The organism is Streptococcus sp. HMSC073A12, from assembly GCF_001812815.1.
Lineage (GTDB): Bacteria > Bacillota > Bacilli > Lactobacillales > Streptococcaceae > Streptococcus > Streptococcus vaginalis.
This window is the reverse complement of the sequence record NZ_KV810569.1, coordinates 1-57,671: the sequence shown is the minus strand read 5'-3', so window position 1 is coordinate 57,671 and position 57,671 is coordinate 1. Positions and strand designations below refer to the sequence as shown.

Annotated in this window: 59 protein-coding genes and 9 pseudogenes (1 of these 68 running past the window's edge); all 68 read right to left on the bottom strand. The window is 33.7% G+C overall.

Features of this window, described 5'->3' with window-relative positions; all coding sequences use genetic code 11:
* On the bottom strand, positions 1 to 261 hold the beginning of the coding sequence (locus HMPREF2876_RS09480; protein WP_070584775.1) for an Eco57I restriction-modification methylase domain-containing protein. 7,041 nt of this gene lie to the left of the window's left edge; only the first 261 of its 7,302 coding nucleotides appear in the window; its start codon is at positions 259 to 261; its stop codon lies off the left edge, out of view.
* An 82-nt stretch (positions 262 to 343) separates the two neighbouring features.
* Positions 344 to 1,375: a PDDEXK nuclease domain-containing protein gene (locus HMPREF2876_RS09475; RefSeq protein ID WP_001030694.1), complete on the bottom strand. Its 1,032-nt coding sequence runs from the start codon at positions 1,373 to 1,375 to the stop codon at positions 344 to 346.
* 28 nt (positions 1,376 to 1,403) lie between these two features.
* Complete coding sequence (locus HMPREF2876_RS09470; protein WP_000389423.1) at positions 1,404 to 1,583, bottom strand: AbrB/MazE/SpoVT family DNA-binding domain-containing protein; 180 nt, start codon at positions 1,581 to 1,583, stop codon at positions 1,404 to 1,406.
* Between the two features lie 80 nt (positions 1,584 to 1,663).
* A complete protein-coding gene (locus HMPREF2876_RS09465; protein ID WP_070584911.1) occupies positions 1,664 to 3,376 on the bottom strand; it encodes a DNA topoisomerase 3 in 1,713 nt (570 codons plus the stop codon).
* A 94-nt stretch (positions 3,377 to 3,470) separates the two neighbouring features.
* The gene (locus HMPREF2876_RS09460; RefSeq protein WP_070584773.1) at positions 3,471 to 5,015 is read right to left on the bottom strand and encodes a CD1107 family mobile element protein; all 1,545 of its coding nucleotides are present in this window, start codon (positions 5,013 to 5,015) and stop codon (positions 3,471 to 3,473) included.
* Positions 4,990 to 5,229, bottom strand: a complete 240-nt coding sequence (locus tag HMPREF2876_RS09455) for a conjugal transfer protein (protein WP_070584771.1) — start codon at positions 5,227 to 5,229, stop codon at positions 4,990 to 4,992. The genes HMPREF2876_RS09460 and HMPREF2876_RS09455 overlap by 26 nt, the downstream gene beginning before the upstream one ends.
* A gap of 11 nt (positions 5,230 to 5,240) precedes the next feature.
* A complete protein-coding gene (locus HMPREF2876_RS09450) occupies positions 5,241 to 7,373 on the bottom strand; it encodes a CHAP domain-containing protein (RefSeq protein ID WP_070584769.1) in 2,133 nt (710 codons plus the stop codon).
* 3 nt (positions 7,374 to 7,376) lie between these two features.
* Positions 7,377 to 9,806, bottom strand: a complete 2,430-nt coding sequence (locus HMPREF2876_RS09445; RefSeq protein WP_148131439.1) for a VirB4-like conjugal transfer ATPase, CD1110 family — start codon at positions 9,804 to 9,806, stop codon at positions 7,377 to 7,379.
* The gene (locus tag HMPREF2876_RS09440) at positions 9,718 to 10,107 is read right to left on the bottom strand and encodes a PrgI family protein (protein WP_000332205.1); all 390 of its coding nucleotides are present in this window, start codon (positions 10,105 to 10,107) and stop codon (positions 9,718 to 9,720) included. The genes HMPREF2876_RS09445 and HMPREF2876_RS09440 overlap by 89 nt, the downstream gene beginning before the upstream one ends.
* Before the next feature lie 3 nt (positions 10,108 to 10,110).
* Positions 10,111 to 10,374, bottom strand: coding sequence for a hypothetical protein (locus HMPREF2876_RS09435; protein ID WP_000595839.1), 264 nt, complete (start codon positions 10,372 to 10,374; stop codon positions 10,111 to 10,113).
* 17 nt (positions 10,375 to 10,391) lie between these two features.
* On the bottom strand, positions 10,392 to 11,255 hold the full coding sequence (locus HMPREF2876_RS09430) for a VirB6/TrbL-like conjugal transfer protein, CD1112 family (RefSeq protein WP_070584767.1): 864 nt from the start codon (positions 11,253 to 11,255) through the stop codon (positions 10,392 to 10,394).
* A gap of 19 nt (positions 11,256 to 11,274) precedes the next feature.
* Positions 11,275 to 11,358 (bottom strand): annotated as a pseudogene (locus tag HMPREF2876_RS10375) (Maff2 family mobile element protein); the annotation flags it as partial.
* A gap of 3 nt (positions 11,359 to 11,361) precedes the next feature.
* Complete coding sequence (locus tag HMPREF2876_RS09425; RefSeq protein WP_070584764.1) at positions 11,362 to 13,008, bottom strand: recombinase family protein; 1,647 nt, start codon at positions 13,006 to 13,008, stop codon at positions 11,362 to 11,364.
* A 3-nt stretch (positions 13,009 to 13,011) separates the two neighbouring features.
* Positions 13,012 to 13,236 (bottom strand): hypothetical protein, encoded by a 225-nt coding sequence (locus HMPREF2876_RS09420; protein ID WP_036757784.1) that lies wholly within the window; start codon positions 13,234 to 13,236, stop codon positions 13,012 to 13,014.
* A 154-nt stretch (positions 13,237 to 13,390) separates the two neighbouring features.
* Positions 13,391 to 14,134 (bottom strand): phage replisome organizer N-terminal domain-containing protein, encoded by a 744-nt coding sequence (locus HMPREF2876_RS09415; RefSeq protein WP_070584762.1) that lies wholly within the window; start codon positions 14,132 to 14,134, stop codon positions 13,391 to 13,393.
* A 65-nt stretch (positions 14,135 to 14,199) separates the two neighbouring features.
* Entirely contained in the window at positions 14,200 to 15,231 is a 1,032-nt protein-coding gene (locus tag HMPREF2876_RS09410) for a PDDEXK nuclease domain-containing protein (RefSeq protein WP_036753996.1), read from the bottom strand.
* 179 nt (positions 15,232 to 15,410) lie between these two features.
* Positions 15,411 to 15,938, bottom strand: a complete 528-nt coding sequence (locus HMPREF2876_RS09405; protein ID WP_070584760.1) for a PcfB family protein — start codon at positions 15,936 to 15,938, stop codon at positions 15,411 to 15,413.
* Positions 15,939 to 16,188: 250 nt separating this feature from the next.
* Positions 16,189 to 16,560, bottom strand: a complete 372-nt coding sequence (locus HMPREF2876_RS09400) for a hypothetical protein (protein WP_052063280.1) — start codon at positions 16,558 to 16,560, stop codon at positions 16,189 to 16,191.
* 76 nt (positions 16,561 to 16,636) lie between these two features.
* Complete coding sequence (locus HMPREF2876_RS09395; RefSeq protein WP_241686049.1) at positions 16,637 to 18,115, bottom strand: WD40/YVTN/BNR-like repeat-containing protein; 1,479 nt, start codon at positions 18,113 to 18,115, stop codon at positions 16,637 to 16,639.
* A gap of 100 nt (positions 18,116 to 18,215) precedes the next feature.
* Positions 18,216 to 19,856 carry a MobQ family relaxase gene (gene mobQ, locus HMPREF2876_RS09390; protein WP_070584758.1) on the bottom strand — a complete coding sequence of 547 codons (1,641 nt, stop codon included), beginning with the start codon at positions 19,854 to 19,856 and terminating at the stop codon, positions 18,216 to 18,218.
* 312 nt (positions 19,857 to 20,168) lie between these two features.
* Complete coding sequence (locus HMPREF2876_RS09385; protein ID WP_004825302.1) at positions 20,169 to 20,483, bottom strand: DUF3847 domain-containing protein; 315 nt, start codon at positions 20,481 to 20,483, stop codon at positions 20,169 to 20,171.
* A 60-nt stretch (positions 20,484 to 20,543) separates the two neighbouring features.
* A pseudogene (locus HMPREF2876_RS10750) lies at positions 20,544 to 21,017 on the bottom strand (restriction endonuclease subunit S); the annotation flags it as partial.
* A gap of 41 nt (positions 21,018 to 21,058) precedes the next feature.
* Positions 21,059 to 21,574 (bottom strand): restriction endonuclease subunit S, encoded by a 516-nt coding sequence (locus tag HMPREF2876_RS10745; RefSeq protein WP_070584756.1) that lies wholly within the window; start codon positions 21,572 to 21,574, stop codon positions 21,059 to 21,061.
* Positions 21,555 to 22,460, bottom strand: a complete 906-nt coding sequence (locus tag HMPREF2876_RS09370) for an HsdM family class I SAM-dependent methyltransferase (protein WP_207778512.1) — start codon at positions 22,458 to 22,460, stop codon at positions 21,555 to 21,557. Before HMPREF2876_RS09370 ends, HMPREF2876_RS10745 begins: the two co-directional genes overlap by 20 nt.
* A 201-nt stretch (positions 22,461 to 22,661) precedes the next feature.
* Positions 22,662 to 23,051 (bottom strand): hypothetical protein, encoded by a 390-nt coding sequence (locus HMPREF2876_RS09365; protein ID WP_001041172.1) that lies wholly within the window; start codon positions 23,049 to 23,051, stop codon positions 22,662 to 22,664.
* A 45-nt stretch (positions 23,052 to 23,096) separates the two neighbouring features.
* On the bottom strand, positions 23,097 to 23,621 hold the full coding sequence (locus HMPREF2876_RS09360; RefSeq protein ID WP_001176020.1) for a phosphotransferase: 525 nt from the start codon (positions 23,619 to 23,621) through the stop codon (positions 23,097 to 23,099).
* Positions 23,622 to 23,837: 216 nt separating this feature from the next.
* Positions 23,838 to 24,569: a 23S rRNA (adenine(2058)-N(6))-methyltransferase Erm(A) gene (erm(A), locus tag HMPREF2876_RS09355; RefSeq protein WP_000810833.1), complete on the bottom strand. Its 732-nt coding sequence runs from the start codon at positions 24,567 to 24,569 to the stop codon at positions 23,838 to 23,840.
* Positions 24,570 to 24,626: 57 nt separating this feature from the next.
* Positions 24,627 to 24,680: an erythromycin resistance leader peptide gene (locus tag HMPREF2876_RS11155; RefSeq protein ID WP_350225099.1), complete on the bottom strand. Its 54-nt coding sequence runs from the start codon at positions 24,678 to 24,680 to the stop codon at positions 24,627 to 24,629.
* Positions 24,681 to 25,155: 475 nt separating this feature from the next.
* Positions 25,156 to 25,635 carry a Csac_0668 family 2Fe-2S cluster-binding (seleno)protein gene (locus HMPREF2876_RS09350; RefSeq protein ID WP_000700631.1) on the bottom strand — a complete coding sequence of 160 codons (480 nt, stop codon included), beginning with the start codon at positions 25,633 to 25,635 and terminating at the stop codon, positions 25,156 to 25,158.
* A gap of 398 nt (positions 25,636 to 26,033) precedes the next feature.
* Positions 26,034 to 26,983, bottom strand: a pseudogene (locus tag HMPREF2876_RS11020) (IS3 family transposase); the annotation flags it as partial.
* Between the two features lie 12 nt (positions 26,984 to 26,995).
* Complete coding sequence (locus HMPREF2876_RS11095) at positions 26,996 to 27,247, bottom strand: N-6 DNA methylase (RefSeq protein ID WP_204964914.1); 252 nt, start codon at positions 27,245 to 27,247, stop codon at positions 26,996 to 26,998.
* Positions 27,248 to 28,027: 780 nt separating this feature from the next.
* Positions 28,028 to 28,246 (bottom strand): helix-turn-helix domain-containing protein, encoded by a 219-nt coding sequence (locus tag HMPREF2876_RS09335; RefSeq protein ID WP_004825248.1) that lies wholly within the window; start codon positions 28,244 to 28,246, stop codon positions 28,028 to 28,030.
* A gap of 123 nt (positions 28,247 to 28,369) precedes the next feature.
* A pseudogene (locus HMPREF2876_RS09330) lies at positions 28,370 to 28,522 on the bottom strand (Maff2 family mobile element protein); the annotation flags it as partial.
* A 3-nt stretch (positions 28,523 to 28,525) separates the two neighbouring features.
* A complete protein-coding gene (locus HMPREF2876_RS09325; RefSeq protein WP_070584754.1) occupies positions 28,526 to 28,837 on the bottom strand; it encodes a single-stranded DNA-binding protein in 312 nt (103 codons plus the stop codon).
* Positions 28,838 to 29,003: 166 nt separating this feature from the next.
* Positions 29,004 to 29,816, bottom strand: a pseudogene (locus HMPREF2876_RS09315) (VirD4-like conjugal transfer protein, CD1115 family); the annotation flags it as partial.
* Positions 29,817 to 29,827: 11 nt separating this feature from the next.
* Positions 29,828 to 30,013 (bottom strand): transposon-encoded TnpW family protein, encoded by a 186-nt coding sequence (locus tag HMPREF2876_RS09310; protein ID WP_070584746.1) that lies wholly within the window; start codon positions 30,011 to 30,013, stop codon positions 29,828 to 29,830.
* A gap of 101 nt (positions 30,014 to 30,114) precedes the next feature.
* The gene (locus HMPREF2876_RS09305; protein WP_070584744.1) at positions 30,115 to 31,104 is read right to left on the bottom strand and encodes an ORF6N domain-containing protein; all 990 of its coding nucleotides are present in this window, start codon (positions 31,102 to 31,104) and stop codon (positions 30,115 to 30,117) included.
* Between the two features lie 73 nt (positions 31,105 to 31,177).
* Entirely contained in the window at positions 31,178 to 31,501 is a 324-nt protein-coding gene (locus HMPREF2876_RS09300) for a hypothetical protein (protein ID WP_028078916.1), read from the bottom strand.
* Positions 31,502 to 31,682: 181 nt separating this feature from the next.
* Positions 31,683 to 32,429 carry a phage replisome organizer N-terminal domain-containing protein gene (locus HMPREF2876_RS09295; RefSeq protein WP_002838507.1) on the bottom strand — a complete coding sequence of 249 codons (747 nt, stop codon included), beginning with the start codon at positions 32,427 to 32,429 and terminating at the stop codon, positions 31,683 to 31,685.
* Positions 32,430 to 32,510: 81 nt separating this feature from the next.
* The gene (gene mobQ, locus HMPREF2876_RS09290) at positions 32,511 to 34,151 is read right to left on the bottom strand and encodes a MobQ family relaxase (RefSeq protein ID WP_070584742.1); all 1,641 of its coding nucleotides are present in this window, start codon (positions 34,149 to 34,151) and stop codon (positions 32,511 to 32,513) included.
* A 315-nt stretch (positions 34,152 to 34,466) separates the two neighbouring features.
* Entirely contained in the window at positions 34,467 to 34,841 is a 375-nt protein-coding gene (locus HMPREF2876_RS09285; RefSeq protein ID WP_002838497.1) for a hypothetical protein, read from the bottom strand.
* Positions 34,842 to 34,927: 86 nt separating this feature from the next.
* Complete coding sequence (locus tag HMPREF2876_RS09280) at positions 34,928 to 35,344, bottom strand: sigma factor-like helix-turn-helix DNA-binding protein (RefSeq protein ID WP_002838528.1); 417 nt, start codon at positions 35,342 to 35,344, stop codon at positions 34,928 to 34,930.
* Between the two features lie 293 nt (positions 35,345 to 35,637).
* The gene (locus HMPREF2876_RS09275; RefSeq protein ID WP_070584740.1) at positions 35,638 to 35,991 is read right to left on the bottom strand and encodes a GntR family transcriptional regulator; all 354 of its coding nucleotides are present in this window, start codon (positions 35,989 to 35,991) and stop codon (positions 35,638 to 35,640) included.
* The gene (locus tag HMPREF2876_RS09270; protein ID WP_070584738.1) at positions 35,988 to 36,206 is read right to left on the bottom strand and encodes a DUF1648 domain-containing protein; all 219 of its coding nucleotides are present in this window, start codon (positions 36,204 to 36,206) and stop codon (positions 35,988 to 35,990) included. Before HMPREF2876_RS09270 ends, HMPREF2876_RS09275 begins: the two co-directional genes overlap by 4 nt.
* 40 nt (positions 36,207 to 36,246) lie before the next feature.
* Entirely contained in the window at positions 36,247 to 36,504 is a 258-nt protein-coding gene (locus HMPREF2876_RS09265; protein WP_036764702.1) for a metalloregulator ArsR/SmtB family transcription factor, read from the bottom strand.
* Between the two features lie 95 nt (positions 36,505 to 36,599).
* Entirely contained in the window at positions 36,600 to 38,156 is a 1,557-nt protein-coding gene (locus HMPREF2876_RS09260) for a hypothetical protein (RefSeq protein WP_070584736.1), read from the bottom strand.
* Positions 38,131 to 38,859, bottom strand: coding sequence for an ABC transporter ATP-binding protein (locus HMPREF2876_RS09255; protein WP_000889773.1), 729 nt, complete (start codon positions 38,857 to 38,859; stop codon positions 38,131 to 38,133). The genes HMPREF2876_RS09260 and HMPREF2876_RS09255 overlap by 26 nt, the downstream gene beginning before the upstream one ends.
* A 110-nt stretch (positions 38,860 to 38,969) precedes the next feature.
* Positions 38,970 to 39,587 carry a TetR/AcrR family transcriptional regulator gene (locus HMPREF2876_RS09250; RefSeq protein WP_002838505.1) on the bottom strand — a complete coding sequence of 206 codons (618 nt, stop codon included), beginning with the start codon at positions 39,585 to 39,587 and terminating at the stop codon, positions 38,970 to 38,972.
* An 80-nt stretch (positions 39,588 to 39,667) separates the two neighbouring features.
* Positions 39,668 to 41,471: pseudogene (locus tag HMPREF2876_RS09245) on the bottom strand (DUF4368 domain-containing protein).
* A gap of 96 nt (positions 41,472 to 41,567) precedes the next feature.
* A pseudogene (locus tag HMPREF2876_RS09240) lies at positions 41,568 to 42,236 on the bottom strand (VirD4-like conjugal transfer protein, CD1115 family); the annotation flags it as partial.
* Between the two features lie 158 nt (positions 42,237 to 42,394).
* Positions 42,395 to 43,447: a DMT family transporter gene (locus HMPREF2876_RS09235; RefSeq protein WP_019117184.1), complete on the bottom strand. Its 1,053-nt coding sequence runs from the start codon at positions 43,445 to 43,447 to the stop codon at positions 42,395 to 42,397.
* Positions 43,448 to 43,453: 6 nt separating this feature from the next.
* On the bottom strand, positions 43,454 to 44,914 hold the full coding sequence (gene mobQ, locus HMPREF2876_RS09230; protein WP_009428357.1) for a MobQ family relaxase: 1,461 nt from the start codon (positions 44,912 to 44,914) through the stop codon (positions 43,454 to 43,456).
* A 243-nt stretch (positions 44,915 to 45,157) separates the two neighbouring features.
* Positions 45,158 to 45,478, bottom strand: coding sequence for a DUF3847 domain-containing protein (locus tag HMPREF2876_RS09225; protein ID WP_019117185.1), 321 nt, complete (start codon positions 45,476 to 45,478; stop codon positions 45,158 to 45,160).
* 110 nt (positions 45,479 to 45,588) lie between these two features.
* A complete protein-coding gene (locus tag HMPREF2876_RS09220) occupies positions 45,589 to 45,957 on the bottom strand; it encodes a DUF3021 family protein (RefSeq protein WP_018659265.1) in 369 nt (122 codons plus the stop codon).
* Between the two features lie 98 nt (positions 45,958 to 46,055).
* Positions 46,056 to 46,238, bottom strand: coding sequence for a transposase (locus tag HMPREF2876_RS09215; protein WP_018659264.1), 183 nt, complete (start codon positions 46,236 to 46,238; stop codon positions 46,056 to 46,058).
* Positions 46,239 to 46,319: 81 nt separating this feature from the next.
* A complete protein-coding gene (locus tag HMPREF2876_RS09210; RefSeq protein ID WP_070584732.1) occupies positions 46,320 to 48,158 on the bottom strand; it encodes a recombinase family protein in 1,839 nt (612 codons plus the stop codon).
* Between the two features lie 60 nt (positions 48,159 to 48,218).
* Positions 48,219 to 48,548: pseudogene (locus HMPREF2876_RS09205) on the bottom strand (type IV secretory system conjugative DNA transfer family protein); the annotation flags it as partial.
* On the bottom strand, positions 48,545 to 49,030 hold the full coding sequence (locus HMPREF2876_RS09200; protein ID WP_070584728.1) for a PcfB family protein: 486 nt from the start codon (positions 49,028 to 49,030) through the stop codon (positions 48,545 to 48,547). The gene HMPREF2876_RS09200 and the pseudogene HMPREF2876_RS09205, both read right to left, overlap by 4 nt.
* The gene (locus HMPREF2876_RS09195; protein ID WP_070584726.1) at positions 49,027 to 49,878 is read right to left on the bottom strand and encodes an ATP-binding protein; all 852 of its coding nucleotides are present in this window, start codon (positions 49,876 to 49,878) and stop codon (positions 49,027 to 49,029) included. Before HMPREF2876_RS09195 ends, HMPREF2876_RS09200 begins: the two co-directional genes overlap by 4 nt.
* Positions 49,875 to 50,654, bottom strand: a complete 780-nt coding sequence (locus tag HMPREF2876_RS09190; protein WP_042357946.1) for a replication initiator protein A — start codon at positions 50,652 to 50,654, stop codon at positions 49,875 to 49,877. The genes HMPREF2876_RS09195 and HMPREF2876_RS09190 overlap by 4 nt, the downstream gene beginning before the upstream one ends.
* 87 nt (positions 50,655 to 50,741) lie before the next feature.
* A complete protein-coding gene (locus tag HMPREF2876_RS09185) occupies positions 50,742 to 51,023 on the bottom strand; it encodes a CD1845 family protein (protein ID WP_070584906.1) in 282 nt (93 codons plus the stop codon).
* Between the two features lie 6 nt (positions 51,024 to 51,029).
* The gene (locus HMPREF2876_RS10550; protein ID WP_019107307.1) at positions 51,030 to 51,188 is read right to left on the bottom strand and encodes a hypothetical protein; all 159 of its coding nucleotides are present in this window, start codon (positions 51,186 to 51,188) and stop codon (positions 51,030 to 51,032) included.
* A complete protein-coding gene (gene rlmD, locus HMPREF2876_RS09180) occupies positions 51,185 to 52,546 on the bottom strand; it encodes a 23S rRNA (uracil(1939)-C(5))-methyltransferase RlmD (protein WP_070584724.1) in 1,362 nt (453 codons plus the stop codon). The genes HMPREF2876_RS10550 and rlmD overlap by 4 nt, the downstream gene beginning before the upstream one ends.
* A 75-nt stretch (positions 52,547 to 52,621) precedes the next feature.
* The gene (locus HMPREF2876_RS09175; protein WP_070241793.1) at positions 52,622 to 53,959 is read right to left on the bottom strand and encodes an LCP family protein; all 1,338 of its coding nucleotides are present in this window, start codon (positions 53,957 to 53,959) and stop codon (positions 52,622 to 52,624) included.
* Between the two features lie 12 nt (positions 53,960 to 53,971).
* The gene (gene pheA, locus HMPREF2876_RS09170; RefSeq protein WP_024052917.1) at positions 53,972 to 54,805 is read right to left on the bottom strand and encodes a prephenate dehydratase; all 834 of its coding nucleotides are present in this window, start codon (positions 54,803 to 54,805) and stop codon (positions 53,972 to 53,974) included.
* Positions 54,802 to 55,278 (bottom strand): shikimate kinase, encoded by a 477-nt coding sequence (locus tag HMPREF2876_RS09165; protein WP_003023977.1) that lies wholly within the window; start codon positions 55,276 to 55,278, stop codon positions 54,802 to 54,804. Before HMPREF2876_RS09165 ends, pheA begins: the two co-directional genes overlap by 4 nt.
* Entirely contained in the window at positions 55,271 to 56,554 is a 1,284-nt protein-coding gene (gene aroA, locus HMPREF2876_RS09160; protein WP_003023976.1) for a 3-phosphoshikimate 1-carboxyvinyltransferase, read from the bottom strand. The genes HMPREF2876_RS09165 and aroA overlap by 8 nt, the downstream gene beginning before the upstream one ends.
* Positions 56,555 to 56,672: 118 nt before the next feature.
* A pseudogene (locus HMPREF2876_RS09155) lies at positions 56,673 to 57,482 on the bottom strand (lactate/malate family dehydrogenase); the annotation flags it as partial.
* Between the last annotated feature and the right edge of the window lie 189 nt (positions 57,483 to 57,671).

Genomic DNA, 57,671 nt, shown 5'->3' with positions numbered 1-57,671 from the left:
TTTTTTGAATGTGCCATAGTTCTCTAAAATGGGGATACCTTTCTGTCCTCGCATTACTGTTCGATTAAAACGTTCCCTCCAGTAGTCAAACTTGGCACAAGCTATTGCTTCAGGATTTTTATCATAGATACTTAATTGACTTCTAAAGTCATATCTTTGATTGTTTCCGACAACCTTTAAGAGCTTCAGATACTCTGCTTCACTATGAAGCACATCTTGTTTTATAAGCTCCAAAATGTTATGAAAATCATTTATTCGCATTTTTACCTCCTTCGTTTTTCCAAACAAAAAAGGCGGTTAGATTTTACTCTAATCACCTTTTACGCATTATATTTATTAAATTTTATTCGTTTGTTTCTTCCGCAATATCTACATATTCTTTTAATTTTCGTTGCAACAAATTCTTATCTATCAGTTTTAATGTATACTCCGATACCATTGTAGGCGAAAGACTTCTACTTAATGCAAATTCTACTACCTCATCATCTTTTGAAGCACAAAGGATTACTCCTACGCTTGGATTTTCAGTTTGTTTCTTTACTTCTCTATCCAGTGCTTCTAAATACAGGTTCATTTTTCCGATATATTCCGGCTTAAACTCTCCAATTTTTAATTCAAATGCAACTAAACAAGATAGTCCCCTATGATAGAACAACAAATCTACATAGTAATCATGATTGCCAACCTGTACCCTATACTCATTACCTATAAAGGAAAAATCTTTCCCAATCTCTAAAATAAAGTTCTTCAGATTCTGGAGAATTGACTTCTGAAATTCTCTTTCATTTCCAATCTTGGGAGCATCAAGAAATTCTAAAACATAACTGTCCATAAACAAATTATGCGTCTCTTGTTTTGCCCTTTGTATAGCAGGCAAATCGTTACTATTTGAAAGCATATAACGTTCATAATAGCCACTGTCCATCTGCCTTACCAACTCTCGGTGAGTTAGATTTTCCTTAATTGCTAAGTTAATGTAGAATTCTCTTTCTTCTTTACTTTTAGATCCTGACATTATTTTCAAATGATTAGACCAGCTCAATTGTGTCAACAACGTTGACACTTTTTCATCATCCTTATATAGCTCATAGAATTGCCTCATTCTATAAAGCCCCCTACGGGTAAATCCTTTTAAATCAGGATAATTTTCAGAGAAAAAATCGGCAACATTTTCCACAAAATTTGACCCATAACCTGCTTCTTTACTTTTCTCACTTATATACTTTCCCACTTCCTGATACATCAAAATCAATTCTTCATTGACTTTTCTATAAGCACGATCCTTTGCACTTTCGACAATCTTAACAATATCATCAAACTGATGATTATCTTTTCCAATATCTGTATTCTGCAATACCATCTTATCCTTATTCATTGTTTCACCTACCTCTAAAAACGTGCTGTTATTTTTTAATGTTTTCTTCAATAAAAGCCTTAGAATTTTGAATTTGCACTTTATCTTTATTAACTACAAAAGTAACATAATCTCCATTTTCTAAATTTAAAAGTTCCCTTATCCTTTTCGGAATAGTAACCTGTCCTTTTGCCATAACTTTTGCAGTATCCATAAATATATCTTCCATATTTACTTCCTTTCGCCCTACTTTTCCTACAAAATTATAGCACTTTTGGAGTATTTTTTCCACTCTGAATTAGTTATCTCTTACTTACTATATGTCAGAACAACCTCTTTTATTTCATTTTCAATCGCTTCTAAAAATTCTTCCTTTGAAGATTTCCCTTTGGCAATATCCGCTAATTCCATTTCCCACTTTGCAGTTGTTTCCGCTGACTTAAAGGTATCGGATACTATTGTTACAAGGCTGATCCCCTTATGCGTGGCAATCAAATTTTTCTTATCTCTTTCGACAAAACCCTTATAGATTAAGTTTTCAATAATTCCTGCCCTTGTTGCAGGTGTTCCAAGTCCCTTTCTTTCCACTTCTACACCTTTTTCTAAGGCTTCATTTCCTGCAATCTCCATAGACTTTAGAAGCGTATCTTCAGTAAAGTGTTTCGGTGGTTGAGTAAATTTTTCTTTAATCTCTTTATTGTCAATACTTAAAACATCACCAATACTTACATCAGGAAGCTCTATGAACTCATTCTTCTTGGTCTTGTATTCTTTAAGGTATTTGCTAAAGCCCTCGTCTCTAATTACCCTTCCTGAACTTGTAAATTCAAATCCGTCAAATTCAGCTACAATCTTTGTTGTGTTTTCCACTAATGGATAGCCTACACTTGCGTGAAGCTTATTAGAAATAAGCCTATATACCTTCGCTTCACTATCAGGGATACTCGATAAATCTTCACTCAACGAGCTTACTGTCGGAATAATAGCGTGATGATCCGTAACTTTTTTTGAGTTAAATACCGTCTTGATACGCTCTGTATCAAAATCATTTTTTCCTAAAATGTTATTGACCGTACTTACAATCATATCTTCCGTTAAGCATCTGCTGTCTGTTCTTGGATAGGTAATTAGTTTCTTTTCATATAGACTTTGAGCATAATCAAGCGTCTGCTTTGCTGAATATCCAAAATATTTATTACACTCTCTTTGAAGTGTTGTTAGATCAAAGGGTAAATCCGGCTTTGTAATCTTTTCTTTTTGAATGACATCAGTTATTTCAATATTATCGCCTATTAAATTAATAAGCTGCTCTGCGGTTATTTCATCACCAATTTTGTCTGTCGATAATGTAAAGCCGTTCATAGAAAGCTCTACGGTGTAGTATTTTTCTTTCTTAAAATTACTTATTTCTTCATCTCTTTTTACAATCATGTAAAGTGTTGGGGTTTGCACTCTCCCGACACTGTAATTTTGCTTATACAGGCAAGAATAGAGCCTACTGATATTCATTCCGACAAGCCAGTCTGCAATAGCTCTTGCCTGTGCCGATTCAAAGAGCTTATCGTAATCTTCACCATTCTTTAGATTGGAAAATCCCTCTTTGATAGCACTATCTTCCATTGACGAAATCCAAAGACGCTGCATTTTCTTTTTGCATTTAGCTTCGTTATATACCAGTCGAAAAATACTTTCTCCTTCTCTTCCCGCATCGCACGCATTGATAACTGTATCAATCTCCTTATCATTCATCAGTTTTTTAAGGATATTAAACTGCTTTTTTGTAGCCTTTGCCACTTCAAATTTGTACTGCTTCGGAATAATCGGCAAATCCGATATATTCCACTTAGCGTATTTTTCATCATAAGCGTCCGGATTTGCCATCTGAATTAGATGGCCTACGCACCAAGATACCTTATATCCATTTCCCTCATAGTATCCATCTTTCTTTTTTGTAGCTCCTATTACCTTTGCAATTGATATAGCTACACTCGGTTTTTCTGCTATCACAAGTATATGTTCCATGTATATTTTTCCTCCTGCTTTCATTGTAAAAGGGCGAAAGATTTTACTCTCCCGCCCTGCGTTTGCACCCATAACAATATATTTTAAGGTGCATTTATTCTTCATCATAAGCTTCTGTTTCTTCTGCTTCTCCTATTTCTTCCTCACTTTCTGCTTCCGAAAAGAAATCATCATCTTCTTCCTCTAATGATTCAAGCTCCTTATCCTCTTTCTTTTTTACGACCTTAAAGTAATAACCTGCTCCTAATGCTCCGCCTATAACAAGAAGCAGAATAATATATGTTCCTAAATTACTCTTTTCTTCTTTTTTCTCAGGCTTTACTTCTTCCTTAGTTGGCTCCTCTTTGCTAATCTCCTGCTTCGGAGCTTCTTTCTTTTCAACCATATTTAGAAGGTCATCTTCAGATACTTCCGTTAAAAGCATTACATTTTCTTGTGTCTCATCGTGGTTGATGATGAGATGGAAGGTCTTACCGTTTTTCGTTTGAAAGGTAATAAACTGTCTTGCATCAGCAGAATACGGATCCGTTTCTTTATTATCACCGCTATCCCCGTGATGAATAGGATAGTCCTTATTCGCATTGTCCTTATTTTCCGTAACGGTTCCTCTTGCCTTTGACGGAGCAGAAGCTACTCCCTTATTGGTATTTACAGTCTTACTTGTCCCGTCCATAGATGAATCCTGATTGTTATTGGCAGGAGCTTTCGGTGTCAGCTTATTAGGATAGCGAATATCTTTCTCTTTCGTTTCAGAATTACTTGTATCTTTTACAGTATTTTCTGAACTCGCCTGTGTAGTTGTGCTTTTTCCTGTGTTGTTTACAGGTGTTTGATTTGAAATGCCTGAGTTTGTCTTAATTCCGGAAATAGGGCTGTTCGGTGCAGACGGATTAGATATTACGTGAGCCTTGTTTGCTTCATTTGCCTTTTCCTCAAGCTCTTTAATCTTTTTATTCAGCTTATCCATTTCCTTCTTCATTTCTTCTGATAAGTCCTTATTTTCCTTATCTTTTTTTGTTTTTTCTTTCAAGCTTTCAATCTGGGCTTCAAGTTCTTTAATTTTTTCTTTCTGCTTATCGCTTAATTTGTCTTTATCCTTCATTTCGCTATTTAACTTATCAAGTTTTTCCTGAAGCTCCTTTGCATCTTTTTCCATTTTGGAAATATCATTTTTAGAAAGCTCTGTCTGTGTTGATTTATCTTCCGTCTTTGGAGTTTTCGTCTGCGAGCTTTCATCCTGTTTCGGCTTTTCTTCCTCTGTCTGAGTCTCTTTATCTTTAACCTCAGTCTTTGCTACCTTTCGAATAATTTCATCATTTCCATCGCCTTTTACTTCATAAAATAGAAACTCATCAATAAATTTCATATTATCAGGGAGCATCGGCAGATCACCGCTGTCAAGAAGCTGTCCTTTCTCAGCCTTTATCTTTTCTTCCTTATAAACTTTTTCATCTTCAAAGATATACTTTACATTTACTTCCACTTGTGTTTGGACAGCTTTATCGCTTGTAGGTGCTTCCGTTAAGCTTTGCTCATGAGCATAAACAACTGTCCAAAGACCCAAAAGGCAGCTTATACTTACAACGACTGCAAGTGCTGCTGTCCAAAACTTCTTATTCTTTTTCCAACTGGTTTTCATTTGACTTCTCCTTTTTCATTTCTACTCTTTGTCTATTTACCTTTGCCATCAAATCACTGATTGTAATGTTGTTCTTTCTGCAAATGGCAATGATTCCTTCGTTTTCAAGTTCTTCTTCACGAATAAATAAAGGCTCCAATTCTTCATCAATCAGAGCCTTTTTATCCTTCAACTTCTTTATTTTGTTTTTCACTACCGTTAATTCTCGTTTCACATTGTTACCTCCTATTTCTTTACGTTTGGTGGGAATCCAAATCCTACGGGATGATGCTTGCAGAAAGACGCAATCCAATTGTCTAAAGTGGTTACTCTTATTCGTCCAATATTATCCATAACTTTACCATCTCCAATATAAATTCCTACATGACCATAGGTAAGTCCTGCTGTGCTTCCACTACTACTGCTTTCCACCGCTACAAGCATTCCCACCTTGAGTTTTGACCTGTCTGATGTAAAAGTATAGTTTCTGTACATATCGCAGGCATTTCCGCCAATATATCCAAGCCCTGCATTTTGATAGACCTGTGATACCCACATGGCACACCAGCCTGCACCCGGAGATGGCGTGATGTATGCAGCATTAACAATCTTCTTTTGAACTTCACTTGATGCTTCATACTCAACTCCACCACCTACGCCACCATTTGCACTGATAAGGTCAGAATTTCCAAAGGCTTCTCCCATATTTCCTTGTGCAAGAAATAAGGCTTCATAGTGCTTTAGGTTGTCTGGATAGTTTGCAAAGATCTTTCGGATAATGCTGTCCATCTCTTTTTTATACAGCGTTACAATGAGCTTTTTATACTCATAAGGTTCTTCATGACTTTCGGTATATTCGTTGCCATCTTCATCGGTATAGGTTTCTGTAACTGTCCTGTATCTGATTTCAACTTCTTCCCTATATTCAAGGTCATACATGGACTCAAATAATTCTTTTAATATGGATTCTACTTCCGATACACTCTTTACCTCTCCACATCTTGATGTAATGTAGGATAAAAGCTCATGGACATTATGACCAATATACTCTGTGTTATTTAAGATGTACTCGTCATAGCCGGGATAGTTATTTTTGACATGATCAACCTCATTTTGAAGCTCACTCTCCATAGCAGAAAAGCTCTGATTGATTTTATTTAGGACATTTGGCTTTGACAAATAGCTTGTTGTAAGAACAGAACTTGTGGAGTTCATAAAGCCTGTCATTCCCGTTCCTGCAAAGTTGATAAAGAAAGTTCCCAAAATAATAAGACTTATGAAAATAATCATAAGTCCCTTTGCTTTTCTTACTATAAATTTCTTTGAGCCTTTCAACGAGCCAATGAGGTTTTCTTTAATCCGATCTCTGAGCCTTGACTTATTCTCACGACGAATGGCTGCCTTTACCTGATTTTTCTTTTGAAATCTTTTATAAGCATTTGCTCTTTTATATTCATTCGTCTTTTTCAGTTCCTCTTTGGTATCACGAAATTCAAGCTTCGATTTTCGCTTCCTGATTTTATAATCCTTATTTGTAAGATCGTATCCTTTCTTCGCCTTTTTCTTATCAGAATATTTCTTTATGCCATGAATGAGTTTAGAGCTTGCGTCCGCCGTCTTTTCTCCTGCTTCCACCCCTTTATTTTCATCACTTCCATGAGAAAGATAATCCCTTACGGTTTCACTTCCTTTGGCAAGTCCTGAAAGGGCAGATACCTTTACCATATCTTTCTTTAGCTTTTTCTTCTGCTCTTTAGAAAGGCTACTATGAACTTTTTCGCTTGAAGCATCTTTTCCAGTCTTTTTACCTTCAGATTTATTTTCCTTTGACACATCTTCTTTTTTTCTTGTATAAAGGCTTTCAGTGTAGTTTTTCCTCTTATACTTTCTCTTTTTAGCCTCATGAGTTATAGAGGAACTTCCAAAAAACTCATCTTTTTTATGGAGACTATCATCCACATCATAGGTCGATTCAAAGTAGTCGCTGTCCCTAAAGTCATTATCGTATCTGTCTATAATCCCGTCATTATCAAGGTCTTTTCCTAAAGGATCATAGATTTTTCCATCCTTTACCTCCGTAATATAATCCGATCTTCCTGTTTCACTTACAGCAATTGCACTATCCTTATCAGAAGCTCTATATCTTGAGTTTCTCTTGGATGTTCCATAAGCCTTTTCATTATCAGAACTTACCTTGCTTATTTTCTTATGAACCTTGTCCTGAAATCTGTCTTTGTCATGGACGATTTTTCCTCTGTAATCATCGTTATGCTTTAGCTTACTTTCTTCAGATGTAGTGAATGTTTCACTATGGATCATTTCTCTTTCAAGACTTGCCTTATGCCTTTCCCTAAAATCCTTTTTCAGCTTCTTTCCCATAGGCTACCTCACTTCTTCAGGCTTGGTAGTCATCTTCTGATAGAGAATTGTATCTTTCGGGAACTTATCAAGGAAAGGAACAATGGTATTTCCAAAGAACAGTAGTCCCTCGCCCTCATTTGAGTTGGTAACATATCTAAGCTGAGGAAGTGAGATTTTAAGTTTTCTTGCTAAAATTTCTCTATCTCCTGACGCTTGATTTAGCATTAAGACAAAGTCGGTATTATCAAAGATATTTTCAATTTCCTTACTCATAAGTAGGTCTTTGACATTTTGCGTAATACCTGTTGGAATACCTCCCCATTTTCTAAAACGCTTCCATATTTCCACAGAATAAGATGCTGTCTGCTCATCTTTTAATAGCAAGTGAAACTCATCTATATAGTACCTTGTAGCCTTGCTTCCTCTATTTTGAGATACTTTATTCCACACCTGATCCTGTATAACAAGCATTCCTATTTTCTTTAGCTGACTTCCAAGCTCTTTAATATCAAAGCACAGGAGTTTCTTATTTAAGTCCACATTTGACCTGTGATTAAAAACATTAAGGGAACCTGATACATAGATTTCCATCTCCGTTGCCAGCTTTTTACCGACCTTTTCTTCCTGTCCTTTTAACATATCGTATAGGTCTTGAAGTATTGGCATATTACAAGGTTCTGGATTTTCAAAATACTTTTCGTAAATCTTAGGTAAGCACCTGTCTATAACGGACTTTTCTTCTGCCGTAAGACCACTACCGCCTACTACAAGCTCCAGCATACTCATAATGAAGTTTGCTTTGTCTTTCAGTGGCGCATCCCCATCGCCATAGTTCATATTTATATCAAGGGGATTCAGGTAATCCTTTGACTTACTGCTGACCTTAATGACTTCTCCGTTAAACTGTCTCACAAGGTTTCCATACTCTCCTTCCGGATCGCAGATAATCACATCATCATCTGTTACCAAAATTGCATTTGCCATTTCTCTTTTGGCACTAAAGGATTTACCACTTCCGGGAGTTCCGAGGATTAGACCGTTTGGATTTTTGAGTTTTTTCCTATCTGCCATAATCAGGTTATGGCTTAAGGCATTTAGTCCGTAATAAAGACTGTTACTTGAATTGATAAAAAGCTCCTCTGTTGTAAAGGGCATAAATACTGCCGTAGATGATGAGGTTAGTCCTCTGTCAATTTCAATCTTATTTACCCCAAGTGGAAGTACACTGATTAAGCCCTGCTCTTGGGAATGGTCAAGCCTTTTTAACTTGCAATTATGCTTATTGGCAATAGAGCTGATTTGAGAAATGGTATTGTCCAGCTTTTGAATTGTCCTTGCAAAGTTCATAAAGATGATGGTTACGACAAACATACGCTCATCTCTTGTCTGGAGGTCTTTTAAAAGACTTTTTACATCTTCTCCATAGGTAATTAAATCACTTGGAAGAATGTCCATATCATATCCTGACCTTACCGCCTTTTTATTTTCCTCAATCTTCATCTTGTCAATATCGGTATTTTTTCTCTTTACCATTTTAATAGCTTCCGATTGGTCGATTGCCTTAATATGAAAGGAAATATTGATGTTATCATCAATATCCAAAAACTCGGCAAGCATACGGTCTGAAAGCTCACTGGCAAGAATTTGAAAATGACTTACTGCCCCGATAAATTTTCCAAACTTAAAGTACCTTGAAGGCGTGAAGTTAAATTCATCAGGTACAATGTATTTTTTAGTGCTTTCCCTTTTCCTCAGATTTTTGTATGAAAACTCAAAGGTCTTATTGGGATTTAATATATCGTGAAGAATCTTGAGTCTTTCTTCCCCACTTAAACTTTCCGCACGAACTCCCATACTCTTTAGATTAGATAATATATCTATCTCCAGTCTTTCAAGTTTTGATGTTGCCTGCTCTAAATTATCCGCTTCTACTGTAAAGGTTACATACTTTGATTTTTTCAGTCCATTATTTCCCTTTACAATCTGGCTTTTAAGCATCTCTCTAAACTCAAGACGTATATCGTCAAAACCGTCCTTTTTATCCGGTATCTGAATTGCCGACTTCATTTCTTCGTTTCGTCCAAGTTGATTGATATATGAAAACTCAATACTGATACTTGGATCAAAGGAGTTTAGAAAATTTGCAAACTGATTAAAAATCAAGTCTCGATCTTCATCTAAAGCAAGTTGGTAGTTAATATCCTGAAAGGCTATGCTTTTACTAAAGTGCTTTTCGTCAAGCTGACATATACCGCTTTTTAAGAGTCTAAGATAGGGAATGGTATCTTCGACAGTATATCTTTTTGGTTCTTTTCTAAAAATAAAGTCAAGTAGCCCGCCTTTATCTTTTTTAGATTTTCCCTTATTTTGCTTTAAGTCCTGTCTTTGACTTCTTAACATTTTTTTGTTTTGTTCTAACTTTACCTGCTGAATCTTTCTTTTGTCTTTCAAGGTAAACCTCCTTTCTCACCCTTTTTTGTGGCTGATAAAACTTATGAAGGTAAATATATTTAAAATATTTCTCAAAGGTCAGTCCGTCCTTTTCAAAAAGAGTGATGAAAAATATAGGGAGTGTGGATACAATGAGAAATATGACGGCAATATCATTTGGAACGACCTTTCGCATAAATAAATAGACTGGTAGTCCTACCAGTCCTGCGAGTGTGAAACCTATCATCTGCCTTTTGGTTAAGTTAAAAGCTACCTTTGTCTTTACCTTCTTTAGGTCTTTTGGGATTGGTACATACGCCATAACTTACCTCCCATCTTCTTTTTCCTTTGAAAGCTCTGCCATGTGTTCATAAACAGAGCCGATTTCTTCCTGAATGCTTTCTATCTGTTTATCTGTATTTTTGTTATATCTTTCCTGCAAAATACAAAAGTCATTATGGCAGCGACCGATGTCTTTTGTTCTTTCTTCCAAGTCATTAATCTTGCTAAAAAGTTTGATTCTATCAATCACCGCTATAACACCTGCTCCGATTACTACTGCTGTAAATACTGTTTTTCTTTTGATCATCCTATCCTTCCTTTCTGTTAGTGTGCATTTAATACGCTTTTGGCCAGAGTTCCGCTCTTTAGCATCATTAGTCCCAGCAAAACCGCATATCCAAGTATCGTCATGGTACTTGTGTGTATATCTGTTATCTGTATTGTCTTAACTAATACTGCGTATATTCCAAGACAAACCATTAAAAAGAGTCCTTGTAGCCCAAGTGCAAATAGTCCTTTGATATAGTTTGTTCCAATTTGTCCCCACTCTTTGTTTCCCATTGTGGCAAATGGAATGGCTGAAACCGATGAGTAAACATAAATCTCAAACATTCTTCCGTAAACCACAAGCATGATTACAATGGAAATTACCTCTATGGCAACCTTTATGAGTGAGGTTTCAAAGAGAATCATGACAAGCTCTCCAAGCCCCTTTTCTTTTAAGGTATCCATCATTGCCACTATCTGATCTCCGGAAACGGTGGCAGAGGTATTTATCACCCCTGCCGCCTTATTTACCATGTGCTGTGCCACATCAAAGACTGCCATAGAAAACTGAAAAGCATGGGACACTAACCATACAGCAATCCACATCTTGATGATGTACTTAAAAAATTCAAAGGTGTCCGTATCATGCATATTGTTCTTTTGCATTACCATATTGATAAGCTCAATACAAAGGACTGCTGTGATGATTAGTCCCGCTATGGGAATAATGACGGAATCGTTAATGCTTTTGATAAAGGCAAATACATCTCCGTTCCACCCCATGGGAGTTTTTCCTACATCTGTTGCAACTGCACCAACTTTATCGTTGATGTCAAGAAACATGGACTCTAAGTTTGCTTGGATACCGCCCAGTAGAAGTTCCTTAAAAAATTCTTCTATCTTGTCGAATATTCCAAACATCTAAGCTCTCCTTTTCTTCTTACTTGAGTACATTGGCAAGAAGTGGAATCAGCTTAAGTCCGATTAGGACAATACCGCCTCCTGCCATCAGCTGCTTTATGCCTAATTAGAGATTGTAAAATACTTGTAGTGTGTCTGTATTTCCTATGAAATTGTAGTAAATATCAATTGTTTGGGTGATTTCTCCATTCACTATTTCTTTTTCGTGAACATAGATTTTTGAGATGAGTTCGTTTAAGGTTTCTTTGTCCAGCTTCTTTATATCCTTATGTTTTTTTATGAGTTCAATCCATTTTTTGACATTAATATCTTCAAGATCTTCTTTAACAATCAATTTTTGATTATCCTCTATTCTTTGATTTAGATAATCTTGTTCTTTCTGCGATTTTTCAAGAATTTTTTGGAAGTTGCTTTCACTTATCTTGTTATCTAGCCAGTCATCATATAGTCTTTCAATCTTTTTAGTTAAGTCTTCTACTCTTATTTGGTCTTCGTAAATCTTATCCATGATAAATTTTTGTTCTTCTTCATTATCAATTTCTCGTGATTTTTCAAGTGCTTTTATGATTTCTTTTTCGTCTTTTAATGCTATTTCTGCATTTTTTCTAATATCTTTAAGCACTATCTCATAAAGAGTATCGTAATAAATTCTATGTTGACTACATAATGACTTTCCATATCTTCTATAAGTGTTACAAGTGAGTAACTTTTCTCTTTTTTTTGATTTGTTTCTTCCAAGATTTAAAGATTTTCCACAATCGGGACATTTCACAATGCCTGCAAATATGCTTTCTTCTCCATTTTTAAATGGTCTTCTTCTGCTCTTTAATTTTTCATTTGCTATATTATAAATATCTTCAGAAATAATTGGTTCATGTGTATTTTCTACTATTATCCATTCCTCTTTAGGTTTATCGGATAACCAACCTACTTTGAATTTATAATTAACTTTTTGACTAGCAATATGACCGATATAAACAGGATTTTCAATAATTTCTTTTAGGGTTGTGCAGTCCCACCAATACTCTCCACCATCTACGGTCATTTCTAACTTAGTTTTTTTATTTCTAAGTCCTTTTTTTCTATTCCACCAGGTAGGTGTAGGTATTTTTTCTTCAAAAAGTCTTCTCCTAATTGCTTGTACTCCATAACCACTAAAAGCAAGATCAAAAATTTTTTCAACAATCCATGAAGTTTCATCATCGATTACTAATTTATGTGGATTATCATTGTCTTTCCTATATCCTATTGGAGCAAGACAACCAATAAATTTTCCTTGCCTTGCCCTAGTCATATAAGCAGATTTCATCTTTTTGGAAACATCTCTTGAATAAAACTCGTTTAAAACATTTTTAAAAGGAACTATTTCGTTGTTTTCTTGAAAGGTATCTACTCCATCATTTAAAGCTATATATCTGACATTGTTCTTTGGGAAGAAATTTTCTGTATAGTATCCAGTCTGCAAATAGTTTCTTCCAAGTCTTGATAAGTCCTTAGTGATGACTATATCCACTTTTTTATTTTCAATATCATTAATTAGTCTTTGAAATGATGGTCTATTTGTATTTAATCCAGTGTATCCATCATCTATATATACATCGTAAATACTCCAACCTTTTGATTTTACATAGTTTTCTAAAAGTTCTTTTTGGTTTTGTATGCTGGCACTCTCTCCTTTCTGCTCATCATCTTTAGATAGTCTGCAATAAATTGCAGCTTTGAATGAAAAGTGATTTGAATTTGTTTGTATCATTTCCTATTCCTCCTTGTTTGAGTTTTCAGAAATAACACAACTTTCTCTAAAACTATTTTTATTATAGCACTCTTTTTTATTACTATCAATATTATATTTGTTGTACTCAATTTCATTGTCCTTACTTAATTTGCTTGATTTTTTTATTAGTCTTAGAAAAGCGTCTGTATCTGTTCTTCTATTATCATAATTTCTTTTTACAATGTATTTTGTTTGTCTTTTTGTCATAGCTTATCCTTTCATGCAATAAAAAAAAGGCGATTAGATTTTTAATTTTCTAATCGCCTTTTAAGTGTCATATTTATATTTTTATTATCTCTGGCATACTTCGATACCTTTTTATACTTAAAGTCTTTAATAGTGGCTTTCCACCTCTTTTTATCTATAAAGATTCGCCTACATCATAGTTCATTTTCTTATTTAAACCTTGATGTCTTAGTTTATCTTTATCTTTTTCATACCAATTTAGGATTGTCGCATAGTGGTTTTGATAGGTCTTTCCTCTGCTTTCCATGTACCTTGATAGTTTATTTATCATTTTGTCTGTGTGTGAGTTTAATTTTTCTTTAAGATTTTTATATTCTTCTTTGCTTAGTCTTACATTTTTGAATTCTCCATAAAAGATGGGGGTGGACTTTTTATCTTTTTCTATCTCTCCCTCTCTCTCTTTATCTATCTCTATATCTTTCTCTATCTCTATCTCTCCGTTGCACTTTTGTTGCTTATGTGTTGCATTGGTGTTGCATTGCAACATTTTTAATTCTCTAGACTTTCTTGAACGCCTTGTAGATGCTGTTTCTGATCCGATTAAGTTTGGTATTTCAGTTAGGTAGTATTCATCATTTTCTGTTACAACTTCTAGTAAACCTTGATTTATTAAATAATTAACTGTTACCATTACATCATCGTCTGTTTCATCTATGGTTAGTGCTAACTCTTTTATAAAATCACTTTCTACTCCGTCATAATAGAGTTTGCCCTCATCTTTTAGACTTAGTAATAAAAGTTTGAGGTAGATTATCGTGTAGGTATCTCCTCCCGATATTCTCCTTAATCTTTTTATCCTTTTGTCTGTGAAAAATTCTTCTTTTAGTTTTATCCAATAATATCTTTTGTTTGTTGCCATTCTAATCCTCCTTGCAATAAAAAAAGAAGTAGATTTTTTCTCTACTTCTCCTTATAATTTATATTTTATTTTTCCTTATATTTTTTAATAACTTTTTCTACTTGTTCTTCAAGCTCTTCCCTGTCTGGTATATACAAAGTATATTTTGATGCGAATATTTTATTTGATAAATTTCCTAAGGCGTATTCTGCTTGTACTCCGTCCTTATCTGTACATAAGATTATTCCTATTGGCTCATTGTCCATCTCATCATTGACTTCTGCCTTATAATAATTGAGATACATATTTATTTGACCAACTGCTTCTGGCATTAGCTTGCTTGTTTTTAGTTCGATTAAGACATAAGACCTTAATATTTTATTATAAAATACCATGTCCACATAATAGTGGGTGTTGCCTAAAGTTACCCTTTGCTGGCTGCCTACATACATAAAACCCTTACCAAGTTCAAGCAAGAATTTTTCGATATGATCTATGAGTGCTTTTTCTAAATCACTCTCCATCATTGGCTTTTCTTCTGGCAAACCTAAAAATTCAAATACATAAGGGTCTTTTACAAGGTCAGCTGCCTTATTTATTTCATTGCCCTTTAAAGCTAGGTCTAGAACTTTTTCTTTGTTTTCCTCTCCAGATGATAGGAGCAATCTTTCAAAAAGTGATGTTTTTATTTGTCTTTTAAGTTCTCTCACAGACCAATTTGCATTAATACTTTCTTTCTCATAGAAGCTTCGTTTTTTCTCATCGCTAATGGATAAGAGTTCGCAATAATGGGACCAGGTCAATATTCCAGACAGTGTCTGGAATATTGGATATGATAAATATAGGTTTCTCATATTAAATAAATTAGACTTAGAAAATCCCTTGCCATATTCCTTTGTAAGTTGTCTTGATAAGTCATTTATAAGTTCTTTTCCATACTCAGCTCGTTCTGAATGACCTTGCTCATCTTCTACGATGATACGTCCAATCTCCCAATATGTTTGAACTAAAATATTATTGACTTCTCTTGCGACTTCATTCCTTGCCTTATCCATCAATGTTTTTATGCTATTAAAAACATCATCATGAACTCTATCTATTTTATTATTCTTATTCATACAAGCACCTCTTTGACCTCTTAATTGCTTTAATTATATCATAAATATTGTGTTTATTCAATTTTATATCTTATCTGCCTTGATATTTCCCAGATTTTCGATAATCGAAATTCTTGATTTCCGATTTTCGGAAGTCTTGTTATTATGGTTATTTAAGGGTGTAACTTTTCGTTACTCCCTTAGATTTCTCTGGTCATATCTTTTTTGTTTGGTTTTACTTTTTCTTTTACTTTTCTTTTGACTTTTTCTTTTGTCTTATCCTTGTTCTTGGATAGGTCTTTGTATTTCTTTATTTGTTTTAGGATACTTTCTTTTTCTTTTTTATTTTCCTTGAATATGACTTGTTTAAAGGCATATTCCATTACTTTTATGTCTTTGGATTGGAAGAATATTTCATAGTTTTGTGTTTCTTTGTTTTTCATTACTGAAAAGCTTACCCCAAGTTTGTTTAGTTCTTTTTTTAAGTCTTTGAGGTTGCTTTGATCTATGCTTATATTTTCTAGTTGTCCTTTTTTGTAGAGGTCTTTTATTTTCATTTCATAGCCCATAAGGCTTTTTAGGTTTCCGTTTGCTTTTTCTAAAGTTTCATTCATCTTTTTTCTTATTTCTTTGTCTAAGTTGATTGATTCTTTTGCTGCCTTTATCGTGTATGATATTACGGTTTGTGCTGCTTGACCTGCTTCTTTGCTTATTTCTTCGTTTATCATGCTTTTCTCTCCTTTGTTTGAATTAAAAAAGGGAAGTATAGGCTTTAATTTTTCTATACTTCCCTTTGATTGTTTTTATTTGGTTGTTGGTGGTGGAATACTTTATTTTGATGTTTTTATAGCTTTCTTAGGTATTTGTACCTTTTATACTTTAAAATAGCTTACAATGCCTTTCCACCTTCAGTAGTTTATGTGTGTTCTTTTGTCTGATAGATAGTTTTTCATGTTGGAATATATAATCTGTATTTCTTCATTGTTCATTGATTCTATTTCTTCTAATTATTACTATTATTAGAATGATTCCAAGGATAATTTCTATTATTAAAACTTTCAAATATTTAGGTGTGTCTATATTTAATTTTTGAAAGTAAGCATCTATTTCACTATCTTCAAATCCATCATCTTCAAAAAAATGTTCTTTAGCTCCTCCAGAATCATATATTTCTAATCCATATCCATCTGGAAAACCTAGACTATATTGAATTTTCGTTATCTCATAGTTAATGTTAAAATGCTCTTTTACCTTTGCGACAATATCCTCACTTTGATTGATAACTTCTATTGTAGTTGTAGTGGTTATCAAATCACCTAAGACTAATAAAGCAGTGTAGCCATCTATCACAACAAAAAAATCACCATTATAATAAAAAGAATTTTTTTCATTTACTCTACCTAAATCATTCTCAAGTTCAAATTTTTTATTTCGTTAAAACATTCCAACTTTCTCCCGCATCTTCAGAATAAAATTGAATTCCATTGGATTCATACTCCCCTGCTGTAACAGTAATATATAATTTATTCCCCTTACTTTCAGGCATAGAAAGATACTTATAATCATCCAATTTTAGTCCGATTTCTTTTCCCTCTTTTGGTATATCTTTTACCTTATCCATTGGTAAATTAACTTGTCTAAAGGTAAGGCCTCCATCTTTTGTACTATATATTTGAGAGTACTGTCCAGATGCCCCCTGAATTCCAATAAAACCAAAATCATTTGAAAAGAATATTATTCCTTCAGCTGATCCAGCTTCATCCATAAAAGGATTTTTGTTGATAACTTTCCAATTTTCCCCACTATCAATTGATTTTTCAAATGCATAGAACCTTGAACCGGCAGCAGCATCTACAACCACAAGTCTATATCCTATTTTTTTATCATCTAAAACAAAGGTATAAACCGTACCATTATTTTCATCTGTAATCCATCTTTTTGAACTTTTTGCATCTTCAATTATTTCGCTATTATGTTCATTTTCAAGAATTTCCGGCGATATATATTGTGGCTCCATTAGATACTTAAATGAAGATATATCTTCATTATTTTTTATATAAAGAGAAGCCATATACCCACTAAATTCTCCTCCTCTTGATAACATAGAAGTCGTCAATCCTGTATTATATTTTCCATCACCATCTGCATCTCCATCTAATATAGAGAGTCCTTTTTCTGAATTAACTTTTTCTTTTCCTGAATATAAAAAAGAATATGTTTGATTTTGTTTTATATCCTCCCAATTATGAACTTGTTCTTTGTAATCGGATTGCTTAAGAATTGCGAAAAAAGGATTTAATAACTTATCCGAATTAATACTAAGACCTTCGCCTTTATTAAGCCATATATTTATTTTACTATCTTTCTTATAGTCATAGGTAATTAAAAAACCTTTCAACTGTCCCTTATCATTTTCTCCATATAACATTGTTTCTATATTCGTAATTGTTCCATCCCCTGTAAACTCAATGTAGAAATCATCTGATACATAAATTTTTTCTGGTAAAGAATTTTTTTCTCCTATATCGTTTATCAATCCATCAATACCATTTTCATAAATATTATTATGAATGAATTTTATCTTTTTATGATTTAAGAAATCATCAATTTTCCAAGATAAAGCCCCATTATAAGGAATTGCTGTGTGTATTATCATCCCTCCAAACACTAGGCTTATAGCAATAAATAAAACCAAACGGAATTTAAAATAACTTGCCCGATACCCTCTATGTCTTAATATTAATCTGACTAAAAGTAAGATAATTAGTAAAATCACGAAAGGCAACATAATTCTAAGCCAATAATGTGTTCCTCCTAACTTACAAATTTTCCATAAAATATACATACAAATTGAATATAAAACTAAGATTATATAATCAACTAACGGTTTTAGTTTCTTCTTCACATCAGTCCCTCCATTCATGTGCATTATATCATTTTTTAGGTACTTTTTCTATATCAGCTTCCTACGGTGCTTGAAAGTCCCCTAATAAAGTTAAAACATCTTACCTTTCCGAATTCCTATAACTATCTTTTGTTCTCTCTTTTTTCTTTTCGTATTTTTCTTGTTGCTCTTGATATTTTTTAATCTGTGCTATTACACTTGGTTTTTCGCCTTGTTTTATAAGCTTATCTATTTCTATGGATAAATCTATGCCAAGTTCTTTGTTTACAAAATCTACTGAATATTTTATATGATTAATTTCCTGGTATTCATCTTTTATCTTGTCTTTTTCTTTATTTATTTCTTCAAGCTTTGCCATTAAAAGATTTTTTTCTTCATTCCACTTTTTAGGACTTAGTTTTTCCTTATCTGATAGGAGTTTTTTTAATTTCCCACTCACTACCTTATATTGGTCTATGTCTTTCTTATGTTTATTATAGAATGCGTCTTTTGTGAATATATTTTTCTTTTGATATTCTTCATAAACTTCTTTTTTGGCTTTGTAGATTTCATAGTATAGAATTTTATTTTCTACATCTTCCATTTCTTTATGGATTGTCTTTGCTTTTTTATTTAGCCTATAACTATTAGACTTTAAAGTTTCTATTTTTGTTTGTAACTGACCTATGGTTTCTATGTTATTTTTTCTTAAATAACTATATGCACTTGTTAGCTTTTTGAAGTCATATTTTTCTTTATTGGTTTTTGCATATCCTTTTAGATATTTACTTTTTTCTTTTTGAATTTCTGAATATGTTAATAGATAATTTGTTAGATTGAAAAGTTTAGGGTTGTCTATTACCTTATCTCTTTCTATATCCTTAAATTTTTCATAAGCAGTAGTTAGGTTATCTAATAGATTTCCTATCCAACCCTTTAATATTTTTATCTCTTCTTTTATTGTTTTTACAAGTACGTTATATTTTCTTATTTCTCTATTATAGTTTCCCTTGTCAGTTTCTATTCCCTTTCTTTCCATTGCACTTGCTGCTGATCCTAAATGGATTGTCGGTAGATAATCTGAATTTTGTCTTTTAAAACTCCTATGGTCTACTCTTTTTTCTATCTTGTTTTTTGCTAGATATTCATTGCAAAGGTCTGAAAAATTTTCTCTCCATTTTTCTACATTGCCTTTATCGTTCCAGGTTGTTAGTTCTACTTTTCTTGTCTTTGGTTTTCCATTTTTGTTTAATACTTTTTCTCCTTTTTCATCTAGGATATATTCTTTTTTTGACTTTGCTAAGAACTCTCCTTTTTCGTTTATGGGTCGCATTATGGTCATGATATGACAATGGATATTTCCATTTTTATCTTGACTCTCATCATGAATTGCATAATCTACTATCATTCCTTGTGATGTTAGATTTTCTTTTATATATCTTTCAACTAGGTTTATGTTTTCACTTAAAGATAACTCTTTTGGTAGTCCTATTATGAATTGTCTTGCTAGTTGTGCATTAGAATTTTTTTCTGCCATTTCAACCTTATTCCATAAGGTAGACCTATCATTAAATTCTTTTGGTATATGATCAGGCAATATTATATTTTTTACTAATACTTTTTCTTTTCTTGTATAGTCATGGGTTACTCCGTCCCATTCATTTTTTATTTTTTCTCCACTTATATATGCTGCACTTGCTACTGCACTTTTGCCTTTTCCTCTTGATATTATGTTTACTGAAAAATGAAAACTGTCTGCCATTTTTATCACTTCCTTTCTTTCTTTGTTGTTTTAGGTGGAGGCTTAATAGATTTTTATATCCACTTTGTGAATGAGCGTTTTGAAATGATAGAATTAAAAAAGCCGACTACTGAATTAATTTTTGTTGTTTCAGTATGTCGGCTTAATTGTTTTGTTCATTTCAAATTTTAAAAGTCAAGGGCGAGCGTTAGCGAGTTTATTTACCCTTGACTTTTAAAAAGCGAATGGTTGTTGCTCCCTGCAAGGGTTTGGCTCCGCAGGACGCAAGCACCCTTTAGGGTGTATAATTGCGCCCTTGTAACCAAGGGACAATTATGTTATTTCTTCTTTAGATGATTTTTCTACACTATCATCTATTCTTTCTTCTAAAATTCCCATTATGTTTAATCTTATTTCTTCACCATTTAATGATTTCATTAGTTTATAAAATTCATCTTTTGTTAAACCAATACTTTCTTCAAAAATACTTTCTAACACTGCTCCTTTTTCTATAAGTCTTTTGTTTCTTGCTTTTCTTTCTTGTTCATTAAGTTTTTTCTTCAACTGTCTTTTTTGATTTTGTAATTGCTTAATGCTTTCTTCTTTCTTTTCAATCTGTTCTTCAATACTTAATCTTTTACTTGTCATAATGTGTCCTTTCTTACAATAAAAAAAACGACTAGATTTTTATTTCTAATCGTTTTTAATTCAAACACAATGAATTTCTCTATTGCAATTTTCTTTTATTTTTTCAATATATTTCTCCATATAATCCCAATCGGGATTACCATGAACATCTACTGGTAGTTTTATCTTTTCTTTCTTTAACAAATCGGGAAATAGTCCATAACTATAAGAATATTTATCAGTCAATGTGTCTAAACACGATACTAAAAATAGACATGCTTTCTCACTCAAATGTCTTGTATCAATATAATAAATATCTCTTCCAGATACAAAGTTTTCTTTTTGATAAAAGAATGATGCATTCTCTGCACCAAATGATATAACTCCCTTAGGGCTAGGAGTCATTTTTTTAGTTTCAGTAACTCTATATTTTATACCATTATTAAATTTTGTTCTTACTACATAAGGAATACCGTTCTCATCTTCAACGACTTCTCTTGCATGAAGCACGTCAGGCTTTTTAATATTTTCAAATAAATCACCAACTATAAACTCTTTCCATTTTGAAGTATCAACCTTATTTAATTTTGCATTATTTAAATAGCTTGTAAGATTGCTTGTACTCTCTCTCTGGTTTCAAGCCTTTTCATTGCTTCTTCCATGAAATTCCAATCTGGTGTTTCATCGTCTAATGCTGGTAAAAGTATATTTTCTTTTTTTATACTATCACTAGATCCCATATCGTTATATTGGTACTTTATCTTTAAACTTTCTCTTATTACAGAAGCAATAAATAACCCGTTAAATTTATTTAGATTGTCATTATATAAAAGCATTATTGATGACCCTCCACCACCTCTTCCCAAAAAATCTTTTGGTTGGTAAAATGTACTACCATCAACTGGACTTACTGTTATACAATTTCCTTTATCTAAATCTTCATCATCAATAGGCTCTCTGTAACTATCGACACCATTATTATAATTTCCAGAAGATACAAAAGGTATCTCTCCCTCATTATATTTTTTTACACTTCTTGATTTAGGTCTTTTTACAGTAAATAACTTCTCTATTTCAAAAGGTTTCCAATCATCAATCTTTATTTTCTTCATTTTCTCCACCTACATCTAGCATGAGTTTACCATCTTTATATTCTGATTTATACAAAACTTGATTTAAAAGTTTTTCATTAAATTCTTTTACGTCAATTTTTTCTTCAAAGAGTATAAAGTCTATAATGGTCTTTTTAAAATCTTCTTCATATATTTCAAAAGGTTTCTGTGGTTTTTGATATGATAAATATTCTTTTGAATCTATCCATTGGTGTGTGTTATATTTTGTATCTACTTTTGTTCTTGCAACTTCTAGCCAATATTTTTCTATTTCTTTCCACTTATTTTTTATATCATGCCTACCTTGATTTTTAACTCTTTCAAGTCCATCATCTTCCATATAGCAAGCAAATATTTTTTTATCTTTTTGTGGTTTTCCAGTTTCAAAAACAAATACACTTGTTGTTACTCCTGCATCAAAAAGTTTTTCTGGTAATTTTATAATCATATCAAGAGTGTGTTTTTTCAGTAATGAGTGCATTCTATCTTTTTCTAGTTTCTTATCTGGTAAAATAAATGCACATTTAATACCAGCAGGTACATTATCCAATACATTTGTAACTATTTTTTTGCAACCATATTTTCTCTCATATGGTGGATTCATCAATACTTTTGTTATGTTTTTAGATTTGATCCATTTACAAGCTTCTTTTTCCCTTGTATCAAATTGTTCCAAATTTGTCTTGCCATCTTTGTGAATAAGCATATTAGCACAAGCTAGGGCGAAAATTTCTCTATCAAACTCGATACCATAAAGTTTATTTTGTTTTATATCTTCTGCTTCTTTTGTATTTACTCCACCAACTTCTTTTATCATATTTGCCATTGCTTTTACTAAAAACGCTCCGCTGCCTGCACAATGATCTAAAATTTTCAATTCTAACAAGTCTTTTTCAGTATTTTTAACTTCATAAAAACCTCTTTGGCAATAATGCCTAATTCTTCTTTAGTTGTTAAAATTTTTTATTTTACCATCATCGTTCCCCTGATTTTCAATTAATCTTCTTAGGTTATATAAGAAGTACATATCTTTTTAATCTTAAAGTTTTTAAGTCTTAATTTTAAAATTTTCAATCTTAGATATTATTTAAATCATTCCAAAATGCTCTAAAGCATCTTCGATTGCTTTTTCTTTTTCTTCTGGGCAATTTGGCACTCTTTGATTTTCTTTCTTACTAAAATTATAATTTTCTCTCTCTATTAGACCATGTTTCCTTTTTATTTGTGCAATATATAGGCTTGAAACTTTTAGTACGTATTTATCTAACACATACTTTTTAATTTCTCCATAAGTTGCGTCTTTTGAAAAGTCAATTTCAGATAATTCATCTTCCCCTATTTCTATATCTAAATGATGTTCTGTATTTAGTTTGGACAACAGAGCTACCGTCTCAACATGCCCTGAAGTTCCAAAGTTCCGTAACTTTTTATGATTAATTATACTGAAAGCAATTTGATATAATTCTTGTTTATTCATTTTCTTCTCCAATATTATTTAGCTTAATAATACGTTATTCTTTTTTCAAAACACTAAGTTATTCAGTTCACCATCAAGAACTTTTATAGTTTCATTTCTTTCCTTATCCTCTTGATTGTCATATAAAAGTTGTTCAATAAACTCCCATATATCTTCTAGTTTACGTCTAATATGATAGAATAACAAAGCATCCGTATTGATTAAAAAATCTTTGTGTAATTTCAGGTATATGTTCATAAATACATCATAATATGGCTTATCAACAAAAAACATGAGATCAGCTTTTACTGGAGCCAATTTCAAGCCTTCCCAGTCAATTAGAACTAACTGCTCATCCCGTTGCATCAAGTTCCAATTATGAATATCTGTATGGCATAGGGCCATTTTAGGATTACTTCGTCTTAGAATCTCCGACAGTCCTTCAACTCTGTCAATAGATTGTTCAAGGGGTTTTATGTGTGCCCCAAGCAAGCATTTTAAGTCCATGGGAAGACTGGCGCATTCTTTACGCAATACTTGTTTTAGCTGTTTCAGAAATGGCAAGCTAAAATCTTCCCTAATTAGTTGCACATATACCTACTATATCAATAAATTTTGAGTTATCATTGACTATATTAGTTGCTATTATCAGAATAGTCGTCGATAACTATATTTTCGTGCAAATATGCAAATAAGTAAAATGATAATTATGTTATATCATAATAATTGAAAATAATAGAATGCATTTTTCAATGTAATAAGATTAAGCGTTCTCTTAAAGTTAGAGAACGCTTAATTATTTTTAATTTATTGAAATAATTTGTAACTATTGAAAACAGACAAAAATTGTTCATTGGATAATTTATCAAGATCAGTAACATTCGCATGCTTCAGCACCTGTCTTAATTGATTTTTAGTAAAAAGAACATGATATTCCCTGTTTACCCATTTATAAACGAAAAATCTATACTTTTTGTAGTCCTTCTTTAAAATAAATGGTTTATGCCTTTCAAGTACAATCAATACAGAATCTACATTAGGCTTAGGGTGAAAATATGCTCGTGGCACTTTTTTAAGAATTTTTATATCCATTTCCACCATTAACAGCAAACCTAAAGCTCGTTGGGTATTTTGCAACCTTTTAGCAAATCCCCTCTCTACAATAAGGTAGCTATATTTCGCTTGACTATCAAAAGCAATCTTTTTTACAATATCAGTACTAATATTGTAGGGAATATTACCAAATATTTTATAGTCTGTATTTTTAGGAAAGCTAAACTTCAAAATATCCTCATGAATAACTTTTATATTCTGAAAAGGTTCAACTGCTTTTTTCGTGGCATGACATAAACCTTCATCAATCTCTATAGCATTCACCCGTTGACTCATTTCCACAAGTTCCTTGGTAAAATGTCCTTTTCCTGACCCAATTTCTATTATTTTATCTTGTTTATTGATATTCGTATATTTTAATATTTCCTTTACATGCTTTTTAGATGTAATGAAATTTTGCGTATTTTTCGGGTTTTTCTGTTTCATTATAACCTTCTCCTTGCCGGTTATAATGAACTAATCTTAAGAGCTCATTATAACCAATTATTTTTGGTTTGGTTGATAATGAAATCTCTCATTAACAAATATAGAAAACATACCCATACCTTTACCTCCTTTAATTTTTTTCATTATAAATGAGATAAAGTAATATCTACTACTGCAATACATGTACACATATTTAACTCCTCCTTATGCAACTGATTATATCACTTTTAATTTCTCTATTCAATAAAGTTCTGTGCTAATCTACCTCACCCTATGGATTTTTAATCCCGAAACATCAAATGTCATCTGTCAAATGCCCTATTTAAAAGGGTCAAAAAACGGTATTTTTTAGCCTGTTTTTGACCCAATTTTCGTACTCAAACCACTACATGTTGTGGTTGACTCCTATTATTCCTTGTCCAAACCACAATACGTCATCAGAATTGCTGCTTCAACGTGTGTCGAGTTGCCTTGATAGCTATCAAAACTGCATTCTCAACCCCTAAGGTTATGGGGAACATATCCACGCTCGTAGATGGAAACATATCAAAGATTGGCTCTCGTTTGTAGAACATATCGACTGTAATTATTTCATTTTCAAGCCTTTATCGATAGCTTCCTGAATAATCTTATGACAACAAACTCCCAACGGATTGTTTTCTTTACAATTAGAATTTTTCATTGCCCCAGTGATGGCATTTACTTCTTTTACGGATTTCGCGCCATGCTTTACAACTGCTTCAATTACCTGATTTTCTGTGACTTCGCTACAATAACAAGCATACTTAGGATCTGCATCTTTCTTAAACCAGATAGGAACTCTAACTTGGTCTTTCAAGAATTTTATTTCATTATCTAAGTTATAGTAAACAACGTCGCAGTCCTCGTTCATGCAAATCTTATATTGATCTCCGTTAACAGCATTACGATAATCATCTACCACTAGATGTTCAACAGTTACTTTACTAACGGAAATCCCTTCATTATTACATACAGGACAATTGTCTTTAATTTGATCCGGCTTTTCTGTTTTGCATCCACAACAACATTCATTATTAATCTTCATATTCTTAGCCTCCATATTTTCATTATAATTTCTTTTTTAAACTAGGTAAAACCAATTTCATATACTTGTCATTTATTAATAGCGTCAAACATTTTAGCTGGTGTTAATTTACTTAGCTCCCTGTTGTCAGCCAACGCACGTGTAGCTTTTTTGTGTATAAACACATCAGCGTCATGTTACCCATTGCTCGGCATTCTTCTAATGAACCCAAATACATGGAATGGCAACCCTTTTTTAGACAATTTATAACCGAACATTATCAAGCTTGAAAGTTTCTTTAGATTATAAAATATATTCTCAGACAATCAAGGGTAAAGGCTTCGCCCAAATTTCGTTGAAATTTGCCCTTGACAGTCTGTTCATATATTTTATTTAATTTATGAAACTTCCAGAGCTTTTTATTCTGCTTTTCTATATTCTACTGGTGTTTTATATCCTAAAGATCCATGAATTCTTAGGTTATTATACCAATATACGTATTCTGCTAATTTTAGATTAAGTTCTTGGAAATTAGTAAAGTTCTCCTGATATATGAATTCTGTCTTCATTACTTTATTGACTGCTTCGCTTACTGCGTTATCATATGGGCTTCCTTTTTTACTTAGCGATCTTTTTATCCCAAATACCTTTAATATTTCTTCTATTTTTATATTTTTAAATTCTCTTCCTCTGTCTGTGTGAAATATTTTTATACGATTTAGTGGCTGCCTTATTGAGTAAAATGCTTCTGCTACTAGATTTGCATCTTTGTTTTTACCTGATGAGTATCCTATTATTTCACGGCTGTTTAAGTCTATTATTAAACATATATAATTCCATGTTTTTCCTACTCTTACATATGTTAGGTCGCTTACTATTGCTTCTAAATAGTCTCTATTGTCAAATTATCTATTTAAAAGGTTAGGGATGTCTTCTTCGTTGCATTTGGATCTTATTACTTTATATTGTGCTACTGTATAGTTTGAGATTAGGCCATTTTTCTTCATTATTCGGCCTATTTTTCTTCTCGATATTTTATATCCAATTTTCCCTAGTTCTTTTTTTATTTTGCGTGTTCCATAGTTGTTTCTACTTCTTCTGAATATTTCTTTTATTTCTTCTATTAGTTTTTCATCTTCATCTAATTTCACATCTTTTTCTTTGTTCAAATGATAATAGACTAAACTTCTTGTGACCCCAAGTAGTCTACACATTGCACTAATGTTATATTTATCTCGGTTCGAGATAATGAGGTCTATTTTTTGCCTAACAGTAGTGCAGCTTGCTTTAAAATATCATTCTCCATTTCAACCTGTTTCAATTTTTTACGAAGTCTGATTATCTCTTTTTGTTTCGCATCCACATTATCAAAATGGTTACTCTAAGCAGCACACCAACTATTTATTTTTTGAGTTTTAAACTTTGGTAGAAGTCTTGAACTCTTTATATTTACATAACTATTTGCCTCTATCACTATTATGACACGAAACCCGCAAGTAGCGTCAAGTAAACGGTCGTTATAAGTTATCTCTAGTAAATCGTACATAAATGAAGTGATATGCTCTGGGGTAAATACTTGACCACTTTCAGACTTTTTCTTGTATCTATTAAATTCATTAAAGAAAATGCCCATTACATCTTCGCCGTTCCAGTTATCTGAGTTTATGGACTCTGCGATTTCTATGATACAGTCAATAAATGTATTTATATCATCTTGATTTTCTACAATGTTCATTTTTATTTCACTGTACACCTCAAGCAAAATATCTATTTTAAGATTTTGTTTTCTATGATCTTGAAGTGATTTTGCTAAAGTATCATATATTTTATTTCTAAATGGTTCATATCCATTATCTTTTATTGCTTCAAGATTGCCGCCAAACCTTTCTACTACCAAGGCTGAAGCTGTAAATATCATTCTATGATATAAATTCTTAATTCCGAATTTAAAGTGTAGTAAATCATTTATTCTTTTTGTTAGAGTGAAAATTTTGTTTTTATCTATATAATTTTCTTTAAACAAATCAATATAGTATTGCTTGTGTTGAAGTTTATTAGCTACTCTTATGAGTTCCTTGTTTTTATATATAGCGATTTCTTTGCCATTGTACAAAATTCCAACAGTTTTTTTATATTTGCTTGAAATTATGTCTATATTTTTCATTAGCTCATCAATAAAAATTTGTTTGCTAATATCTCTTTCTTCTGATTTTGTTTCAAGGATTATTGCTACATCATTCATGTTTTTAGGTAAATACCAACCATCTGGCTTATCTGAATATCCTTTAAACCCTAATTGATTAAAAGTAGTTATTTGACCAGTCCCTTGATCAACATTTTCTTCAGCTTCATCAAAGCCTAATACTAATTTCGCATAATCCCTGACTTGATCTTCTGTCCTTAAACTCATTTTCTAATCCTCTTCACTAAAATTGTCTTCAAAACTAATAATATCATTAGGGGTGCAAGATAGAGCCTTACATATTCTTTCTAAATTCTTAAATGTAATTGGTTTATCCTTGCCCATTTGTGCCATAACATTTGTTGTAAGTCCTGCCATAGCTATTACATCAGTTTTCTTTAAACCTTTTTTTGCTAACTGTATCCATAATGGTTTATAGTTAAGTGCCATAATATCCCTCTTTTTCTGTTCATTAGATTTATTTAATTATAGCATAAATATTGATTTCATTCAATCTTACATTGATTTAGTGTTTTGTTTTAGAGAATTTGTTGTGTTATTCCGTCCTTATTTTGCCATAAATTGCTTGATACCTTGAGATTTTGCACCCGGATTGTCATTGCCATATCCTTCCATCAGGTTGATAACACCCCATGCTCCAAGTCCTGCACCTACTGCCATTACCAAAATCTTTAATACATTAACTGCCTGTGTAAAAAATTCCATAATTTATTCCTCCTCGCTTTCTTCTTTCTTTTCAATCTTGTTATATGACTTCACTACAAAGTTTTTGTAAGTCTTTCCCTCTTTTTCACGCTTCTTAAAGTAACCAAAGATATGAATCAAATCGCCTTTTTCAAAGTCCTTTGCTTTCTCCGATTTTTCTCCATAGGCTGCACAGTTGATATACTCCTTGCCTTTCCCGTACTTTTTTACAAGCGTGAAGTTTGCAACCTCAACAGTTTCTCCCTCTTTGTCAAAACTTGAGAAAGTGGGCTCTTCCAATAAATTGGCATTGATGTTAATCATTTCTTGCTTCATTAAATATTTCTCCTTTTCTTTTCAATAAAAAAGCGACTGGAGTTTTTTCTTTTCCAATCGCTGATGCTCATCCTATTTACTTTTTTCTTAGTGGGACTTCGTATTCTTATCATCTTACCTCCTGACTTTGAGTAATAAAAAAGCAGCAAATCTATGTTTTTTAGACTTACTGCACTCTTGTAATAACTGTTTCTCTATTTAATTTTGCTTTCCCTTTTCGCTTCATATAGCTTTCTATATCAAACAAGTTTTTCTTGTCATAGTCCTCAAGCAGCTTATAGTTCTTATGCTTTGTAATATCGAATTTATCCGATAGAAAAGGTCTGACTCCACGAAGCTGAAAAATACATTTACCGCCGTCCATGACTGTAATTTCATCTTGGCTCATAAGTTCCTTACCTGTCTTTTGATAATTAAGTCCAAAACTCTTTTGATTGCTCCTTGTTTCCGATGTGTTATATAAATCTATCGTTTCTTTTCCCAGTGTTTCGGAAAGTTCCTTTAATGTGGTCTTTTCCTTACCACCAAGAAACAAGGTACTATCACAGTTGCCCACAATTGTGTCAGCATTATCTTTATAGATTGCCTTTAGCTGAGATTGTGCTTGAAGAATTATACTCGCTGATATTTCTCTGGAACGGATTGTCGCTATTAGCTTCTCAAACTTTGGAATTAAGCCAATGTTTGCAAACTCATCAAGTAGGAATCTTACATGAACAGGTAATCTTCCTCCATACACATCATCTGCCTTATCACATAGCAAGTTAAATAGCTGAGAATACATAATAGATACCACAAAGTTAAAAGTATCATCTGTATCGGAGATGATAACAAAGAGTGCTGTCTTTCTATCTCCCATTGTATCAAGCTCAAGTTCATCTTCACTCATTAGTTCTCTAAGCTCTCTTATGTCAAAAGGGGCAAGTCTTGCTCCACAAGATATTAGAATAGACTTGGCAGTTTTTCCTGTAACAACTTGTCAAGGACTTTCTAATCATTTTTATCGCCTTTTTGATGTTTTTCCATCTCTATTTCTCTAAGCATGATGCGTTTTAATTTGTCTTGCATGGTTTCCGTTGCATTTTCATTAAAGTGGACAACAACCTCATAGGTTACTTTCCCAATTTTCTTTATCGTCTTTGTTCCTGTATTCTGTTCATTTTTATTTTCTTGCATATAGTTTTCCTCCTGTTTGTTGCAATTAAAAAAGACGATAGATTTTTACTTCTACCGCCTTGCTTAAAGCTCATATAACTGTCTATTCTGTTATCTGCATATTAAATTTTCAAATTCTTATTGTTTAACATTCCACCAAACATTGTATGATACATATCCTTAGAGGATTCTTCTATCTTGGTAATACTTGATATTTTATTTCCTGCGTCCTTTGATGAAGCTCCGCAAAGATAAAAGGCTTCATTTTCTGTTCCATAGTCTATTGCAATATATCTATCGTGATATTTTTTGCCTGCAACCTTCATTTTTAAGTTGATATTTGGATAATCTCTTCTAAAATCATTTAGGATGTTTTTTGTAAGCATATCTTTATTTTTCACATTGTCGCTAAAGACTATAATTTCAACATTGTCTTTTGCAGCTCTTAATAATTCTAAGGTTTTCAAGCCTATATAGTTATCTATTACATAAATGCTTTTCTTTGCTGACTTATATATTTTTGTATAGGCAACATCCGCTTCAATCTTATCTCCATTCATCAAAAGGAAATGCTTGTAAGTGTCCGGATCGATAAAATTATCCATTACTTTTTTCAAATCTTCTTTAGTAGCCATTTGAGATTTTATTTCTGCAATATCATTTGTGTTTTGGTTGGTTTGAATAGCTATTTGGACTAATTCTTTTGAACCGATAAAATCTTGATTTTCAATAATGAAGTCTTTCATCTGCTTAAATGTTCTAATTAAGGCTCTGCTTTGCCTAATCGCAAGTTCTCCCCTTAATACAGTCATAAGCATATAAATACCTTGTTCCGTAAAGGCATTTGGTAGGTACCTTGAGCCGCCCCAACTTGAGGTGAAATTTTTGCACCTCAAGTTTTCAAACTCATTCTCGGTCAATTGAAACATAAAATCTTCGCCTTCAAACTTTTCAATATTATTTTTTACCTGTCTATTAAAGTTTTTAGTTTCATAACCATATATTTCAGCTAAATCTGTATCAAGCATTACTTTTTGTCCACGAATGAAATATATTTTTTCTTGTATAGTTTTATCATCTACAATAACTATCTCTTTATTTTCATCTGCCATGAAATGCACCTCCAAAATTATCTAAATATCTTTTCCAATCCGCCACGCACTGCGTAGCTTTTTGAAATAAGTCTCATATCTTTTTATATTTTTCTACTCCACCTTCAGCTTTTCCGATGTGTTCTACATTTTTCACAAGTCCCTTATTTACATTTTCATAAAACCATCTGCCAATCAAAGCCGGCGGTGTTGCTATTAACTCTCGTAAAACAAATTCTTTGTCTTTCGGCAAAAAGCTTATTTTATTTAGTAAGGTATTATATAAGTCAACATAACTTGTATTTTCTTGTAAACTGCTACACTTACAATATTCACTAATACTTGGGTAATTACCCTCTATAACTTTTTTAGTTAAAATTTTCAGTTCTTCATCGTTTACTGTAAATTGAATTCGCATTTATATATCCTCTCTTTATAACTGAGTTTATTATCATATCACTGTCATTTTATCATAAATACGATGATTTTTCCATACTGCAATTTTAAGCCCTCACATGATGTTTTCACACTTAGCTATATTCTGATACCTCTTTTACCATTAACGCTCTAAAAAAGCCTCTCCACCGTCTTATATGAGATTATAAATGTTCTCCCTTGTCATAATCTTCAAGGGTATATACTGTTGATTTACTGCACTCCTTTAATTTCCCTTTATCTTGTTCATACCAATGAATTAAGGTCGCATAATGGTCTTTGTAGTTTCTTCCTGTGCTTTGCATATAAGTCGAAAGCTTTTCTATCATTTTCTCCCTATGACCTTGCATTTTATCCTTTAACTTTCCATATTCTTCATCTGTTAAGGAAACATTTTTATATTCTCCGTAAAAAACGGGGGATATTTTTTCTATCTCCCCCTCTTTTTCTAACTCTATATCTATTTCTTTCTCTATATCTCCGTTGCAATTTTGTTGCAAAAGGTTGCAATGTGTTGCATTAGTGTTGCATTGCAACGCTTTTTGTCCTCTCGATTTTCTCGAACGCCTTGTAGACGCTGTTTCTGAACCTATAAGACTTGGGATTTCTGTTAAAAAATACTCGTCATTTTCTGTGATTATCTCCATCAATCCTTGTGCCATAAGATAGTTCACTGTAACCATTACATCATCTTCTGTTTCATCAATCGTTAAGGCAAGCTCTTTGATAAAGTCTGTTTCTACTCCGTCATAATACAGTTTTCCACTATCTTTTAGGCTAAGCAAAAGCAATTTGAGGTAAATGATTGTATAGGTATCTCCTCCTGATATTCTTCTTAGTCTTTTTATTCTCTTGTCTGTAAAAAAATCTTCTTTCAGCTTTAACCAATAGTATCTTCTGTTATCTGCCATTTTTCTCTCCTTTCGTTCCTCTTATGCACCGAAACAGTGCGTCTGCTTATCTTATTTACGATGTTATCCCATTTTGGGACTTCATCTTTCCTCATTCCTGTAATAGTTCTTTGTCTTTTCCTTTCGTTTTTCGTAGGCTTCTTGTTGCTCCTGATATTTCTTAATCTGTGCAATGACACTTTGTTTTTCTCCTCTCTTGATTGCCTTGTCAATCTCAATGGATAAATCTATTCCATAATCCTCATTGACTGTCTTGACGGCATACTTGATATGGTTAATACTTTCGTATTCCTCTTTGATTGATTGAGATTGTCTGTTGAGTTTCGATATTTCATCTTCAAGGCTTTGGATTTCTTTTTTCCAGTCTTTAGACTTAATCGCCGATGAGCCTGTTATCTTTTCAAGAATTGCCCTTGCTCTTTTATATTTATCTATCTCATCTTTATGGGAATTGTAAAAGCTGTCTTTGAATAGGGATTTACTGTTCCATTCCTCAAAGACTTTTTTGTTATCCTTGATGATGTCCACATAGGCAAAGCATTTATTTAAGTTTTCTATTCTTGTGGTTTTCGCCTTAATGTCTTGACTAACCTTCTTATTTTGGGATTGTAATGTGCTTATCTTTTCTTGTAGGTCGGCTATGGTTTTAAGATTGTTATCTTTCAGATATATTCTTGCTTTGGAAAATCGTCTTAGGTCTGCACCTATCTTTTTGTTGCTTGCATAGGGATTTAACTTTCTTGCTTTTTCTCCCTGTAAGTCATAATAAATACTGATGTACTCATAGAGATTAAAGAGTTCCGCCTTGTTCTCATATTCTTCTTTTTTCTCCTGTTTGTATTCATCATATTTTACTTGCAGACTTCCAAGTAACGAGCCTATCCAAGATGTAAGTTTGGATAGCTCCTCTTTTAATTTTCTAAATTCTAAATTCAAGGCGATGATTTTTCTGTTTTGGTTTCCTCTCTCTGTCTGTATGCCTTTTTTCTCCATCTGATAACTGCTTGTGCCTAAATGAATTTGCGGGAGTTCTTCTCTGCCTTGTTCTTTAAAGGTGCGTGGATCTATCCTTTTATTTATGTTGTTCCTTGCCAAGTATTCGTTTGCTTTCTTTGAAAAGTTTTCTCTCCACTCTTTTGCTTTGTCAGGTTTGTTCCAATCGTTCAAATTTACTTTTCTTGATTTATAGTTTCCGCTTTTTAGTTTTATCTTTCCTCCGTTTTCATCAAGGATATATTCTTTTCTGCATTTCGGTTTCCAATTCCCTTTTTCGTCTATTTCTCTAAGGGTAAGTAGGATATGGGCGTGTGGTTGTTCTTCATGATCGCTTGCCATAGGATTATGAATATTACAGTCTGCTATCATACCTTTAGAAGTAAAGTTTTCTTCTATAAATTCGCTGATTAATTTTATTCTGTCCTGTTCATTTAATTCTCTTGGAAGTGTAAAGAGCAGATTTCTTGCAAGTTGTGAATTTTTACTTTTCTCTATTTTTTCAACACTATTCCATAGGTATTCTCTGTTTGAAAACTCTTTCGGGATATGTTCCGGCAGAAATATTTTTGAGAATACAAGGTCTTCTTTTTTAGAATAGTCATGTGTTTTTCCATAGTATTCATCTTGTAATTTATCTCTTGCATTGTATGCAGCTTTTGCAATCACGCTATGCCCTTTTGACCTTGCCACAATATCTACATGGGTATGCAAACTTTTGATTTCCATTGTCTTTTCCTCCTTTATCTGTTTTCAATTTTGGGATTTTACTATCCTAATGTTCAGGTCGTATCTTCGCTCCCTTTTTCAAAGGGCGCAAAGATACACCGTTTGACTACGGTGCTTTGCGTTCCTGCGGAAAGCTTATAGCTCCGCTAAGGAAACAAAAACGCTAAAGCATTTTTATTTGTTCAAGGGAGCTACTCCCCCTTAGACCCCTGTGAACTTTGCTTTTTGTAGATTTTTCAAATCCACAAAAAAGCAAAGTGTTAAAATGTTTCTCACTTTGCTCTATCTTAGTTTCTAATACATTTTTGTCTTTTCTTATTCTTCCTCTGTCAGTTCTTCAAAATCATCATTTGCATTTTCCTCTTTAAGATTTGAATTTTCTTCTAAGTAGATTTCTTTTTCTTTTAAATGAATTTCTGTAAGTTCTTTTAGCTTTTCTCTATTTCGATTATCGGAAAGTACATAATCTAAAAAGGCATAGATTAAATCATTATCTGTATTTTCTTCTGCTCCGGTTATCTGTTTTTCAAATTTCTCAAACACGCCTCCTTTTTCTACTTTTCGTTTCGTGTCCGCCTTTCTTTTTAGCTGTGATTTCTTTTGTCTTAGTTGCTTGATTTTGTTTTCCGCCTGTTCTTTTTTCTTAGTTTCTTTTTCCAACTGGCTCATTACATTTTCTAACTCTTTCATTTTTCATTCCTCCATTTCAATATTGTTGTGTTCCAAACAAAGAAAGGCTAAGCACCTTTCTTTGATACTTAACCTTTCCCATCTCTTTAGAATTTATCTTCTAAAAGTTTTCTTAGTTTTTCTAAAATCCTATCCCTCCTTTTCCCAATTGCTTGATAGCTTACTTTTTCTTTTTTGCCAATCGACCTGAGACTTTCTTCTTTGTAGAAAATGGCTTCTATCAGCTCTCTTTCTTTTTTTGTGAGTGTAGCTAATGCCTTGTTTAATTCTTCGATCTGCATTTTGACCTCTACAATTTTTTCTAAGTCTATTCTTTCATCTATGATGTTATCTACAAAGTGTCCGTCATAATCCATTGCTGAAAATGGAATCACGTCATACTTCCAATCCTTTCTCTGAAGATATTTTTCATGCTCGGTTATCTTCCAATAGGCTTTATATACTTCTTCACTTACAGGTACAGCTTTCCCTCTAACATAGATGTGATATTCTTTTTTACCCATTGTGCTATCCTCCTTTTTCTGCTCTCTGTTTTTGCTTTTTGAGAATAAAAAAGGAGGACTTCTACACTTTGGCGTAAAATGTCCTCTTAGGTTAAAAACTAATACTTTATATGATTTTCTACTTTGTTGGTTTTGATAAAATGATATTACTATGTGTAAGCAATTACAAACATAAAAAAGGATAAATATATCTTATGCTAATAACAGAATTTGATGTTCCCATTATTTATCCTTCCATAAAACTTATATAAATCAAATCTTTCTCCCTTCTTAGATTAGTTTTTCCATGCTAATCATTTATTTTTAGTTGCAACATATTCTTCAAACATCTTGATTATCTCAGTATCCGAAAATCCTAACTCATATAGTTTTTCCAACAACATTTTTGTTAGTGTATTCGAATACTGATTTCTTAACTCAATTATTTTCTGATCACTTTCAATAACAAAATATCCTTTACTTCCACGACTAACAATTAGTCCCTGTTTCTCAAGAACTTTTAAAGCTTTTTGAACTGTTGCAGGATTACATACCTCCCTCTGTACTAAAGCCCTTATAGGTGGCATCTGTTGTCCCGGAGCATAATCTCCTCTTAAAATAGTCGCTCTTAACACTGATGCAATTTGTAAATATGGATATATTTTCATTCGTTTTTATTTTTCCTTCCTCGTACAAATTTCCAATATGCAGAGTATGGAATAACTGTAGCGAATAGAAGATAATATTTATTAGCAAACATATCAGGGGTTCCTTTTGTATTGAAATGAACAGGAATTTTCTCTGGAAGAAATATGCAAATAATAAATATTACAAACATCATTCCTATCAGCACTAATACATCTTTCAAAAATCTTTTTTTCATGGCAAATCTCCTTTCTATTTGTCAATAGCTTTCTATTTTCCTAAAATTTATCTAACCACCTTATAACTTCTACAAATGTATCCCTATTAATTGAATAATAGATATAATTTTTATATCTACTGTCGGTAATTAATTTACTCTTTTTTAATAAAGATAGATGATAAGATATAGTTGCTTTTTCTAATTTAAAATGACTTGCTATTTCTCCAGCAGTTAAATTTTTATTAGAAATAATTAATAAAATATCCATTCTAATGGGATTTGATAGGGAATCAAATATACTAACTAAATCTATCATCTTTTATTCCTGAAATATTGCAAATAAACTTAATATTGAAATAAACACCATTATATCTTTTAATAATTTTTTTCATAGAACATCTCCTCCTTAAACTAAAAATTTAATCTACAAGTTTTTATATAAACGCCACCCGCAATAACGAGCAAAATAAGTGCTACTCCCAATAATGTAGGTACTATAGAAAAATGCAAAAACCAATGGAAAAGAATTGGTATAACTAATGCAGCCATTCCAATAATTGCAGATACAATAACAGGCATACTCTGTTTTACTATCATCATCTCACTTTCCCATTCAAAGTTGGGAAATTTTTTATTCAAAGAAATTCCAATCACTGTTATAAAAACGGAATAACAAATAGGAACAATTATTAAACTGATGGTTTGAATAATTTCCATATCAAGCTTTAGCAAAAATATAAACACAGAAACAATATATCCAATTAAATGAAGCGTAAGATTTACTGCAATCTTAGAATTTAAAATCGTTTTTACCCTAATAGGAGAACTTTGCAAAATCCAAACATTTTTACCTTCTAAAGATATGGAAAATGCTGCCGGACAACTAAGTAAAAACATTGAAGCAATACACATCGGAGCAAAATTTGAAAGATATTCATTAACATTTTCGATTCCCGAATATTCCCCTATTTGTTGTAAAGAATTAAAAAGAAGAAATATGCTGAAAACACATAAAAGTATTACACCAAGACCTGCATTCAATACTGCCATATATGAATTTAGAAACAGTCCCATTTCTTTTTTATATAGGGCAAAAAATACTGATTTTCTATTATTCGAATTTTTGTTGTCAGAATATCTTGTTGTTGTTTTAGCAAGAGTATTAAGCAACCCATACTTCAATGAAACCACTTTGGCAAATATATAAAAAAATACTATTGAAAGAACAATAAATAATCCTACTCCAATGTAAATTGGAAAATTATAGTATTCCATAAATAGCTTAGATAACGGGTACAATCCGGTAATTTGCTTAGAAAGCATAATCCCAATACTATTTTCATTACCTGATTTCATAGCTGACACTGCAATATATCCAATTATCCCTATCATTGCAAATGAAAAAATTAAAGCAATAACATTTTTTCTCTTAAAGAAAGATGAAGCAACAACAATAATGATTCCCATACATGCTGCTATACACATAGGTATCAACGGAACAAAAATTATGGAAGTAAAATACAATATAATCTGTAATGCATTTAAACTTCCGTTTACCACCCAAACAATTCCCCCCGGAAGCATAAACATCAATCCTATTAAAAAATTCAATAAATACATAAACATAAACTTGCTGCTTATAATATCCGAACTTTTTACAGGCAATGACAAAAGATTTTCCATATCACGACTGCCAAATAAAATCCCATTCGAATAAAATATTGTCAAAAATAATATTGCAAAGCTTGATACCGATACCATATATGCCGGTATCAACTCCTGCTGTCCCAGTTGTACCAATGTTTTGGCTGTTATGATATTATAAACAAAGAAAAATATAGCAAGAGTTATTATTCCAAAACTTGCAATAACAATTGAACTTTGTTTTTTATTTCCCGGCTCTTTCATTTCGTTGATCGGAAAGAAATTTATCAATTGTGCTCTAATTAGTATCCAAATTTTGCTCATTATCCTGCACCTCCATGAAAAAAGTTTCCAAAGATTTATTGCCTTTGACTTCTTCTGTATTTCCGCTCGCAATTAACTTTCCATTTTTTATAATTGCAATTTTATTACATAATTTTTCTGCAACATCCAATACATGTGTTGAAAAGAAAATAGCTCCTCCATCTGATACGCATTCGTGCATTATTTTCTTTAGTAGAAAAGTTGCTTTCGGATCAAGTCCAACAAAAGGTTCATCTAAAATTAGTAACTTTGGAGAATGCACCAGTGCAGAAATAATCGCCGTTCTTTGCTTCATGCCATGTGAATACGAAGATATCATTCCCGAAAGATGTTTCGTCATTTCAAATAAATCGCCGTATCTCTGAATTCTTTCTCTGCGTATTTCAGTAGAAACTTCAAATAAATCAGCAATAAAATTGATGTACTGAAATCCTGTCAGATGTTCATATAAATCCGGATTATCCGGAATGTATGCCATTATTTTCTTACAAATAACAGGCTCTTCTTTAATAGAATGCCCGTCAATCGTTATACTTCCATTCTCAAAATCATGAATTCCAACTACCGCTTTTATCGTTGTAGTTTTTCCGGCTCCATTTGCACCAATGAATCCATAAATATCTCCAGACTGTACTGAAATGGATAAGTTTTCAACAGCCTTTTTGTTCCCATAGAATTTACTAAAATTCTTTATCTCTAACATAATTTCCACCTCCATTGACAATTTGTCAGTTATTCCTTGAAATAAAACCGATAACTTGTGTATCAGTAGCTATCGGCAAATTATTCTCCTTGCAAACATTCTATTCTTTTTTAATTACTAAAGAGCTTTTTCGTATTTAAGCTTTGTTCAAGCATTATCTTAAATGCATTTAAGTAGTTATCAACAGGTTCTTCCTTTAAATATCTTATACTTATGTTATTTGAAACAAAAACATAAGCTGTCATAAGCAACTCTGCTGTTTCTAATGGATATTTTACAGAAAAAACTCTTTCCATTATTCCTTGATTTATAATCTTTTCAAAATATATTGTCAGTTTTTCAACAAGCTTATGGGATAACTTATCTATCATATATTGATTTTCTTTAAGGTCAATTGTTTTTTGTAGCACTGTACCCTCTGCTGAAATATTTTCTGAAGATATAATTGTGACATCTATAAAAGATCTGATTTTTTCTATGGCAGTTTTATCTTCATCATAAGCAATAATATAAATATCTTTCAGTAGTCTATCTGAATATTGTTCTACAAGACAATATAAGATATCCTCTTTATTCTTAAAGTGATAATATAACAACCCTCTTGATATATTTACTTTATCAACTATATCCTGAGTTGTTGTATTAGTATATCCTTTCTCCATAAAGAGTATCATTGCAGCATCCATAATCTCTGCACGTCGTATTTCAGGTTCTTTTACATCTCTCATTTTATACCTCCTATTATTTATATAATACATCTAAACTGACAAATTGTCAATTGATTTTAATCTTGTTATTTTATGCTTTTTCATAGTCTTTTCAAAACCTTTAGCTTCTCCTGTTTTTTTCTCCTCTCTCCTTGCCTTATATCTTTCCTCATATTCTTTTTGCTTGCCGTTTGCTTTACGCTTGAGGTAGTTTTGATGAAGTCGGTCTTTTCTTGCTCGTTCTTTTTCTTCCTCCTCTGTTAATTTCTGCATTTCTTCTTCGGATAATTCTTCTTTCGGCGGTTCATAATTCCCGATAAAGTTGAAGTAGATTTCGACTTTCTGATTGGCGGTTTGACTGCCCTTTCGATCTCGTTCGTGGACTAAGATTTTTTCTACAAACTCGTTAATGATGGTCGGTGTCAGTTCGTCAAAGTTATCATAGCGTTCAATCAACCGGATAAACTTCTTGGCTCTATCGGTTTCTTTTTCGTATCGCTTGATGGCTTTTTCCAACCCATCGATTTCTTTGCTAAGTTCCCTTTGCTCTGTTTCATACTGATTGTTTAAGATTTCATATCGGGTGTTCGGTATCTTCTCCAATATCATATCTTCGTATATTCGACACATTAAGCGTTCCAGTTCCTGAAGTCTGTTTTTACTATCTGTGAGCCTTGTCTTTTTCTTCTCCATTTCCATTTTCTCGGTTTCTTCCATTTCGTTTTGAATGGAATGGAGAAAGGCTTCATTATCTTCATCAAGATAATTTTTTATATCTTTTAATGTTTCTTGGATAAGATTTAAGACTACTTCTGCTTTTATCCTATGAGCTGATGGACAAAGTGTGCCACATGGTGTTTTAGTATAGGCACTGCAAGTGTAATAGGGAATATTCTTATAATTGCTTGTTCTATGAACATACATCTTGCTCCCACAATCTGCACAATACATTAGTCCTGTGAGTGGGTGATATTCTCCCCAACCGTCAGGATACCTTTTTACATTTCCTCTTATCCTTTGCACATTATCAAAGGTTTCTTGGTCTATGATTGGCTCGTGTGTATTTTCAAAAATAAGCCAGTTATCCTCGGATACATATTTGCTTTTCTTGTCCTTGAAGTGCTTTCTTGTTTTGAAATTGACTGTATGCCCCAAGTATTCCTGTTTCTTTAAAATGCTTGCTATTGTTGAGCTGCACCAACGATAGGGATGTTCAAAGTTTTTGCTTTGATGTAATCCATATCCCATTTTTTGCTGATGATAAGCGGGTATATCTATCTTGTCCGCTTCCAGTATCTTTGCTATTTTGTATGGTCCTGCTCCGTCCATTGTAAGATTAAATATTCGTCTTACTATCTCGGCTGCTTTTTCATCTACAATCCATTTGTTTTTATCTTTTTCATCTTTGATATAGCCATAAGGCGGTGTGCTTGCAGTATGTTTCCCACTTTCGCCTTTTGACCTGAAAGTCGATTGTATTTTTCTTGATGTATCTCTTGCATACCATTCATTCATGATATTTCTAAAGGGAGTAAAATCATCTTCTCTGTAAAAACTATCTACATTATCATTGATAGCGATTAGTCTTACGCCCTTTTGTCTTAGTATCTCCATACATTGACCAACTTTGAGATAATCTCTGCCAAGTCTGCTCATATCTTTTACAATGATACAACCAATATTTCCTTGATTGACTCCGTTCATCATTGCCATAAATCCCGGTCTGTCAAACTGTGTCCCGCTTATTCCGTCATCTGTAAAATGGATGATGTTGGTTAAATTATTCTTACTTGCATATTCTTCAAGGATTTTCTTTTGATTAACGATTGAGTTACTTTCTCCTTCAAGTTCATCATCTCGACTTAATCTCTCATAGAGTGCTGTTATCTTTTCAAAATTCCTCACTTTTTCCTCCTTCCTCTTAATTTCTTAAATAAAAAAGAATTAAGAAGTACATATTTCACTAAAACAGTGATTAAGTGTTCTCCTTAATTCTATTACTCCAGCAGCCAATTTGTACTTTTTATATTGCTTCACCGCAAAGTGTGTCGGTTCTTTCTTTTCCAATGCTTCAAAGAGTCTATCAATCGGATTCATGTAGGTTTCATCATCTTCTCTTACCTCTGAAGCGTCTATCATATCAAGTAGTGTTGCAAAGTTCTTTTCTTCTCTTGGAGCCTCATACCAGATATATCCGATAAGTGCCGTATAGTAGAGTTTCTCAGCTTTCACCCAAAAGTCCTCACCTGCTTTTTCTCCCTCGCCCTTCGTGTTTACGATGATTGTCTGAACAAGCTTTAGAATATCTTTTTCAGAACGGATATATGCGAATGGATTGTACTTCATAGACTTTTTGAAGTTTATGGTATTTAGAATTTTAATCTCATAGCCATTATCTTCAAGCATCTTGCCACACTCAAGGACTATTGTTCCTTTAGGATCGGTCACGCAATATGACGAGTGCATTTGCATTAAGTTCGGTTTTACATAAAATCTTGTCTTTCCGGAGCCTGAACCACCTATAACCAAAACATTTTTATTTCTTGCATACTTTGGATTAGCTGGTCTGCCGTTCATAGTTAATCGTTCTGTTTGTGTAAGCAAGATATTGTTCTGGAACTTTTCATCCATATACGGTTCTATATCTTTTCTCGTTCCCCAGGAAGCGTTTTGTCAAGTACCTTTTTATATTTATGGACGCTCTTTCTGTAAGCCGTATTAACTTTTAAGCAAAGAAAAACAGTAAACCTTTTTTGATTCACTGTTTCTCTTTGTTGTATTATGCTTATTTCTTAACGGTTATATAAGTTAAGCCATTTTCCAATCATTTATGTGTTTGCATGAGAATGACTGTGTATATGCATAGGGTTAAATATAAAATGTCTATGCTCATGCGAATGTACTACTTTTCCGTGCTTATGCTGGTGGGTATGGACATATCCATTATATATTTTTTCGTTACCAAGCGTATCTTTTATCATAATCAATGTGCTGATTATCATAATGCCGAGGGCGATATAAAATTTTACTGTTGGTCTTTCACCCAAAATAATAAAACTAAATCCCACTCCTAAAAATGGTGCTATAGAATAAAATGCACTTGTTTTTGCTGCACCCAAGTTCTTTTGTGCCATAATATAAAAATTTATACTTAAACCATATGCCACAAAACCAAGTAACATAACCGCAAGTATATATAGTATTTCAGGTAGATGTTCTCCAATGATAAAAGCAATAACAATACTGCCAATACCCGAGAAAATTCCTTTTATTAACACAATTTCCTCAGAACTTTTATCACTTATACTTCTTGTACAATTATTCTCAATCCCCCAACAAATACAAGCACATAAAACAAACATTGAACCTTTATTCAGTGCTAATGCTTCCATCCCCTCAAAGCTAAGAATGACGCTTGATAAAAGTACAAGGACAATAGCAATCCATAATCTTTTAGAAATTTTTTCCTTAAAAATCAAAAGGGCAATGACCGATGTTGCAACAATTTCAAAGTTATTAATTAACGAGACATTAGCAGAATTTGTATTGGCAATGCCAAACATCAGAAATATCGGTGCTGCTATATCAAGAACAACCATTGCAATTGTATAAGGTAAATCATTTATATTAAGCCATTTTTCGTCAGTCAATTTGTTTTGAGTTTTCTTTATTCCAAGTAATATCCCAATACCAACACCTGCTCCTAAATACAAAAAACCGGCAAGCATTGTCGGAGACACATTTGCTAATAATATTTTCGATATTGGTACATTGATTGCATATAATGCTGCTGCTAATATTGCAAAAAATGTAGCTGTTTTATTTTTACTCAGTGTCAAAGCCCCCTTTCTATCTTTTTTAATATTATACCATTTTTTCACTTAGTTTTATAGGTCTAACTCATTCCTCTTTACCTGTGATAGTCGCTTTTCGTGTCCCTCTATTTGCTCTATACAGGTTTTAACTTTTTCAGCCTGTTCAACTTCTTCTCGTATCTCCAATATTTGACTGTATAGGTTCTTTTTCTCTTTCTTCAAAGTGGCAAGTTCTGATTTCCATTTACTGATGGCTAAGGTTTTACTTTCTCCTAAATGGTCTTTCAAATATTTCTTAGCACTTTCAAATAAAATAATTTCTGCCGTATGCTCGTTATAAAAATTCCCCTGTTTGCTTTTCTTTGTCTTGGTATAGGCTTTGTAGGTGTCCTTATGCTTCAAATATTTTTCTGACTGGTCTATGAGTTTTGTTTTATCATCAACTTTCTTTTCGGTATCTTTTAAGGCTCTTGTGGTCTTGTAATTCTTATCTCGTAAGGTAACTATACTTTCTTTTAGCTGGGATAATGAAGTGATATTTTTATCTTTGAGTAGCTGATAACTCTCAATATATTTTTCTAAATCAGCATTATTCTTATCTGCATTTTCACGGATAAGATTTTCAAAGATTGACTGCAAATTTTCTTTGAGTGGGAGGGTGAACTTTGTATTTTCATTTTCTGTATTTTCTTCTTTTCCAATTCCCCTTATCCAATTTAGCAATGCCTTTATTCTTCTTGAGATTTCTTTTAATATCTTGTTTTGATGTATGATTTCTCTGTTGATGTATCCTCTGTCTGTGGATATGCCTTTCTTTTCCATTTGTGTTGCTGATACTCCTAAATGAATGGTCGGTATTTGTTCTATTCCTTGCCTTAGATAAGAGCGATGATCCACTTTCTCCTGTATGCTGTTTTCTTCAAGATATTTGTTTGTGATATCTGCCCATGCTTTTCGCCACTCTTCTGCTTTGTCTTGCTCATTCCAATCTGTTGTATTGATTTTTCGTGTTTTGTAATTTCCATTTTTGAGTTTTACTTTTTCTCCGTTTTCATCAAGGATATATTCCTTTTTTGATTTTGCTCCCCATGTTGTATCCTCGTTTAGTGGTCGCATGGTAAGTAATATATGACAATGTGGGTTTCCATCATTTTTATCATGTATTGCAATATCGGCACACATACCTACTTTTACAAAATTTTCTTTTACATATTCTCGTACAAGATTTATTTGTTTCTCTCGGTCTAATTCTTTGGGTAAGGCTACTTCAATTTCTCTTGCAAGTTGTGAGTTTTTACTCTTTTCTATTTTTTCAACACTATTCCATAATGTCCCTCTATCTGAAAATTCCTGTGGTGCATTTTGTGGTAAAAGAATTTCTGTATGGGCTATTCCACCTTTTCTTGTAAAGTCATGGACTATACCGTCATATTCGTTTTTTATCTTCTCGCCACTTCGATAGGCGGAAGCTGCTACTGCACTTTTGCCTTTACCTCTTGAAATAATCTTTATGCAAAGATGATATATCGCCATAGTAAAAAACCTCCTTTCCATTTTCTGATATGGTTATGGTGGAGATAGATAGAACTTCCTAAAAAAATCGGATAGCTTTTTATCCGATTTCTTTTGGGAAGTACACAAGGGGTAGGAAATTTATTTCCGTAGGGGAGTGTAGCTCCCCCTGTATCAGCGTTAGCTGATATGCCCTCTGCTAAGAGCCTTCGGAGAACGCACGCACCTGTTAAGGTGTATATGTGCGCCCTTGTAAACAAGGGACTATTCCTCTATGTCCGTTTCTTCCTCTTGGGTTTCGGTGTTTTGATTTTCCGTTTCTTCTCTGCTTTCAATGATTTTTTTAATTTTGATATTAGCTTCTTCTTTACGAATTAGAGATGTGATTAGCTGATAAAATTCATCTTTGGTTAAATTCTTACTTTCTGTAAATATGCTTTCAAAGACTGCTCCTTTTTCATATATCCTTTTATCTCTCTTTTTTCTTTCTTCCTGTTTCTGCTGACTGATGAGCTTTTTCCTTTTGTTTTGTAACTGCCTGATTTCTTCATCTGCCATTAAGATTTTTTCTTCTATGTTTTTCATTTTCTCGTTTCCTCTCTTTCTAATTTTGAGCAAAGAAAAACAGTAAACCTTTTTTGATTTACTGTTCCTGTGGTAATTTTTATTAAATTGTTAGTTCTACAAACTGGGATTTATTTAGTTAAAGTTTTCCCAAAAATAAAATATGAAATAGTCCATAAAACTATACCTACAAATAAAAATATTCCAAATACTTTTACATAGTCTAAAACACTATTCAATTTATACCAACCACTTATATATAATAAAGGCAACACTGTTACCAGCATAATTAAGAAGTGTATGACTGATTGCTTAAACAATGACCAATTTTCGATTTCATATATTACAGAAGCTGCAGCTACCGAAGCTATAATGATACCAACTATGAATGTCCCTCTAACCTGGAAAGGATCTATCCCTTGATATTTCATTATTATTGATATTATTGTCATTATGATTAAAGGAATAATTCCCCTAAGTATTGCTATCTTTATTAACATTTAATTACCTCTACAAATTCTAATTTGTTTATCTATATTGACTAATATTATAGCATTTTTTTCGATATTTTTCTACTGTCATATTTCTCTACTCACTACTATTTGTCCTTTGAATGTATTACTTTGAACAGCTTATCTTGAAATGTCTCTTTACTCTTTTTATCAAAATATATCTCTGTTACAAAGGTCTTTCCATTTATCTTCTTTGTAAGAATGCCATCGGGCTTTTGATGTTGTTCTGTCTGTATTTCTTTAATATCTGTTTTCTCATTTTCTGCCATTTAGTTCCTCCTTTCGACTTGCACAAAAAAAAGATTTCCTGTGATTAGGAAACCTCTTTTGCGATTAATTGATATTTGGTTTTAGGTTGTTGCTTGTAGTTTCTTTTTTGCTCTGTATTCTCTTGCTTTTAATTTTTCATACTCTCGGCACTTTTCAAGATTTTTGGCTCTGTATGCTTTAGAATATGCCCTATGATAAGCTCGTGATTTTTCTCTCCTTGCTTCTTCTATTTCTTCCCTCATCTGTATCATTTCTTGTTCTGTCGGCTCTATCTGTTTTGTAAGTTCATTTTCAAATTTTCCGATATAGTTAAAATAAACCTCTATTCGTTGAACTACATATTTTGCTCTTTTTACATCTCTTTCATGCACTGCGATTTTACTGATAAACTCATTGATAATGGTAGGGGTAAGTTCTTCAAAGTTGGAATAGCTTTCTGCAAGTCTGATAAATTTCTTTGCTCTTTGGTTTGCATTTTCACATTCGGATAAGCGTTCTTTGATTTCTTCTTTTTCTGCTTTTAAGGTGTAGTATTCTTCTGCATACTTTCTTGATAACTGCTCATAGCGTTCTGTATCCAGATTTCCAAGTGCATTATCTTCATAGAGTTTATTCATCACTCTTTCTATCTGTTCCATTCGATCTGTGATTTGTGGCATACGCTTTTGATTTTTCTTGACTTCTTCGGTCTGTTCTTTATACAGACTCTCTTTTACAAGTTTCTCAAATTCTGCTTTGTTTTCCAAAGAATACTGTGCTATCTTTCGCAAGACTTCTGCGATATTTTCCATAACCTCATCAACATCAATTCGGTGTGGGGAGTTGCATTTGGGGTGCTTTGCTTTCCCTTTGGCATATTCACTGCAATAGGTTACATGCTGTACTCTTCCATTTTTGTGTATGGTGCGAATGTGCATTTTTGTTCCGCAATCTTTACAGTACATCAAGCCTGAAAGTGCGTGAATTTCTCCATCTCCGTTTGGTCTTTTTACAGGTGCATTTTTTAACATACGCTCTACATTTTCAAAGGTAGTTCTATCTATTATCGGCTCATGCACATTTTCTGTTATTTGCCATTTGCTTTTATCTACATAATGGTTTCTCTTATCTCTGTAATGCTTTTCGGTCTTGAAGTTGACTACATCACCACAATACTCTTGTCTTTTCAGTATGCGTGTTAGAGTTGCTTTGTTCCAGTTATATCTGTTTTCTTCATTTAGTGGTTTGTTTTTTGCTGTTCCTCTGCCTTGTTGTTTCATATAAAAGGTTGGGGTTAGTATTTCTTTTTCTTTCAGGTAAACAGCTATCTGATTTCTGTTTTTCCCCTCCATAAATAGCCTGAAAATGAGTTTTACAACTTCGGCAGCTTCTTTATCAACGATCCAATAATCTTTGTTCTCAGGGTCTTTTATATAGCCGTATGGGGCTTCTGTTGCGACAGGCTTTCCGTCTGCTCCTTTGGTTTTAATTCCTGTCTTTACTTTCTTGCTGATGTCTCTTGCATACCACTCTGACATGATGTTGATAAATGGGGCAAATTCCAATGTGTTTTGGTCAATGCTGTCTATTCCGTTATTGATAGCGATAAAGCGTACATTGTTTCTTCTAAATATCTCCATCGCATTTCCTACTTGGAAATAATCTCTTCCCCATCTTGTCATATCTTTCATGATGACAATTCCTATTTTGCCTTGCTCTACATCGCTTATCATCTGTGTATAGGCTGAACGGTCAAAGAACCTACCGCTTTCGTCATCGTCGATATAGTGGCGAATGTTTATCAGCTTTTTTTCTCTTGCATACCTTTCTAAAAAGGCTTTTTGATTTACAATACTATTACTCTCGCCACCGTCTCTATCTTCATCACCAACTGAAAGGCGGGAGTATAGTGCTGTAATTTTATTGTGATATTCTATCATGGCATTATCCTCCTTTTCTCGTGTCTATATATCACTCCTGTTCAGTTAATATTATGCAACCCATCTTGCTGAACCATACTCTTTTCCCTGTCTGAACTTTTTTGCATTTTTGCCTTTGCTGTAGACAATGAATTTAATTAAAGCTGCTACTCCTATGCCTATTAGAATGTCAGTTAGATTAATGCTTGGAATAAAGCTCATGGTGTTAAGCTCTAATATCCCTTGAAAGATTTTGTCTATTACATCGCCACCAGTATAGGCTCGTATATGGTGAGAGAAGATATTGCCAACATAGAAAAATGCAAGATAGGGAATGTTCTGCTTTAGAAACTTTGCCTTATCCTGCACCTTAAACAAGCCTTTGATGTCCTTTAGTATTTTCTCTATCATAGGCTCTGCTCCTTTTGCTTGTTCTTGATTTTATCTTTAGAAACAGAATTTTTAGCCATCTCCTTAAACTTCTCAATGTTTTTATGAATAGATTCTTTCCTTTCCGTTTTCTTTTCTGATTCTGAAAGGGCGTGCTTAAATGCTTTGTCCATCACTTTCATATCTTTCGCTTGAAAGAACACTGAGTATTTACCTGATTCTTTATCTTTCATTACCGAAAACTTAATTCCATATCTGTTCAGTTCTTTTTTTAGTTCCTTCAATTCTGTTTCTTCTACTGGTATCTCTTCAAGCTGTCCTTTTTTAACCATATCTTTTAGCTTTACTTCATTCCCTTTACTCCCAACAAGCTTTTCGAGTCCACCGATTTTTTCTGATTCTTTCAGTAATTTCCTTATCAAATCCAAAAGTATCTTGCCTGTTACTTTGCCGGCTCTCACTTCCATGTTGAGCGTTTTTCTTGCAATTTCTTCATTGATCAAGTCCTTTCACCTCCGTTCAGTAATCTATCTTTATTGCGAGTTAGCTTATCTCTTTGAATAAACTTTCTGAAATCCTCGCCTACAACCATAACGGGAATACACATTTCAATAATTCTTGAATAGATTCTTTGATATTCAACACTGTCCTTGCAGTTTTGAATTGTGTCGTAGGAAAGATTTGTTGTGAAAATTGTTGGTTTCTGTTTTAAGTACCTGCTATTGACAATGTTATATACCTGCTCTTTAGCATAGCTTGTATCCCTTTCAATTCCCAAGTCATCTAAGATAAGAACGGAAGTATTTACAAGGGATTCAATATATGCGTTTTTATCAAAGTCAAAGCTGCTCTTTTGAAGTTCATTGATAATCTGCGCAAAATTTCTAATCTTAACACTTATTTGATACTGTTCAATAAGGCTATTTGCAATGGAGCAGGCAAGATAGGTCTTTCCGCTTCCTACAGAGCCATAAAAGAGAAGTCCGATATTTTCTTTTTTCATTTTCTCATAATCTTCTGCAAAATTCTTTGCAATCATGAGGCTTTGATTTTCTTCTCCCTGATAATTTTCAAAGGTATATGACCACTCCCTCATGGAATTGAAGCAGGTTCTTTTTAACCTTTCAATTTCCATCTGTTTTTCTCTTCGTTTCTTTTGTTTCTCTATTTCTCTATCACATTTACAAGCTACCCTTAATATCATTTTGTTTCCGAAAAATTCCATTACATCACCGTCTTTTCTTTCGTGGCAGACTTTACAATAGGCGTGTCCGTCTTTGATATACTCTTTTTCAGAATCATAGGCAAATTCTACATCCTCTATCATTATTTTTTCCAATTCTCTTTTCATAAATGTTCTCCTTTGTTATATTCTTCCCATGTCGGGACATTTGATGTTTTCGGCTGCTTGCTTTTGCCCTGATCTTTATAAAACCAAGAAAGGATCGTCGCTTTATGGTCTTTATAGATCTTTCCGGTACTCTTGATATATGCAGATAAGCGTTCAATGTAATTATCAAGCTGTGCATTTAGTTTGATTTGTAAATCAGAAATATCTTCATCAGTTAAAAATACATTTTGAAATGTTCCAAGTCCGTTTTCGCAAAAACTATATTCTCTCTTACTATACTTACTCTTATTATTCTCTATATAGTTAGAGTCAACATTTTTAACTTCCTGAAGTTCATTTTCTTTACTTCTGAGGTCAACATCTTTTACTTCTGAGGTAAAGTTTTTTGACTTCTGAAAGTCATTTCCTTTTATCTGAAATACACTCATAAAGTCTTTCACATAAATGATATTAGGTTTTCCAAGTCCAAGCCTTACTCTTTCAATCAGTCCAATTCCTTTTTTACTGTCTAACTCATCCAATGTTTTTATGGCTGTTGGCTTTGAGATATTTCTTCTTCTCATAATTTCTTCAACGGTAAAATAGATAAATACTCTATTTTCTTTGTCTATCCAGTTATTCTTAAAAGATATTCCCGTTCGTTTTAGAAGCATGGAATAAAGGATAATTGCCTCTGCTGACAGCCCCTTAAATTCTTCTCCATCAACTAATATCTCCGGTACTTTAAGAAAATTAAATCTCTCTGCTTCACGATTATAGAAATAGTCAAAGTCCATCGCTTCACCTCCTTCCTTAAAATTTGCAAAGAAAAAGACGATAGTTTTTTTCTCTATCGCCTTTGGTTACCATTTGTATTAAATTTTTTAGATTGATTTTATCTCTTCATTGATTCCCTGAAGGAATGCTATAACGGTTGCTGCAATCATCGGTACGCCGTATGGACTAACTAAGAATCCAATAATCAATGCTTCAATACCAAGTGATACATCTTTCTGCATAAACGAGCCTATTGCAGCAACTATACACATAAGCATTAAGAAATACAGAATAGTTGTTCCTATGCCAAGTATAAATGTCAAAAAGGCAGTAAGGATACTCAGCAGCAAGCTGATTGGAAACAAGATTATTTTTATTATCCATCTCATCATTTCTTATTCCTCACTTCCCAATTCACCCTTTGTATCTCCACACACCATATCAATGCAAACATAAACATCAATATAATTTTTTAGGACTTTTTTTCTTCCTCCATCGCCATCTTCATTAAAGACATAATGCTTGTAAAACTGCTTAAAATGCAGGATTTTCACGATTTCACTCTTTGTATCAACGCTATGCACTCCACGTGATGCGTCATTGGAAACAAATCCACGGGCTGAACTTTTGTGAGTTTATAGCCTAGTTCTTGATAGAGCTTGATGTCACGTGCCATGGTGGCGGCATTGCAGGAAATATAGACGATTTTCTTTGGATTCATACTGACGCTTGATTTGATAAAACTTTCAGTCAAGCCTTTACGTGGTGGGTCGACCATGATGATACTAGGTTTTATACCTTGGTTCAGCCATTTTTTGATAGCATTTTCTGCTGAATCACAAATATAATGGGCATTGCTAATGCCGTTTAGCTTAGCATTCTTTTTGCTATTTTCAACTGCTTGAGGGATAACCTCCACGCCATAGACTTCTTTGACGTGTTTCGCAACTGACAATCCAATGGTGCCAATCCCCGAATAGGCATCCACTACAATATCCTCTGTACTCAACTCAGCGAAATCAATCGCCGTTTGATACAGCTCCTCTGCCATCTCTGTATTGACTTGGTAAAATGCTGGGGCAGCAATTTGAAAGTGATTCTCTAGCATGCGGTCAGTAATATAATCTTGTCCATACAGTACACGAAATTCCTTCCCCAAAATCGCATTACCTGGCTGGTTGTTAATATTTTGCATGATAGATTTAATATTCGGAAATTGCGCGACTAATCGCTCAATTAACTGATTTATACGGAAAATTTTGGGACGAGTTGTCACTAAAATAACCATGATTTCACCAGAGTAATGTCCACGACGAACCACAATATTACGAATCAGACCAGATTGCTCTTTCTCATCGTAAGGTTTCAGGTCAAAACGACGCAGCAAATCCCGCACTGCCAAAACGACTTGGTCAATAACTGGATCCTGAATATAAAAATCCTCAATTGGCATTAAATCATGCGAATTTTTTCGGAAAAATCCCGTTTCTAGCTGTCCATTGACACGGCGAACAGGAACCTGCGCTTTGTTTCGATAATGTAGTGGGTGCTCCATACCAAGGGTTGGTGCCACTTCGATATCTGCAATTCCAGCAATCTTGTAAAGACTATCTCTAACTTTCTTGGTTTTAAATTTCAATTGCTCACTATATTTTAGATGCCCAAAGTCAGCAATACCTATCCTCAGATAAGCCACATCAACATCTTCGTTTCGATAAGGGGATTTCGTCAGATAGGCTTCTACCTTGCCAAAACCAATTTTTTTATTGACTTTCAGTATGCGCATACGGATACGTTCCGTAGGCAGAGCATTCTCTACAAAGAAAACCACCCCCTCTGCCTTAGCCACTCCAGCACCGTCATGGCTCAAATCCACAATTTCAACTTCTATCACATCATTCTTTTTTAACATATATTTCTCTTTCTATCAGCTCTGCCATTTCCCAAAAAAAGAAAGCGACCGCATCATCACTTTCTATTATATCATTTATCTGAGTCCTAATTGTGCTAATTTTGCTTTATAGGCTTCAAAATCAACTAGTAAGCCTTGACCGCCATACATATCATAGGCATCTATCCAATCTCCATTTTCAGGAATGGTCACCTTTTCAACACCATTACGAGCGTTGGTAAGAGAAGACAAGCCGTGCGTTAGTAAAAAACTATACGGAACATTGGTTGAGGTTAAAGCAAATACTTTTCCAAGCGCTTCAGAGCCTGTAAAAAGCTTCGTTGGGTCTTTGACTTGCTGAATAATCGCGCTCATCACCTCTTGTTGGCGATGTGTTCGGCCGAAATCTCCTTCGTCATCTTTACGGAAACGCGCATAATTCAAAAGCGTGCGTCCGTCCATTCGCTGTTTTCCAACCTTAATCGTCTGCTCTGGAACCACTCCGTCTTTCATATTGAGGTCGTCCGGCACCTGTACTTCACTCACTTTTTCACCATTGATAGTTGAAAAATTCGCATTCATTTCAACACCATTTGGGAAAAGGGTATCAATAGCTGTCGCAAAAGTTGAAAAATCAACCAAAGCATAATACTTAATGTCAATATCAAAATTGTCTTTCAGCACTTGACGTACCAATTCAGCGCCTTGATTGTTATTTTGCTCCCCAATGGCATATGCTACATTTAACTTTTGATCATAACCAGAACCTTGACTCACTCCATCAATGTGAACGAGCGTGTCTCTCATGAAACTGACGAGTTTCATTTTTTTATTTTTTCCACCAACATTTAAGACCATGATTGAATCGGTCCGCGTTTCAGAAGAAGATTGACCAATTCGTCCATCTGTACCCAAAATAAGTATATTCACACCGTCTTTGGTATCTTTCCCATTAAAGACTTCTGTTTGGGCAGCTTTGGCATTTGGGTTGTTTTTTGAAGTGTTCAAGCCTTTTATAAACATGAACAACATGCCTCCTACAATGAGAACCAAAATTAAAGCAAGCCAAGCTAGAATCCGCTTCACACGTATTTTTCTATGCCGCTTTTCCTTTTTAGGCTTGGGTGTGTTTTCTACAACACTTTCAGCCGCATTAGTTGGTATACGCTCTGATTTAAATCGTTTATTACGGCGACTTCTCTCTGGATATTGAGGGAGTCCCTGCTCGGTGTAACCAAAATTCTCAGGCACTTGTTGGTCAGAAAAGGTAGCTCTTGCTTCACGAGCTGACTCTACTCTTTGGTCTCCTTCTTGCTTGCTAAGAAGATATTGATATTCTTTTTTCTCGCGTTCATTTAAATAATGGATATTTTTGTAAAGATAGTCCAGTCTCAACTGCTCATGGTGGCTGAGATTATCTGATTTTTTATCCATGATTGCTCCAATCTACTGTTCTGAAATAGTATAAACGGTGTAATTTCCTAAAATTTTATAAGTAATGCCAATTGCTTCTAGCTCTCTCATCGCAAATGACACTAAATCCTCTTTTTCATTATTGATGTCCACAATGAAAAAATATTCTCCCAAAGCGGTCTTCAACGGGCGACTTTCAATCTTTGTCAAATCAATTCCCCGCCAAGCAAAAGTTGCAAGAGCTTTATATAAAGCACCGGGTAAATTGTCTGGCAAAGTCAAAGCAAGCGTGAGTTTCTTTTCCTTAGGATATAATGGCAAAGTCGGAATCGACTGTCCCAGCAACCAAAAACGGGTGAAATTCTCAGCCATTTCTTGAATATCTTCTGCAACAATCTGCAGACCGTATTCACTAGCTGCACTCCTTGGCGCAATGGCTGCATAATTTTCTTCTGGATGCTGAGCCACAAAACGAGCCGCATAAGCTGTGCTAGCTGTTATTTCAATTTTAGCTTGTGGATAATGCTGGCGGACATATTTTTTCCCCTGCGCAATTGCCTGCGGATGAGAAAAGATTTTTTCTACTGGCTTATCAGCTACCGTTGCCAATAATTGTTGTTTGATTGGCTGGACGATTTCTGCCACAGCATGAATGGCTGCCTGATGAAAAAGGTAGTCCAATGTTTCATGAACGCTTCCTTCAATTGAATTTTCAACTGGCACTACAGAATAATCCACTTCGCCTGTCTCATAGGCTTTTACAACTTCCGTGATATTTTCAAAAGCCACTAACGTATCTGCTGGAAATGCTTCTTGTGCCACATGATGAGAAAAAGACCCTTTCGGACCTAAAAATCCAATTTTCATTGCAACACCTCCACGATTTGTTTTGGTGTCAAAGTAGTCACATCAATAACTTTTGTAGCCACTTCTTCATACCAAGTTTGACGTTGCTCGAAAAGATTTTTCAAATCAGCTTTGCTATTGTTCAAATAAAGTGGGCGCTGGTGTTCTTGATCCTCTTCAAGACGCTGATAAAGTGTCTCAAAATCTGTTTTTAAATAAATATTTTCAGCGTTCTGCTTTAACAACTCGCGATTTTGAGCATTGCTGATGATGCCACCACCAGTTGAGATGACTTGTTCTGACTGTAGCAATTCTTTTAATAATTCACTTTCTTTTTGCCGAAAAGCTGCTTCGCCATACTGCTCAAAATATTCTTTAATCGGCATTTCCAGTCTCTCTGACAAAAGCTCATCCATATCGATAAAATTTTCATCTAGCAAGCTAGCAACCGTTGTTTTCCCAGCCCCCATGAAACCAATCAAAATCTTAGCCATGAAGTAAGTCCTCCAAATCATCAAAGAAATTTGGATAGCTCGTATTGATAGCTTCGGCGCGCTCCAACTCGACTTGACCGTCCTTTACCAAAAGAGCTGCAATAGCTGTCATCATGCCAATTCGGTGGTCGCCAAATGTATGAACTTTAGCACCGTGAAGAGACGTTTTCCCTTTGATGAGCATGCCGTCTTCTGTCGGAGTAATATCAGCCCCCATGCTATTTAGTGCATCTGCCACAACTTGGATACGGTCTGTTTCTTTTACCTTTAATTCTTCCGCATCACGAATCACCGTTTGCCCCTTAGCTTGAGTGGCCAGAAGTGCAATGATTGGCAATTCATCAATTAAACGTGGGATAATTTCTCCGCCAATTTCTGTGCCGACTAATTCAGACGTCTCTATCGTTATGGTGGCAGACTTAGCAATATTGTCTACATTGGACAAGTTTATATTTCCACCCATAGCTTTAACAACATCCAAAATGCCAGTTCGTGTTTCATTGATACCGACATTTTCCAAAATAATCTTAGAATTAGGAACGATAAGTCCTGCCACTATCCAGAAAGCCGCACTAGAAATATCTCCTGGTACCAACACGTTCTGCCCAGTAAACTCTTGCCCACCTTGAACGCGGATTTCCTTTCCATTGACAGAAATCTGACCGCCAAATTGTTTAATCATATCTTCTGTATGATTGCGGGTCATTTCTTTTTCCACAATGACAGACTCGCCTTGAGCTTGTAAAGCCGCAAATATCAAAGCAGATTTAACCTGAGCAGACGCTACAGGCAAGGTGTAATGAATAGACTGTAAGTTCTTATTTCCATGAATGGTGAGCGGTGGCAAATCACGCTCGGTTCGCCCAGCGATTTGCACCCCCATTTGACGAAGAGGAATCGTTATGCGATCCATAGGACGTTTAGATAAACTATCATCACCAAACATTTCCGCCACAAAATCCTGCCCAGCTAATACACCTGAAATCAAGCGAATAGAGGTTCCAGAATTTCCCATATTCAGTTTGTTTGTCGGCGCTTGAAGACCAGCAAAACCCACTCCATGAATCGTTACTACATTGCCGTCATCTTCAATTTGAACACCTAAATCACGAAAAACTTGCATGGTTGATAAGACGTCTTCACCACGCAAAATATCGTGAACCGTTGTCACTCCCTTGGCCAAACTACCAAACATAATCGATCGATGACTAATAGACTTATCACCCGGCACACGAATGCACCCAGCTAATCCCTTTGCATTTGTTCGTAACTGCATAGAAAACCTCATACCTGATTCTTTTTACATATTGTACCATAAAAAGAGAAGGGAAACAAAAGAGAGCGGGGAAAAAGCTTCATTTCGTTGAATTCAACTTTTCCTCACCCTCTTAAAATTATAAACTTTCTGCAAATTTTTGCTTGATGAATTGTGCAGAATACGCTAATTTTTCCTCCTCTTTTTCCGTTAAACTAAGTTTGACTTGCTCAACAATTCCCTCACGTCCTACAATCGCTGGATAACTCAGGTAGGTGTCTAATGGCTGATAATAATTTGATACTGGCAATTCTTCATGCGAATCCGATACAAGGGCTACTGCTAAACGGATAGCTGCGCTCGCAATACCATAAGATGTGTATTTTTTGCCATAAAAAACGGTATGCCCTCCTTTAAGGGCTTCTAGAGCAATTTCATCCAACTCCTCGACTGAAGCAAATGTAGAAATCGGTTGCCCTTTTATCCGTACTTGGCTCCAAGCTGTAAATTGAGAATTCCCATGTTCTCCAAGATTGTAGCCATAAACACTTCGAGGATCGACACCAAAGCGAACACCAACTGCACGTTTCATACGAGCTGTGTCCAGTAGCGTTCCCGTTCCAATAACACGCTCTTTAGGCAGACCAGTATAGTGTTGATAAAGACTAGTAATGACATCTACTGGATTACTAATAACAATGATAATCCCTGTAAATCCAACTTTTTTCAATTGTTCAGCGACAAAAGGAACTTCCTTGGATGTAAAGGGTAATTCCGCAAATCGATCGGCGTTGGGGTTATCTTGTAATTTGATATTGCCCAGTGCTGACACCACCACATCCGCATCTGCCAATGCCTGATAATCATTAACAATAATATTTGCGTGATGATTCAAATTTGCTGCAGCGTCCTGAAAGTCAAGTGCATCTGCTTTGACTTTCGCTTCATCATTAAACTGAAAATCTGTCTAGTTGATACATTTCATTATACTCAGAAATTAGTAAAAAACAAGTATTTAGTGGAAATATTCAGAAAATTCTCGCTGATTTGTTGAATCCTTTCTTCTCCTATGGATTTCATGCACATAAAAAGCTGACCAAAATCTGAACTGCACCCCAAAAGTTAGACAAGAAAACTC

What these genes read in the sequence shown, in the direction of transcription:
- HMPREF2876_RS09475 (WP_001030694.1), bottom strand. Translation starts at nt 1,375, where the DNA reads ATGAATAAGGATAAGATGGTATTGCAGAATACAGATATTGGAAAAGAT.
- HMPREF2876_RS09470 (WP_000389423.1), bottom strand. Translation starts at nt 1,583, where the DNA reads ATGGAAGATATATTTATGGATACTGCAAAAGTTATGGCAAAAGGACAG.
- HMPREF2876_RS09465 (WP_070584911.1), bottom strand. Translation starts at nt 3,376, where the DNA reads ATGGAACATATACTTGTGATAGCAGAAAAACCGAGTGTAGCTATATCA.
- HMPREF2876_RS09460 (WP_070584773.1), bottom strand. Translation starts at nt 5,015, where the DNA reads ATGAAAACCAGTTGGAAAAAGAATAAGAAGTTTTGGACAGCAGCACTT.
- HMPREF2876_RS09450 (WP_070584769.1), bottom strand. Translation starts at nt 7,373, where the DNA reads ATGGGAAAGAAGCTGAAAAAGGATTTTAGGGAAAGGCATAAGGCAAGT.
- HMPREF2876_RS09440 (WP_000332205.1), bottom strand. Translation starts at nt 10,107, where the DNA reads ATGGCGTATGTACCAATCCCAAAAGACCTAAAGAAGGTAAAGACAAAG.
- HMPREF2876_RS09435 (WP_000595839.1), bottom strand. Translation starts at nt 10,374, where the DNA reads ATGATCAAAAGAAAAACAGTATTTACAGCAGTAGTAATCGGAGCAGGT.
- HMPREF2876_RS09430 (WP_070584767.1), bottom strand. Translation starts at nt 11,255, where the DNA reads ATGTTTGGAATATTCGACAAGATAGAAGAATTTTTTAAGGAACTTCTA.
- HMPREF2876_RS09425 (WP_070584764.1), bottom strand. Translation starts at nt 13,008, where the DNA reads ATGATACAAACAAATTCAAATCACTTTTCATTCAAAGCTGCAATTTAT.
- HMPREF2876_RS09420 (WP_036757784.1), bottom strand. Translation starts at nt 13,236, where the DNA reads ATGACAAAAAGACAAACAAAATACATTGTAAAAAGAAATTATGATAAT.
- HMPREF2876_RS09415 (WP_070584762.1), bottom strand. Translation starts at nt 14,134, where the DNA reads ATGGCAACAAACAAAAGATATTATTGGATAAAACTAAAAGAAGAATTT.
- HMPREF2876_RS09410 (WP_036753996.1), bottom strand. Translation starts at nt 15,231, where the DNA reads ATGAATAAGAATAATAAAATAGATAGAGTTCATGATGATGTTTTTAAT.
- HMPREF2876_RS09405 (WP_070584760.1), bottom strand. Translation starts at nt 15,938, where the DNA reads ATGATAAACGAAGAAATAAGCAAAGAAGCAGGTCAAGCAGCACAAACC.
- mobQ (WP_070584758.1), bottom strand. Translation starts at nt 19,856, where the DNA reads ATGGCAGACAGTTTTCATTTTTCAGTAAACATAATATCAAGAGGAAAA.
- HMPREF2876_RS09385 (WP_004825302.1), bottom strand. Translation starts at nt 20,483, where the DNA reads ATGACAAGTAAAAGATTAAGTATTGAAGAACAGATTGAAAAGAAAGAA.
- HMPREF2876_RS10745 (WP_070584756.1), bottom strand. Translation starts at nt 21,574, where the DNA reads ATGAAGAAAATAAAGATTGATGATTGGAAACCTTTTGAAATAGAGAAG.
- HMPREF2876_RS09365 (WP_001041172.1), bottom strand. Translation starts at nt 23,051, where the DNA reads ATGAATAAACAAGAATTATATCAAATTGCTTTCAGTATAATTAATCAT.
- HMPREF2876_RS09350 (WP_000700631.1), bottom strand. Translation starts at nt 25,635, where the DNA reads ATGAAGATTAATAATGAATGTTGTTGTGGATGCAAAACAGAAAAGCCG.
- HMPREF2876_RS11095 (WP_204964914.1), bottom strand. Translation starts at nt 27,247, where the DNA reads ATGGGCATTTTCTTTAATGAATTTAATAGATACAAGAAAAAGTCTGAA.
- HMPREF2876_RS09335 (WP_004825248.1), bottom strand. Translation starts at nt 28,246, where the DNA reads ATGGCACTTAACTATAAACCATTATGGATACAGTTAGCAAAAAAAGGT.
- HMPREF2876_RS09325 (WP_070584754.1), bottom strand. Translation starts at nt 28,837, where the DNA reads ATGAAGCAAGAAATGATTAACATCAATGCCAATTTATTGGAAGAGCCC.
- HMPREF2876_RS09310 (WP_070584746.1), bottom strand. Translation starts at nt 30,013, where the DNA reads ATGCAAGAAAATAAAAATGAACAGAATACAGGAACAAAGACGATAAAG.
- HMPREF2876_RS09305 (WP_070584744.1), bottom strand. Translation starts at nt 31,104, where the DNA reads ATGGCAGATGAAAATAAAGAGATAGTTATTGTAGATGATAAAACTATA.
- HMPREF2876_RS09300 (WP_028078916.1), bottom strand. Translation starts at nt 31,501, where the DNA reads ATGCGAATTCAATTTACAGTAAACGATGAAGAACTGAAAATTTTAACT.
- HMPREF2876_RS09295 (WP_002838507.1), bottom strand. Translation starts at nt 32,429, where the DNA reads ATGGCAGATAACAGAAGATACTATTGGTTAAAGCTGAAAGAAGATTTT.
- mobQ (WP_070584742.1), bottom strand. Translation starts at nt 34,151, where the DNA reads ATGGAAATCAAAAGTTTGCATACCCATGTAGATATTGTGGCAAGGTCA.
- HMPREF2876_RS09285 (WP_002838497.1), bottom strand. Translation starts at nt 34,841, where the DNA reads ATGAAAGAGTTAGAAAATGTAATGAGCCAGTTGGAAAAAGAAACTAAG.
- HMPREF2876_RS09280 (WP_002838528.1), bottom strand. Translation starts at nt 35,344, where the DNA reads ATGGGTAAAAAAGAATATCACATCTATGTTAGAGGGAAAGCTGTACCT.
- HMPREF2876_RS09275 (WP_070584740.1), bottom strand. Translation starts at nt 35,991, where the DNA reads ATGAAAATATATCCATATTTACAAATTGCATCAGTGTTAAGAGCGACT.
- HMPREF2876_RS09270 (WP_070584738.1), bottom strand. Translation starts at nt 36,206, where the DNA reads ATGAAAAAAAGATTTTTGAAAGATGTATTAGTGCTGATAGGAATGATG.
- HMPREF2876_RS09265 (WP_036764702.1), bottom strand. Translation starts at nt 36,504, where the DNA reads ATGATAGATTTAGTTAGTATATTTGATTCCCTATCAAATCCCATTAGA.
- HMPREF2876_RS09260 (WP_070584736.1), bottom strand. Translation starts at nt 38,156, where the DNA reads ATGAGCAAAATTTGGATACTAATTAGAGCACAATTGATAAATTTCTTT.
- HMPREF2876_RS09255 (WP_000889773.1), bottom strand. Translation starts at nt 38,859, where the DNA reads ATGTTAGAGATAAAGAATTTTAGTAAATTCTATGGGAACAAAAAGGCT.
- HMPREF2876_RS09250 (WP_002838505.1), bottom strand. Translation starts at nt 39,587, where the DNA reads ATGAGAGATGTAAAAGAACCTGAAATACGACGTGCAGAGATTATGGAT.
- mobQ (WP_009428357.1), bottom strand. Translation starts at nt 44,914, where the DNA reads ATGGCGATATATCATCTTTGCATAAAGATTATTTCAAGAGGTAAAGGC.
- HMPREF2876_RS09225 (WP_019117185.1), bottom strand. Translation starts at nt 45,478, where the DNA reads ATGAAAAACATAGAAGAAAAAATCTTAATGGCAGATGAAGAAATCAGG.
- HMPREF2876_RS09220 (WP_018659265.1), bottom strand. Translation starts at nt 45,957, where the DNA reads ATGTTAATAAAGATAGCAATACTTAGGGGAATTATTCCTTTAATCATA.
- HMPREF2876_RS09215 (WP_018659264.1), bottom strand. Translation starts at nt 46,238, where the DNA reads ATGGCAGAAAATGAGAAAACAGATATTAAAGAAATACAGACAGAACAA.
- HMPREF2876_RS09210 (WP_070584732.1), bottom strand. Translation starts at nt 48,158, where the DNA reads ATGATAGAATATCACAATAAAATTACAGCACTATACTCCCGCCTTTCA.
- HMPREF2876_RS09195 (WP_070584726.1), bottom strand. Translation starts at nt 49,878, where the DNA reads ATGAAAAGAGAATTGGAAAAAATAATGATAGAGGATGTAGAATTTGCC.
- HMPREF2876_RS09190 (WP_042357946.1), bottom strand. Translation starts at nt 50,654, where the DNA reads ATGGACTTTGACTATTTCTATAATCGTGAAGCAGAGAGATTTAATTTT.
- HMPREF2876_RS09185 (WP_070584906.1), bottom strand. Translation starts at nt 51,023, where the DNA reads ATGAGATGGATAATAAAAATAATCTTGTTTCCAATCAGCTTGCTGCTG.
- rlmD (WP_070584724.1), bottom strand. Translation starts at nt 52,546, where the DNA reads ATGTTAAAAAAGAATGATGTGATAGAAGTTGAAATTGTGGATTTGAGC.
- HMPREF2876_RS09175 (WP_070241793.1), bottom strand. Translation starts at nt 53,959, where the DNA reads ATGGATAAAAAATCAGATAATCTCAGCCACCATGAGCAGTTGAGACTG.
- pheA (WP_024052917.1), bottom strand. Translation starts at nt 54,805, where the DNA reads ATGAAAATTGGATTTTTAGGTCCGAAAGGGTCTTTTTCTCATCATGTG.
- HMPREF2876_RS09165 (WP_003023977.1), bottom strand. Translation starts at nt 55,278, where the DNA reads ATGGCTAAGATTTTGATTGGTTTCATGGGGGCTGGGAAAACAACGGTT.
- aroA (WP_003023976.1), bottom strand. Translation starts at nt 56,554, where the DNA reads ATGCAGTTACGAACAAATGCAAAGGGATTAGCTGGGTGCATTCGTGTG.